At 68.2% G+C, this 56,678-nt stretch carries 52 protein-coding genes and 1 tRNA gene (2 of these 53 cut by a window edge); 35 read left to right on the top strand and 18 right to left on the bottom strand.

Annotation, left to right across the window (positions count from 1 at the left end):
* Window positions 1-1,700, top strand: the 3' portion of a protein-coding gene (locus H623_RS0116300) for an aldo/keto reductase (protein WP_022901995.1). It extends 304 nt beyond the left edge of the window; 1,700 of the gene's 2,004 nt are visible here — the last part of the coding sequence; its start codon lies beyond the left edge, outside the window; its stop codon occupies window positions 1,698-1,700.
* Between the two features lie 531 nt (window positions 1,701-2,231).
* Window positions 2,232-2,621 carry a VOC family protein gene (locus H623_RS0116295; protein WP_022901994.1) on the top strand — a complete coding sequence of 130 codons (390 nt, stop codon included), beginning with the start codon at window positions 2,232-2,234 and terminating at the stop codon, window positions 2,619-2,621.
* Between the two features lie 225 nt (window positions 2,622-2,846).
* Here the strand turns inward: H623_RS0116295 and H623_RS22100 are convergent, their stop codons facing one another.
* The 4 genes from H623_RS22100 to H623_RS20580 all read right to left on the bottom strand — a co-directional run bounded on the left by H623_RS22100 (window position 2,847) and on the right by H623_RS20580 (window position 7,975).
* Window positions 2,847-4,733, bottom strand: coding sequence for a beta strand repeat-containing protein (locus tag H623_RS22100; RefSeq protein ID WP_157561013.1), 1,887 nt, complete (start codon window positions 4,731-4,733; stop codon window positions 2,847-2,849).
* Between the two features lie 169 nt (window positions 4,734-4,902).
* A complete protein-coding gene (locus H623_RS0116285) occupies window positions 4,903-5,940 on the bottom strand; it encodes a hypothetical protein (protein WP_022901992.1) in 1,038 nt (345 codons plus the stop codon).
* A gap of 710 nt (window positions 5,941-6,650) precedes the next feature.
* Complete coding sequence (locus tag H623_RS0116280; protein ID WP_245559015.1) at window positions 6,651-7,127, bottom strand: hypothetical protein; 477 nt, start codon at window positions 7,125-7,127, stop codon at window positions 6,651-6,653.
* Window positions 7,128-7,360: 233 nt separating this feature from the next.
* Window positions 7,361-7,975 (bottom strand): HAD-IA family hydrolase, encoded by a 615-nt coding sequence (locus H623_RS20580; RefSeq protein ID WP_022901990.1) that lies wholly within the window; start codon window positions 7,973-7,975, stop codon window positions 7,361-7,363.
* 189 nt (window positions 7,976-8,164) lie between these two features.
* Here H623_RS20580 and H623_RS0116270 point away from each other — a divergent pair, with 189 nt between their 5' ends.
* From H623_RS0116270 to H623_RS0116260, 3 genes are read left to right on the top strand one after another with little or no spacing between them, the layout of a single operon-like run.
* Complete coding sequence (locus H623_RS0116270) at window positions 8,165-8,611, top strand: MaoC family dehydratase N-terminal domain-containing protein (RefSeq protein WP_026940470.1); 447 nt, start codon at window positions 8,165-8,167, stop codon at window positions 8,609-8,611.
* The gene (locus H623_RS0116265; RefSeq protein WP_022901988.1) at window positions 8,611-9,039 is read left to right on the top strand and encodes a MaoC family dehydratase; all 429 of its coding nucleotides are present in this window, start codon (window positions 8,611-8,613) and stop codon (window positions 9,037-9,039) included. The genes H623_RS0116270 and H623_RS0116265 overlap by 1 nt, the downstream gene beginning before the upstream one ends.
* Entirely contained in the window at window positions 9,036-10,211 is a 1,176-nt protein-coding gene (locus H623_RS0116260) for a UDP-N-acetylmuramate dehydrogenase (RefSeq protein ID WP_026940469.1), read from the top strand. Before H623_RS0116265 ends, H623_RS0116260 begins: the two co-directional genes overlap by 4 nt.
* A 108-nt stretch (window positions 10,212-10,319) precedes the next feature.
* On the opposite strand, the gene H623_RS0116255 is transcribed toward H623_RS0116260, so the two are convergent.
* Window positions 10,320-10,877, bottom strand: a complete 558-nt coding sequence (locus H623_RS0116255) for a hypothetical protein (protein WP_157561012.1) — start codon at window positions 10,875-10,877, stop codon at window positions 10,320-10,322.
* Between the two features lie 77 nt (window positions 10,878-10,954).
* On the bottom strand, window positions 10,955-12,490 hold the full coding sequence (locus H623_RS20575; RefSeq protein WP_022901985.1) for a PspC domain-containing protein: 1,536 nt from the start codon (window positions 12,488-12,490) through the stop codon (window positions 10,955-10,957).
* Window positions 12,491-12,604: 114 nt separating this feature from the next.
* Between H623_RS20575 and H623_RS0116245 the strand changes: the two genes are divergently transcribed.
* The 8 genes from H623_RS0116245 (at window position 12,605) to H623_RS0116210 (ending at window position 19,725) form a co-directional block, all read left to right on the top strand.
* Window positions 12,605-13,819 carry an ATP-binding protein gene (locus H623_RS0116245; protein ID WP_026940468.1) on the top strand — a complete coding sequence of 405 codons (1,215 nt, stop codon included), beginning with the start codon at window positions 12,605-12,607 and terminating at the stop codon, window positions 13,817-13,819.
* Window positions 13,816-14,508 carry a LuxR C-terminal-related transcriptional regulator gene (locus tag H623_RS0116240; RefSeq protein WP_051143297.1) on the top strand — a complete coding sequence of 231 codons (693 nt, stop codon included), beginning with the start codon at window positions 13,816-13,818 and terminating at the stop codon, window positions 14,506-14,508. The genes H623_RS0116245 and H623_RS0116240 overlap by 4 nt, the downstream gene beginning before the upstream one ends.
* A gap of 152 nt (window positions 14,509-14,660) precedes the next feature.
* Window positions 14,661-14,733 (top strand) — tRNA-Trp (locus H623_RS0116235).
* 39 nt (window positions 14,734-14,772) lie between these two features.
* On the top strand, window positions 14,773-15,045 hold the full coding sequence (gene secE / locus H623_RS0116230) for a preprotein translocase subunit SecE (RefSeq protein ID WP_026940466.1): 273 nt from the start codon (window positions 14,773-14,775) through the stop codon (window positions 15,043-15,045).
* Between the two features lie 90 nt (window positions 15,046-15,135).
* The gene (nusG, locus tag H623_RS0116225; protein WP_022901983.1) at window positions 15,136-16,125 is read left to right on the top strand and encodes a transcription termination/antitermination protein NusG; all 990 of its coding nucleotides are present in this window, start codon (window positions 15,136-15,138) and stop codon (window positions 16,123-16,125) included.
* A gap of 185 nt (window positions 16,126-16,310) precedes the next feature.
* On the top strand, window positions 16,311-16,739 hold the full coding sequence (rplK, locus tag H623_RS0116220) for a 50S ribosomal protein L11 (RefSeq protein ID WP_022901982.1): 429 nt from the start codon (window positions 16,311-16,313) through the stop codon (window positions 16,737-16,739).
* Between the two features lie 18 nt (window positions 16,740-16,757).
* Window positions 16,758-17,447: a 50S ribosomal protein L1 gene (gene rplA / locus H623_RS0116215; protein ID WP_022901981.1), complete on the top strand. Its 690-nt coding sequence runs from the start codon at window positions 16,758-16,760 to the stop codon at window positions 17,445-17,447.
* Between the two features lie 271 nt (window positions 17,448-17,718).
* Window positions 17,719-19,725: a S53 family peptidase gene (locus tag H623_RS0116210; RefSeq protein ID WP_022901980.1), complete on the top strand. Its 2,007-nt coding sequence runs from the start codon at window positions 17,719-17,721 to the stop codon at window positions 19,723-19,725.
* 102 nt (window positions 19,726-19,827) lie between these two features.
* Here the strand turns inward: H623_RS0116210 and H623_RS0116205 are convergent, their stop codons facing one another.
* Together H623_RS0116205 and H623_RS0116200 are read right to left on the bottom strand one after the other, a co-directional pair.
* Entirely contained in the window at window positions 19,828-21,195 is a 1,368-nt protein-coding gene (locus H623_RS0116205; protein ID WP_022901979.1) for an NAD-dependent succinate-semialdehyde dehydrogenase, read from the bottom strand.
* Window positions 21,196-21,456: 261 nt separating this feature from the next.
* Complete coding sequence (locus tag H623_RS0116200) at window positions 21,457-22,170, bottom strand: SDR family NAD(P)-dependent oxidoreductase (protein ID WP_022901978.1); 714 nt, start codon at window positions 22,168-22,170, stop codon at window positions 21,457-21,459.
* Between the two features lie 167 nt (window positions 22,171-22,337).
* Between H623_RS0116200 and H623_RS0116195 the strand changes: the two genes are divergently transcribed.
* Both H623_RS0116195 and H623_RS0116190 read left to right on the top strand, forming a co-directional pair.
* Window positions 22,338-22,937, top strand: a complete 600-nt coding sequence (locus tag H623_RS0116195) for a TetR/AcrR family transcriptional regulator (protein ID WP_022901977.1) — start codon at window positions 22,338-22,340, stop codon at window positions 22,935-22,937.
* Window positions 22,938-22,957: 20 nt separating this feature from the next.
* Complete coding sequence (locus tag H623_RS0116190) at window positions 22,958-23,503, top strand: GNAT family N-acetyltransferase (protein ID WP_026940464.1); 546 nt, start codon at window positions 22,958-22,960, stop codon at window positions 23,501-23,503.
* A 67-nt stretch (window positions 23,504-23,570) separates the two neighbouring features.
* On the opposite strand, the gene H623_RS0116180 is transcribed toward H623_RS0116190, so the two are convergent.
* Window positions 23,571-24,026, bottom strand: coding sequence for a MarR family winged helix-turn-helix transcriptional regulator (locus H623_RS0116180; protein WP_022901974.1), 456 nt, complete (start codon window positions 24,024-24,026; stop codon window positions 23,571-23,573).
* A 152-nt stretch (window positions 24,027-24,178) separates the two neighbouring features.
* On the opposite strand from H623_RS0116180, the gene H623_RS20570 reads away from it, so the two are divergent.
* Window positions 24,179-25,135, top strand: a complete 957-nt coding sequence (locus tag H623_RS20570) for an alpha/beta hydrolase (RefSeq protein WP_022901973.1) — start codon at window positions 24,179-24,181, stop codon at window positions 25,133-25,135.
* A complete protein-coding gene (locus tag H623_RS0116170; RefSeq protein ID WP_022901972.1) occupies window positions 25,132-25,917 on the top strand; it encodes an SDR family NAD(P)-dependent oxidoreductase in 786 nt (261 codons plus the stop codon). Before H623_RS20570 ends, H623_RS0116170 begins: the two co-directional genes overlap by 4 nt.
* Before the next feature lie 24 nt (window positions 25,918-25,941).
* Here H623_RS0116170 and H623_RS0116165 read toward each other — a convergent pair whose 3' ends face one another.
* Window positions 25,942-26,580 carry a YqaJ viral recombinase family protein gene (locus H623_RS0116165; RefSeq protein ID WP_022901971.1) on the bottom strand — a complete coding sequence of 213 codons (639 nt, stop codon included), beginning with the start codon at window positions 26,578-26,580 and terminating at the stop codon, window positions 25,942-25,944.
* A gap of 126 nt (window positions 26,581-26,706) precedes the next feature.
* Complete coding sequence (locus H623_RS0116160; protein ID WP_022901970.1) at window positions 26,707-27,912, bottom strand: ROK family transcriptional regulator; 1,206 nt, start codon at window positions 27,910-27,912, stop codon at window positions 26,707-26,709.
* Window positions 27,913-28,104: 192 nt separating this feature from the next.
* Here H623_RS0116160 and H623_RS0116155 point away from each other — a divergent pair, with 192 nt between their 5' ends.
* The 3 genes from H623_RS0116155 to H623_RS0116145 are packed head-to-tail and all read left to right on the top strand — an operon-like array spanning window position 28,105 to window position 31,114.
* Window positions 28,105-28,854 carry a sugar phosphate isomerase/epimerase family protein gene (locus H623_RS0116155; protein ID WP_022901969.1) on the top strand — a complete coding sequence of 250 codons (750 nt, stop codon included), beginning with the start codon at window positions 28,105-28,107 and terminating at the stop codon, window positions 28,852-28,854.
* Entirely contained in the window at window positions 28,851-29,981 is a 1,131-nt protein-coding gene (locus H623_RS0116150; RefSeq protein WP_022901968.1) for a Gfo/Idh/MocA family protein, read from the top strand. The genes H623_RS0116155 and H623_RS0116150 overlap by 4 nt, the downstream gene beginning before the upstream one ends.
* Window positions 29,981-31,114 (top strand): Gfo/Idh/MocA family protein, encoded by a 1,134-nt coding sequence (locus tag H623_RS0116145; protein ID WP_022901967.1) that lies wholly within the window; start codon window positions 29,981-29,983, stop codon window positions 31,112-31,114. Before H623_RS0116150 ends, H623_RS0116145 begins: the two co-directional genes overlap by 1 nt.
* 185 nt (window positions 31,115-31,299) lie before the next feature.
* Here the strand turns inward: H623_RS0116145 and H623_RS0116140 are convergent, their stop codons facing one another.
* Complete coding sequence (locus H623_RS0116140) at window positions 31,300-31,971, bottom strand: ABC transporter ATP-binding protein (RefSeq protein WP_022901966.1); 672 nt, start codon at window positions 31,969-31,971, stop codon at window positions 31,300-31,302.
* Window positions 31,972-32,024: 53 nt separating this feature from the next.
* The gene (locus H623_RS0116135) at window positions 32,025-33,611 is read right to left on the bottom strand and encodes an ABC transporter permease (protein ID WP_022901965.1); all 1,587 of its coding nucleotides are present in this window, start codon (window positions 33,609-33,611) and stop codon (window positions 32,025-32,027) included.
* Between the two features lie 259 nt (window positions 33,612-33,870).
* Here H623_RS0116135 and H623_RS0116130 point away from each other — a divergent pair, with 259 nt between their 5' ends.
* The 3 genes from H623_RS0116130 to H623_RS0116120 are packed head-to-tail and all read left to right on the top strand — an operon-like array spanning window position 33,871 to window position 37,243.
* Complete coding sequence (locus tag H623_RS0116130) at window positions 33,871-34,635, top strand: response regulator transcription factor (protein ID WP_022901964.1); 765 nt, start codon at window positions 33,871-33,873, stop codon at window positions 34,633-34,635.
* An 11-nt stretch (window positions 34,636-34,646) separates the two neighbouring features.
* Window positions 34,647-36,386: a sensor histidine kinase gene (locus H623_RS20565; protein WP_022901963.1), complete on the top strand. Its 1,740-nt coding sequence runs from the start codon at window positions 34,647-34,649 to the stop codon at window positions 36,384-36,386.
* 5 nt (window positions 36,387-36,391) lie between these two features.
* Window positions 36,392-37,243, top strand: a complete 852-nt coding sequence (locus tag H623_RS0116120) for an NAD-dependent epimerase/dehydratase family protein (RefSeq protein WP_022901962.1) — start codon at window positions 36,392-36,394, stop codon at window positions 37,241-37,243.
* Window positions 37,244-37,309: 66 nt separating this feature from the next.
* Here H623_RS0116120 and H623_RS0116115 read toward each other — a convergent pair whose 3' ends face one another.
* Complete coding sequence (locus H623_RS0116115) at window positions 37,310-37,786, bottom strand: MarR family winged helix-turn-helix transcriptional regulator (RefSeq protein WP_169514937.1); 477 nt, start codon at window positions 37,784-37,786, stop codon at window positions 37,310-37,312.
* A gap of 8 nt (window positions 37,787-37,794) precedes the next feature.
* Window positions 37,795-39,555 carry an MDR family MFS transporter gene (locus H623_RS20560; RefSeq protein ID WP_022901960.1) on the bottom strand — a complete coding sequence of 587 codons (1,761 nt, stop codon included), beginning with the start codon at window positions 39,553-39,555 and terminating at the stop codon, window positions 37,795-37,797.
* Window positions 39,556-40,092: 537 nt separating this feature from the next.
* Here H623_RS20560 and rplJ point away from each other — a divergent pair.
* From rplJ to H623_RS0116075, 7 genes are all read left to right on the top strand, one after another.
* Window positions 40,093-40,608 (top strand): 50S ribosomal protein L10, encoded by a 516-nt coding sequence (rplJ, locus tag H623_RS0116105; protein ID WP_022901959.1) that lies wholly within the window; start codon window positions 40,093-40,095, stop codon window positions 40,606-40,608.
* Between the two features lie 73 nt (window positions 40,609-40,681).
* Window positions 40,682-41,077: a 50S ribosomal protein L7/L12 gene (rplL, locus tag H623_RS0116100; protein ID WP_022901958.1), complete on the top strand. Its 396-nt coding sequence runs from the start codon at window positions 40,682-40,684 to the stop codon at window positions 41,075-41,077.
* Window positions 41,078-41,398: 321 nt separating this feature from the next.
* Complete coding sequence (locus tag H623_RS0116095) at window positions 41,399-41,905, top strand: MarR family winged helix-turn-helix transcriptional regulator (RefSeq protein WP_022901957.1); 507 nt, start codon at window positions 41,399-41,401, stop codon at window positions 41,903-41,905.
* A 9-nt stretch (window positions 41,906-41,914) separates the two neighbouring features.
* Window positions 41,915-43,210 carry an MFS transporter gene (locus H623_RS0116090; protein ID WP_022901956.1) on the top strand — a complete coding sequence of 432 codons (1,296 nt, stop codon included), beginning with the start codon at window positions 41,915-41,917 and terminating at the stop codon, window positions 43,208-43,210.
* 295 nt (window positions 43,211-43,505) lie between these two features.
* Complete coding sequence (locus H623_RS0116085; protein WP_022901955.1) at window positions 43,506-44,831, top strand: ABC transporter substrate-binding protein; 1,326 nt, start codon at window positions 43,506-43,508, stop codon at window positions 44,829-44,831.
* A gap of 84 nt (window positions 44,832-44,915) precedes the next feature.
* Window positions 44,916-46,061 (top strand): carbohydrate ABC transporter permease, encoded by a 1,146-nt coding sequence (locus H623_RS0116080; protein ID WP_022901954.1) that lies wholly within the window; start codon window positions 44,916-44,918, stop codon window positions 46,059-46,061.
* Window positions 46,061-47,026 (top strand): carbohydrate ABC transporter permease, encoded by a 966-nt coding sequence (locus tag H623_RS0116075; protein WP_022901953.1) that lies wholly within the window; start codon window positions 46,061-46,063, stop codon window positions 47,024-47,026. Before H623_RS0116080 ends, H623_RS0116075 begins: the two co-directional genes overlap by 1 nt.
* Window positions 47,027-47,108: 82 nt before the next feature.
* Here the strand turns inward: H623_RS0116075 and H623_RS0116070 are convergent, their stop codons facing one another.
* Window positions 47,109-47,786, bottom strand: a complete 678-nt coding sequence (locus tag H623_RS0116070; protein WP_022901952.1) for a GntR family transcriptional regulator — start codon at window positions 47,784-47,786, stop codon at window positions 47,109-47,111.
* Window positions 47,787-48,077: 291 nt separating this feature from the next.
* Here H623_RS0116070 and H623_RS0116065 point away from each other — a divergent pair, with 291 nt between their 5' ends.
* Entirely contained in the window at window positions 48,078-49,322 is a 1,245-nt protein-coding gene (locus H623_RS0116065) for an MFS transporter (protein ID WP_211218018.1), read from the top strand.
* A gap of 209 nt (window positions 49,323-49,531) precedes the next feature.
* Here the strand turns inward: H623_RS0116065 and H623_RS0116060 are convergent, their stop codons facing one another.
* Window positions 49,532-50,206, bottom strand: coding sequence for a metal-dependent transcriptional regulator (locus H623_RS0116060; protein ID WP_022901950.1), 675 nt, complete (start codon window positions 50,204-50,206; stop codon window positions 49,532-49,534).
* A 206-nt stretch (window positions 50,207-50,412) separates the two neighbouring features.
* Here H623_RS0116060 and H623_RS0116055 point away from each other — a divergent pair, with 206 nt between their 5' ends.
* The 4 genes from H623_RS0116055 to H623_RS0116040 all read left to right on the top strand — a co-directional run bounded on the left by H623_RS0116055 (window position 50,413) and on the right by H623_RS0116040 (window position 55,732).
* Window positions 50,413-51,777: a cystathionine beta-synthase gene (locus H623_RS0116055; protein WP_022901949.1), complete on the top strand. Its 1,365-nt coding sequence runs from the start codon at window positions 50,413-50,415 to the stop codon at window positions 51,775-51,777.
* Window positions 51,778-51,807: 30 nt separating this feature from the next.
* Complete coding sequence (locus H623_RS0116050; protein ID WP_022901948.1) at window positions 51,808-52,971, top strand: cystathionine gamma-synthase; 1,164 nt, start codon at window positions 51,808-51,810, stop codon at window positions 52,969-52,971.
* Window positions 52,972-53,135: 164 nt separating this feature from the next.
* Window positions 53,136-54,956 carry an LPXTG cell wall anchor domain-containing protein gene (locus H623_RS22295; protein WP_022901947.1) on the top strand — a complete coding sequence of 607 codons (1,821 nt, stop codon included), beginning with the start codon at window positions 53,136-53,138 and terminating at the stop codon, window positions 54,954-54,956.
* Window positions 54,957-55,219: 263 nt separating this feature from the next.
* The gene (locus tag H623_RS0116040) at window positions 55,220-55,732 is read left to right on the top strand and encodes a mycothiol transferase (RefSeq protein ID WP_022901946.1); all 513 of its coding nucleotides are present in this window, start codon (window positions 55,220-55,222) and stop codon (window positions 55,730-55,732) included.
* Between the two features lie 18 nt (window positions 55,733-55,750).
* Here H623_RS0116040 and H623_RS0116035 read toward each other — a convergent pair whose 3' ends face one another.
* Window positions 55,751-56,678, bottom strand: partial view of a glycosyl hydrolase gene (locus H623_RS0116035; protein WP_022901945.1) — the 3' end only. The gene runs 1,874 nt beyond the window's last position; 928 of the gene's 2,802 nt are visible here — the last part of the coding sequence; the start codon falls outside the window, past its right edge; it ends in the stop codon at window positions 55,751-55,753.

Raw genomic sequence — 56,678 nt, 5'->3', positions numbered from 1 at the left:
GCGAGAAACCGCTCTCGGTGGACCACGCCGGTGCCATGGCGGTCGTCGAGGCTGCTCGCCGCAACGGGCGGTACCTGGCCGAGGCCTTCATGTATCGCTTTCACCCGCAGACTCTGTTGCTCGCCCAGCTCGTCGCCGACGGCGCGATCGGCGAGGTGCAACACGTGGATGCCGCGTTCTCGTTCCGCACGAACGCTCCGGCCGACCACCGTCTGATGGATCCGAGTCTGGCCGGCGGAGGCATCCTCGACGTGGGCGGGTATCCGGTCTCGATCTCCCGGCTCGTCGCGGGCGCCGCGACTGGCGCGCTGTTCGCCGACCCGGTGTCGCTCACGGCCAAGGGAACAGTCGGCGCGACGGGCGTGGACGAGTGGGCGACGGCATCCCTCGTCTTCGCTTCGGGCATCACCGCGCACGTCACGTGCGGAGTTCGGGTCGATGATGACAACCGCGTCGTCGTGAGTGGTTCGAACGGGCAGATCATCGTGCCGCAGCCCTGGCTGCCGAGCACCACCGAGCCGACCTTCGTCGAGGTGCGACGCGCCGACGCCGAGCCGGAGCGCATCAGCGTCGATCCCGCGTTCCAGTACGCGCTGCAGGCGGATGCCGTCGCTGAGTACGCCGCCGAGGGACAGAGTCCGAACATGAGCTGGGCCGACACGCTCGGCAATGCCCGTGCGCTCGACCAGTGGCGCGCTGCGATCGGGCTGGAGTATCCGTTCGAAGCCGCGAGCGCGAACATCCCGCCGGCGAGCGGCCACGCGCCGAAGCGGCGCAGCAGCGCCACCATGCCGTACGGGCGCATTCCGGGACTCGACAAAGACGTGTCGCGGCTGGTGATGGGCGTCGACAACCAGACGACGCTCGGCCACGCCACCGCCATGTTCGACGACTTCGTCGAGCGCGGCGGCAACGCGTTCGACACCGCCTACATCTACGGCGGCGGGCTCATGGAGCGACTGCTCGGCCAGTGGGTCGCGAACCGCGGTGTGCGCGACGACGTCGTCATCATCGGCAAGGGTGCACACACTCCGCACTGCGACCCGGAGTCCATCGTGCGTCAGCTCGACGAGACCCTCGACCGTCTGCAGACCGATCACCTCGACCTCTACCTGATGCACCGCGACAACGAAGGCATTCCCGTGGGGGAGTTCGTCGACGTGCTCGACGAGCAGGTCAGGGCCGGGCGCATCCGCGCGTTCGGCGGCTCGAACTGGTCCATCGCCCGGTACCAGGAGGCGCTCGCCTATGCGGACGCCAACGGCAAGCAGCGCTTCTCGGCGCTGAGCGATCACTTCGGTCTGGCGCACGCGCTCGACGTACCGTGGGCGGGATGCCGCTACGTCACCGACGACGCGGATCGCGAGTGGCTCGAGTCCACCGGCACCACCCTGCTGCCGTGGTCGTCGCAGGCCCGTGGGTTCTTCGCCCGGGCCGACCGCGACAACACGAGCGACGAAGAACTGGTGCGCTGCTACTACAGCGACGGCAACTTCGAGCGGCTCGCGCGGGCCCGGCAACTGGCATCCGAGTTGGATGTCGCGCCGACCGCCGTCGCGCTCGCCTACGTTCTCGCGCAGTCGTTCCCGACGTTCCCGCTCTTCGGGCCGCGCAGCATCGAGGAGACCCGCACGTCGATGGCCGGGGTGGATGTCTCGCTCACCAACGAGCAGGTCCGCTGGCTCGACCTGCGCGACTGATCGCGCCCTCCTTCGACTCGCGTCGCTCGGTTCGGGACCCTGGTGGTTCGTGCTCGGCACTTCGGATCGAGCGTCGTGAGTCGAAGGTCGCCGCCGCCCTGCGGCCCGCGAAAAGGGCACGTCATCGGGCATGTTGTGCCTGTCACATTGCTTGACAATGCCTGAGTGCCAGGGCCAAGCTTGCTCTTGGGCCGTTCATTGCTCTTCGTGGGGGCGGTGAGCAAGCGGCCCATTCACAACTCGCCCGCTTACCCCATCCCGCCCGATGAGCCGACAACCTCGGCCCGTCGGGCTGTGTTGTTTTTCGGCCGAGCCCGCCGTTGGTCGCGTCTCCCGGCGCCGTTGCTGCGTCCCCCGGGCACAGCCGCGAGAGGACCGAAGTCTCGGCCATCGAGTTCACGTCGCGCAAATCGGGCGCCCAACTGTCATTTCGGCCCACTTCGTGCGACTTGAGGCGCAGAGCGCGGGCGCGGAATACGCTGAACCGCAACCAGGGCCGAAGGCACGGCAACCAGGACCGAAGGAGAGACCATGTTCAGTGCGATCGACTCGTTCAGCGGCTTCAGCGTGGACGACCTGCAGGCGGCGTGCACCTTCTACAGCACCGCGCTGGGACTGGCGGTCGAGGACGAGGGTGACATGGGCATCCGCATCACGCTGCCGAGCGGCGCGGAGGTGTTCGTATACGCGAAGGCGGACCATGCGCCGGCGTCGTTCACGATCCTCAACTTCGTGGTCGATGACATCGATGCCGCCGTCGACGCGCTCAATGCGGCCGGAGTCGTCACGAAGATCTATTCCGACGCGGAACTCCCGACCGACGCGAAGGGCATCGCCCGTCCGAACAATCCCGAGTGGGGACCGGACATCGCCTGGTTCCGTGATCCAGCGGGCAACGTGCTGTCGGTCATCCAGGCGTGATGGCGGTGTTCGGCTGATTCGGGTGATCTGCACCGTTCCGCAGGACGCGCCGCCTGTCGAGTGCCTATGACGTTCGAGTGGCCGGATGCTCTCGGGAACCGTCGTCTTCCACGCAGACGCCGGGCGAAGGCAGACGCGGGCCGATGAAGGACGCCGGCGGCGGACGCCGGCACAAGCCTCACGGCTGTGCGCCGGCATCCGCCATCGGTGGTGCTCAGCAGACCATCAGGCCCGCAGGGTGCGCCGACGTGCGAACAGCAGCACGCCCGCACCGGCCAGCAGGACGAACAGCGCGGCGAAGAGTCCGCCGAACAGGTTCGACCCCGTGTCGGCCAGCGAGCTCGAGTCGCTGACCACGGCCGCGCTGGACATCGCCACGGGCGTCACAGAGGACGCCGGGATGATGCCGCCCGGGGTTCCCGGCGTACCCGGAGTTCCCGGCGTTCCGGGCGTACCCGGAGTTCCCGGGGTGCCAGGCGTGCCAGGTGTTCCCGGGGTTCCGGGCGTTCCCGGAGTTCCCGGTGTCCCCGGCGTCCCCGGCGTGCCCGGGTCGGACACCGCGGTCGCGCAGCCGCTCGTCGCCGAGTCGCCCACCAGGCCGATGGCGTTGCAGCCCACCGTCACGGGCAGTTGGACGCCGACATCGCCGAGCAGCCCGCCGAGCAGGCCGCCGTTGCCGGAGGTCGTGCCCGCGGTCCCGTCCACGCCGTCGCCGACCGTGGTGGTGGTACCCCTCGTCGCGGCATCGCCGATTCCGCTGATGGAGTTTCCGCTCACGGAGACCGGAACGCCGGCGTTCACGTCGGCGAGCAGCCCGCCGAGCACGCCGCTGTCACCGCTTGTGGATGCCCCGGAGCCGTCGGCCGCACTGGACGGGCTCACCGAGGTGGTCGTGCCCGTCGCGGTGGCGTCGCCGAGCCCGCTGATGGCGTTGCCACCGACTGTGACAGGGACGCTGGCGTCGACGTCTCCGACGAGGCCGCCGAGCACGCTGTCGTCACCCGTCGTGGCACCACCCGGGTCGGACGAGCCGACGCCGGTCGTCGCGCCCGATGCGGTGGAGTCGCCGATCAGGCTGATGGCGTTGCCGCCGGCCGTCACAGGAACGCTCGCGCCGACATCCGCAGCGATGCCGCCCAGAGCGCTGTCGTCGCCGTTGGTGCTGCCGCCTGATCCGTCTGCCGCCGATGAGCCCGAAGGCGCGGTGGAGGCGTGCGAACTGGTCGAGTCGCCGACCAGGCTGATGGCGTTGCCGCCGACGGTGACCGGCGCACTGGCGCCGACATCGGCGAGCAGACCACCGAGCAGGCCGTCATCGCCGCTCGTCGTGCCGCCCGAACCGCCCGAACCGGCCGGCTCCGACGCCACGGCGGTCTGCGGGTCCGATGTGCTGGAGTCGCCCAGCACGCTGATGCCGTTGCCGCTCACCGTGATCGGCGCGTTCACGCCGATCGGCAGCAGAGCGCCGCCGAGCACGCTGTCAGTGCCGCTCGTACTCGCCGTCGCTGCGTCGGCCGCGGTTCCCCCGGTGCTGTTCGACGTGTCCGCCTTGTCGGATGTCGAGTCGCCCAGCACGCTGATGCCGTTGCCGCTCACCGTGATCGGCGCGTTGACCGTGACGGGTGCCCCGAGCCCACCGAGCAGGCTGTCGTCACCGCTGGTCGTCGCCGAGTCGCCCGGCGAGGCGGCCGACGAACCAGATGCCGTCGTCGTCGCGTCGGAGCTCGTCGAGTCCCCGGCCACGCTCACCGCGTTCCCGGAGATGGAGACGGGCACGCTCACCGTCGGTGCGACGACGTCGCCGGAAGCGATTCCGCCGCTGCCCGAGGTGACGGGCGCGGACGCGGTGGACGAGGTATCCGATGCCGAGGCATCCGTGGATGTCGCCGGTGCCGTCGTCGTCCCGCCCGAGAGCGCGTCGCCGAGGCCGCCGATGGCATTGCCCACCAACGAGATGGGTGCGTTCAGGTTGATGCCGAGCACGTCGCCGGAAGCTACTCCGTCGCCGCCGCTCGTGGAGGGCTCGGCGGCGTTCGCCGCGCCGATGCCCGCCAGTGAGAGACCGCCGAGTATGACTGTGAACCACAGCCCCCTCGACACGATTTTATTCATGATGTGACTCCTTGAAAGAGCGTTGCGTCGCTCCCCTTCAGCGCCGGCAGTGCCGTGCTTTCAGCGCCGGCAGTGCCGTTGCGCGCGGGGAGACTCGAGGACCGTCTTCCACCCTCTGGCGTGCAGCATCATCGGATGCCCAGTGCACGTCGGGGCGGAGCGGTCCCGCTCAGTCAGGAGTCGAGTCGGTGTCGTACGTCGGAGTCGAAGGAAGTCTGTCGTCGTTCGCCGAGGTGCCCGCGACGAGCACCGGGACCGAGGCTGGCGCGTTCTCGAGGGACGCGGCAAGGGAGGCGATGCCGCCCGGACCGCTGCCGGAACGTGCCCCCGACGACGTCGAAGAACTGCTGGCCGGCGCGTTCGGCGATCCGGGATCGCCACCCGGACCCACCGGAATGCCGGGCGCTCCGGATGCCATTCCCGGCACGGCGGCACCTCCCGCGGCGACCGCTGCCGACATGCCGGAGAACGCCGCTGCGAAGGTCGCCGTAGACGCCGCGACCGTGCTCGTCGCCGCGCCGGCGACTGTGCCCACGGGGATGTCTGCGCCCGGCTGACCGCCGAACGAACCGCCGTCGTTGGTACCGTCCCCGGGAGTCGTGCCGCTCGGGTCGGACGAGGTGGGACCCGTCGGCCCGAGGATCGTTCCCGTCGTGTTCGAGACGTCGCCGACGACCTGGTCGACGACACCCCCGACAGGGTCGGTGACACCGGAAACCGATCCGAGCGTGGAACTCAAGGTCGAACCCACGACCGGGACCGAACCGGCGACCTGGTCGACCGTCTCGGTGACCGGAGCGAGTGTCTGCGTGACGGAGACCGAACTCGTGACGGAGCCGACGGCATCCGTCACCGGCTGCACGAGGTGCTGCACCGGAGCGGGAAGCGCCTCGGTGACCGGGGCCACCACCGAAGTGACCGTCGAGGTCACGGTGTCGACCGTGTTCGTGACCGGCGTCGTGACGGTGCCGACCAGCGACCCGACGGTGCCGAGAAGCCCGGATCCGGAGCTCGAGGAACTCGACGCGGGCGGCGAGCCCGGCTCATCGGCCGAGGCCGAGTGGGCGCCGAGCGTGAGGCCGAGCAGCACAAGGCCGCCGGCGACGCCGAGCCCGCACAGCAGCAGACGCAGCAGTCGCCGCGGCGGAAGTGCCTCGGCGCGATCCAAAATCGGCCCCCCAATGTACTCGAACCCGAATCGGTACATGAACCCGATTTCGACTGTAGCGATGATCCGAACGATTCGGGAGGGGGTTGCCGTGCCCTAGTCGGGGGACAACGGATGCGCTCACGTGCTCGTGCGCCTCCATCGCGACAAGCCCGTGCGCGCCTCCGCGACACGCCGGTCGCCACCTTTCGCGACACGCCGCCTTTCGAACGGATCCGAGCTGCAGCTGCGGTCGCGATCCGCGGATTGTCGGGGGTCTCGGGTAGCGTTTCGACGACAGTGCGAAAAATTCTCCAAACACAACATGTAGTGGAATGACATCCGTGTGATTCACGTTATATAGTGTGTGAACACCGCACGGGATGGGGTGGCCGGAATCAATGAGGGGCCGGCCGAAACACTCGGAACGTGAGGAAGCGGACCGAGTGAAACCGTTCCGAAAAGCACTACTCAGGGGAGGTCATCATGGACTACGAAAATGACAGCGTCGGCGGCTACGCAGTTCCCGTCGACCCGATGGACCTTCTGCAGTGCGACAGCTGCCAGTAGGCACGCTGCACTGACAGACCTTGAAGCCCCCGGCACGACGCCGGGGGCTTTTCCGTGTCGATTTCGCGTCTCGAGCCGCCCGGTCGGTACACGTGGGCTGTGACGAACACCTCGTCATGGGGCGGCATGAACGACCAGCACCATCGACACCGCACCCGCCGGCCGCGATCCGTCTCCGCAACATGCACGTAAGGGATCCGCTACTGACGCATCTCGGGTACGCGGAAGGCGAACCGGTCTTCGGGTGAGAACAGGTACTCGTCATCGCAGCGGAATCCTCGAAGCCACTGCTGGCCGTCGACCACGCGAAGGTAGAAGCCTCTCGGGAAAGCAACGTCGTCGCTGACCGGCGCGCACGCGACTTTGAGCGCTCCCGTCGGTGATCTGCCCGCCGAGAGCACCGAATCCGGTGCGTTTGCCTGCCACGTCATCATGAGTCTGAGGTACGGGCCGGTGTCGGCAGGGCAGGGTTCGAGCCCGTGCTCGTGTGCCCTGGCGAAGACTTGCGGCAGAGTTGCTCCGGTGCTGAAGCCGAGATCACCTACATTGCGCTCGACGATGCCGACCTCCTCGCGCTGTCGTAGATCGAAGACCGCGTGATTGATCAGAGTTTCGGCGTACGAGTTGAGCAGAACGCCGCGGGAGCGCAGCTCTCCTAACAGTTCGGAGCGTGTCATTCCGCCGACTCGAAGACGCAACGGATTCGTTTCATATCGATGAGGCGGCCGCACGGGGCAAGGGTACTCAGTCGCCTCGGCATCTTCTGCGACTGCGACCAGCAAACCGATCACCTGTTTCGTCAGGGAAGCCGCGTAGAAGAGGCTGTCAGGGGTGGGGACGGCACCATCAACCCAAACCTTCAGGAACTTCGATCCATGGTGATCCGCCTGCGGCTCGTCCGCATGACCAGTCAGCTCGCCAGGAAGTGTTCGATTGCCGCGATCGTCGTCGCGTTATCGCGATGGAGAGTCGCGCGGATTCCGCAGCGTTCCGCCCCTCGGATCGCGCTCTCGTTGTCATCGATAAAGAGGACGTCCTCGGCGGATGCTCCCATTCGCTTGAGAGCGGTCAAGTACGCGTCGGCTTCCGGCTTTGCCACTCCTTGTTCATGGCTGTAGCAGATCGGATCGAAAATCGACGAGAAACTGAAACGTCGCTCTTCCTCTTCACGCGCACCGTCACCGGAGTTCGACAGAATGGCCAACCCGGCCCGACCACCCAGTGACCGCGCGTGATCGAGAAGCTCACCATTCGCTTCGCCGCAGTAGGCATCCCACAACTGCGCCCTCATCGCCGCGACATCAGTGTCATCGGCTTCCAGTGCGGCACCGAACTTTCTCCAGTATTCGTCTGCAACACCGGTCTTTAGCGTCGTGTCGGGTAGAGCGGCCCCATCCAGACGAGCACGTAGGTCTTCGGCTGATAAGCCGAGGCGGGCGCTCCAGCTTCTCTCCAGCGCCTTGGGCCAGCTGTGATCATCGACGATTTCGAGGACGCCACCGACGTCGTAGAGAATCCATTTCATCCGGGCAACCTATCCTGCGCCGCTGCGTGCCCATCCGCCGCCAACGACGTCGGTTTCGAAGTCAAGAAACGCGCATCGGTGTGCGGCAATGCGCATTTATTGACTTTGAGACGGGATGCGGTGGGATCGCGGGGACGAATGGTGGGATGAGGCGGCGGGAGGAAAGAGCGGGATGACAGAATGAAACGCGTGCCAGTGAACCCCGCGATTCAGGGTCGCACCTACCCGCCGACCGCCCCCTATCTCGTCGGACGAGAAAAGGTGCGCGAGTTCGCACGGGCGGTGTTCGCGACCGCTCCCGTCCACTTCGATGTCGAGGCCGCGCGCGCCGCAGGCCATGCGGACGTCGTCGCTCCTCCCACGTTTCCGGTGGTCGTACAGGAGCACACCCTCGAACAGCTGCTCGGCGACGAAGATGCCGGCATCGACTTCTCGCACGTCGTCCACGGCGACCAGCGCTTCGAGTACAGCCGCCCGGTCGTGGCCGGCGACGAGCTGACGGCGCAGCTCACGGTGACGTCGATCAAGTCGCTCGGCGGCAACTCGATGGTGACGGCGGCGACCGAGATCCGTGACGCCGACGGCGGGCACGTGGTGACCACCATTTCCACCCTCGTCGTGCGAGGAGAGGACTGATGCCCGTGATCCCCGACCTTTCTTCTCTCTCCGTCGGCGATGAGGTCGCGCGGGCCGAGCACCGCATCACGCGCGATTCTCTCGTTCGCTACGCCGGGGCATCCGGAGACTTCAACCCCATTCACTACCGCGACGACATTGCGGAGCAGGTCGGCCTGCCGGGCGTGCTCGCGCACGGGATGCTGACCATGGGCATCGCGGTGCAACCGGTCGTCGACTGGGTGGGCGATCCGGCACGCGTCGTCGACTACCAGGTGCGCTTCACCCGTCCCGTGGTTGTGGACCCGATCGAGGGCGCGACCTTGTCACTCACGGCCAAGGTCGGGGTGATCAACGCCGACTCCTCGCGCGTGCGCATCGACATCACGGCGAGTGCCGGCGGGCAGACCGTGCTCGGCAAGGCCCAGGCCTGGGTGTCTCTGGCGTGACGGAAGCGGTGCCGACCTTCGCCGACCTCACGACGATGCGTGTCGGCGGTCCCGCCCCTCACCTCGTGACGGCGACCACCGAGGAGGAGCTCGTCGCCCTCGCCTCGCATGCCTACGCGACGGGAGAGCCGGTGCTGCTGCTCGGCGGAGGCTCGAACACGATCGTCTCCGACGACGGATTCGACGGTGCCGTGATCCGCATCGCGACGAGCGGAATCCAACGGGTCGCGAGCGACGGGCGTCCGGATGCCGTGCGGCTGCGCGTGCAGGCGGGCGAGAGCTGGGACGGGCTCGTGGCGTACGCCGTGCGAAACCGGTGGGCCGGGATCGAGGCGCTGTCTGGCATCCCGGGCAGCGTGGGTGCCGCACCCGTGCAGAACATCGGCGCGTACGGTCAGGAGCTGTCGTCGGTGCTCGTCGCGGTCGACTTCGTGGACGCCGCGACCGGCACCGTACGCCGCCTCACCGCCCCAGACCTCGAGCTCGGGTACCGTACCTCCGTGCTCAAGCGTGGGCTCGACGGGGTCGTCGTCGCGGTCGAGCTCGAGCTGTCTCAGCGGCCCGACGTGGGGGCAGCGCTCGGCGAGCCGATCGCCTACGCCCAGCTCGCGCACGCGTTGGCGGTCGAAGTGGGGACGAGAGTTTCCCTCGGCGAGATGCGACGCACCGTACTGTCGCTGCGGGCGTCCAAGGGGATGGTGCTCGACGACGACGATCCCGACTCGGTGAGCGCCGGCTCGTTCTTCACGAATCCGATCGTGTCGCAGCATTTCGCGCGCACCCTTCCCGCGGATGCCCCGCGCTGGACCCTGGCGCCGGAGGAGCCGGACCTCGTGGCATCCCTCGACGGCGAGTCGGCGGAGGAGAGCGCCGCGGTCGGCCTCCTGGCCGAGGCCGCGGTCGACCGCGAGTTCCGCCGGCGGCGCGCGGAGTCCGAAGGCGTCAAGCTCAGCGCGGCGTGGCTCATCGAGCACTCCGGCATCTCCCGCGGTTTCGGCCTCCCCGGATCGCGGGCCGCCATCTCGAGCAAGCACACGCTCGCGATCACGAACCGCGGCGGGGCATCCGCTGCCGAGATCGCACAGCTCGCGTCGTTCGTGCAGTCGCGCGTGCAGGCGGAGTTCGGAGTCGTGCTACGACCGGAGCCGGTGCTGGTGGGCGTCGAGCTCTGAGGGATTCGAAACAGCACTGGTCCGACGAGAGCGAAGGCACACCCGCAGCCTCGTCGCGCGATCGCCGTCTCGGGAATGAAGGCTTGCCCAGCGCCGGGCAGCGGGGCTCTAGCGCCGAGCAGCGTGACGCTGCGCTCGCCGGATCGCCGACGTGCCCGCGATGAGCAGCACGATGACGCCGAGCGCGACGATGCCGGTCACGGCCCATCCGGCGGGAGTGAGGGATGCCTGCCACGCGTCGAACGTGCTGCGACCGGCATCCGTGCCGTCGACGAGCAGCACGGCCACGGCGAAAGCGAGAACGAGTGCGCCCCACACGATGGCGCCGACGCGCACCCGGGGACGCGGCACGTCCGCGGTCGTGGCGGATGCGGCGAGGCCGGTTGCGGTCGTTCCGGTCGCGAACCGCGAGGATGGCGGCGCCGCCGCCCCGTCCGCGGTCTGAACCGCAGAAACGGGTCCGGTGCCGAAGGGCCAGCCGGATGCATCCGCGCTCGCTGCGGCATGCGTCTGCCGCGATCCGCCGACCGTGTCGTTCAGCACTTCGGTGTCCGCGTCCACGCTGCCGGAGCTCTGATCGGAGGCGTCGTCCTCATCCCTCTGGGTCGCGGGTTCGCGGCCGGTGTCCTCGTCGGCCCGCTCGTCGCGCTGGTCGTTCTCGTTCATCGCCGTTCTTCCTTCGTGCAAGTCGTGATCGTTGATCAGTGGAGGGGTGCCGTCTCGGAGCGCACGGTCGTCGGTCGTCATGCGCTCGGCTCGAAGTACTCGATCGTCACGTTCCCGATGCCCTGCTCGATGCGCACATCGACGTCGGGTGCACCCGACCCGAAGCGGTAGACCCACGCGCCGTCATCCGTCGTCCGAACGGCATCCACGGCGTGGCTGTGCGCATCGTTGTCGAACCGGATGGCATCAATGTCGCCGCCGTGCGAGCGCTGCGTCACCTCGACGCGGGCGCTCACTCCGCTCTGCAGAAGAACGGTGACCGTTCCCAGGCCCTGCACGACATCCGCGCGGTGTTCGCCGACCGTGTCGTACGACAGCTCCGTGCCGCCGATCGGCTGGTAGATCGAAACGTTCTGCGCGTTCCAATACGAAGCCGCAGGAATCGTGAGCACGTGGCCTCGGGGCGGTACGGCCGCGCAGGCGGTGCAGAGGACCAGCACGATCGAGACGAACGTCAGGAACCCGCTGCGCCGCCGCAGGATGCCCGCGGTCACGATCGAGAGCCCGATGATGCCCGTGGCGACCGCCAGCGCGATCGCGACCGTGTAGTCGGCTGCCGGACCGGAAAGTGCGATCGCGGCACCGATGCCGGAAGCGATAAGCGCGGCGCCGAGCGCGATGAAGACGTACGCGGCACTCGTGCGTGGGTTCGCGACCTTCCGCCGGAGCCGCGCGGCCTGGGCCTCGGCGGCGAGCGCCTGCGCCTGCGCCTTGTTATCGGCGGAGCGCTGCTGGCGGATCGCGCGGGCGTCGGCCTGTTGCGCGGTCCATGCGGCGTAGTCGGACTTCCAGGCATCCTGCTGGGCTCGCCATGCGGCGAGGTCGTCGGCGCCCGCGGTCGGCGCACCCGGGGATGTGCTCGTGCTCGCCGCCGTGAACGCGTCGGCCGCTGCGGACGAGGCGGTGGTCGCGTCGGTGGCGCGGCCCGGGTCGGCGGGCGGTGTCGATGCCGGGGCGGCGCTCGCGGAAGCCGAAGACGCGGCGCCGCCACCGGCATCAGTCGGTGAAGTCGATGGGTAATAGGGAGCGGGCCGAGATGGCCTCCGCGATTCGTCGGTGATGCGACCGTTGCGCGCGGCCCAGACGATGACGGCCACGATGAGTGCCACGACGAGCAGTGACCAGAGCACACGGCCGAAGGAGGAGAGCCACGACAGTCCGTCCCAGAACTGGGCGCCCGCCCACCAGAAGCCCTGCGCGAACGGCAGGAACGAGAACAGGGCGATCACGATGATCGCGATGATCGGCGGGTCGAAGGCTCCGCGCAGCAGACGCTCGAGATGGATGTCGCCGTGTGCATCGGGCAGCAGCAGCCAGGCGGCCGCGTACAGCAGGAAGGCCGGGCCGCCGAGCACGGCGATCACGACGGCGATGCCGCGCACGATGATCGGGTCGATGCCGAGCCGGGCAGCGACGCCGCCGCAGACGCCGCCGATCCAGCCGTTCTGACGGATGAGCCCGAGACCGCGCAGCCATCCGAAGAATCGGGCGCCGTTGGTCGGCGCCGATCCGATGTCGGCCGGCTGCTCGGAGTGCGTGGTGTGATCAGGCATGTTTCGATCGTGCCGGAACGACGTGCCGCTCCGCGATGGGGGATGCCCCTGATCCGTCCCTGAGATCCACCCCCGGGAGCGCTCGGCAGGACCTGTCAATGATTGGATGCCTGTATGTCCACGAGCCCGATTCCGCCGCGCGCCCGCGTGCAACGGCCGCCGCTCGCGCGCCCGCGGGAATGCGTGCTCGGCGGCGTCTGCGCGGGCGTCGCGCTGCACTTGGGCTGGAGCGTGCGGGCGACGCGGTGGCTTGCGGCCGGGCTGGCGTTGTGCGGTGGAGCGGGCATCCTGCTCTATGCCTGGCTGTGGGCGATGACCCCGCTCGAGCCTGCAGAGCCCGGCACGCACGGTTTGGTGCATCGTCGCGTCGCCGTTCCGTGGGCGCTCTTCGCGATCGCTGCAGTGCTCGCGCTCGTCGTGTTCTCCCTCGGCGGTGGCTTCCGCGCCGGAGCCGTCGGAGGCAGTGCGCTGGTGCCGCCGCTGACCGGGGTGATCGTCTGCGCCGCGGGCGCCGTCGCCTGGGACCAGCTCGTGGATGCCACTGCACCGCGCACCGAGACCGCCGCCCGTTGGCTGCGTGTCGTCAGCGGCGCACTGCTGGTGGCGGTCGGCGTGCTCGGCCCGCTCGTCTGGGGAGCGGCTGCGCCCGGCTGGGCGTGGGTGCTGTTCGTGATCGCGCTGCTCGCCGGCGCCGGAGTGCTCGCCGGCCCTTGGGCGCTGGGGCTCTGGCGCGAGCTCATCGCCGAGCGTACGAAGCGCGTGCGCGAGGAAGAGCGTGCCGAGCTCGCGGCGCACTTGCACGACTCCGTGTTGCAGACGCTGGCGCTCATCCAGACGCGGGCCGGGGCATCCAGCGAGGTCGCGCGGCTCGCTAGGGCTCAGGAGCGCGAGTTGCGCGACTGGCTCTATTCGGGAGAGCGGCGCATCGACTCCGATCTTGTGACGGACCTGCGCGACACCGCCGCGGTGCTCGAGCTCGACCACGCCGTGCGGTTCGACGTCGTCGCGGTCGGCGAGAGCCGCGAGCGGTCGGGCGGCGAACTGGCGGCGGCAGCACGGGAGGCGATGCTCAACGCGGCCCGCCACGCCGGCGGCGACGTGAGCGTCTACATCGAGAACGCGCGTGACGGCGTCGACGTGTTCGTGCGCGATCGCGGGCCCGGCTTCGCGCTCGACGACGTCCCCGCCGACAGGATGGGAGTGCGGGAGTCGATCATCGGAAGGATGCGTCGTGCGGGCGGGTCGGCATCCGTACGTCCCGGAGCGGGCGGTGCAGGAACCGAGGTGCGGCTGCACCTGGCGTACGACGACGAAGGCGAGGCAGAGTGAACGACGGGGGAGAGGCGGAGATCAGCGTCGATCGCCCGGAGCCGGTCACGGTCGTGATCGTCGACGACCATTCCATCTTCCGCTCGGGGCTGCGAGCCGACCTGGGTGACGGCATCCGGGTCGTGGGGGAAGCGGATGCCGTCGACAGTGCAGTCGAGATCATCACTCGGCTGCATCCCGACGTCGTGCTGCTCGACGTGCATCTGCCCGGTGGGTCCGGGGGAGGCGGCGCCGAGGTGGTGCGCCGTGCCGCACCTGCGGTGCCCGGCACGCGATTCCTCGCGCTCAGCGTCTCGGACTCCGCCGAAGACGTCGTCGCCGTCATCCGGGCGGGCGCGCGCGGCTACATCACCAAGGGCAGCTCGGGCTCCGAGGTGACGCGGGCCGTGTACGCGGTGGCCGGCGGCGACGCCGTGTTCTCGCCGCGCCTGGCGGGATTCGTATTGGATGCCTTCGGTGCCGCGACCGGAGAACAAGCCGAGAGCATCGACGAGCTGGACCGCCTCACGGTGCGCGAGCGCGAGGTGATGCGTCTCATCGCGCGCGGATACTCCTATAAAGAGGTGGCGGGCGAACTGTTCATCTCCGTGAAGACCGTGGAGACGCACGTGTCCGCTGTGCTGCGCAAGCTGCAGCTGTCATCGCGGCACGAGCTGACGGCGTGGGCCCTGGCACGGCGGCTGCTGTGAGCGCTTGCCACGCTTTGCACAAGCGGGCGCGCGTCACCTACACTTGACCGAGGTTGCTGAAATCAGCAAAGCTTTTTTGCGCCTATTTTCTCCCGGGCCCGATGGTCACGGTGTGGGGCTCTGCGTGAAGACGCCGGCGGATTTCTGACCGAAGGGCGGTGGCTCAATTGGTAGAGCAGCGGTCTCCAAAACCGCAGGTTGCAGGTTCGAGTCCTGTCCGCCCTGCAAGTCGGTGCTGTGGCTCCGACCCACGAAAGGTATGAGGTGGCCCGAAAAGTCATCGACGAACCCAGCGAGGACGTCGTCGCGAACGCCAAGAAGGAGCGGGATGCCAAGCGCAACCCGTTCTCTCGGATCGCGTTGTTCATCCGGCAGGTTTTCGGCGAGCTCCGCAAGGTCGTCACGCCGACCCGCACAGAGCTGCTGAGCTACACGGGTGTCGTGCTGGTCTTCGTGATCATCATGATGGCCATCGTGTTCGGGCTCGATCAGTTCTTCGGGTGGCTTGTCATCCTCGTCTTCGGTTCGAACTCCTGACGGCCGCTACGGCCGCGGGGCGAGACGGCCAGGACGAGACGGCGGCGCGGGTCGTACCGCGTAACAACAGGAATGGATTGGGAAAGCTAAGTGTCTGAACGAGAGCGCGACGACGTGGACTGGGCGACCGCTGCCGAGCAGTCGTCGGAGGACGACGAGGCGCAGGAGGGCAGCCGGCTCGCCTCCGAGGAGGAGTCGGTGGACGCGGCTGAGCGCGAGGCGCTGCATGTGACCGATGCCGACGGAAACGACGTCGATCTGGATGCCGTGCTCGATCGCATCGCGCAGACCGCCGACCCCGAGGCTGACGCCGCGGTGGACGACGCACTGGAGATCGACGACGCCAACGAGGCGGAGGCGGCCTTCGAGGCGATCGAAGACGAAGAAGAAGAGGACGGCGAATCCGAGGGATCCGCGGCGGAGGGCGCCGAGCCCGAGGCAGCCGAGCCCGAGGTCGAGGTCGATCCCTACGACGAGTTCAAGCGCGAGCTTCGCATGCTGCCGGGCAAGTGGTACGTCATCCACTCCTACGCGGGCTTCGAGCGCCGTGTGAAGCAGAACCTCGCCAACCGCACGGCATCCATGGGCATGGAGGACTTCATCTTCCAGGCCGAGGTGCCGATGGAAGACGTTGTCGAGATCAAGAACGGCCAGCGCAAGATGGTCAACCGCGTGCGCATCCCCGGCTACGTGCTCGTGCGCATGGATCTCAACGAAGACAGCTGGTCGGTCGTGCGTCACACGCCCGGCGTCACCGGCTTCGTCGGCAACGCGCACAACCCGACGCCGCTGCGCTTCGATGAGGCGTTCAACATGCTGAAGTCGCTCGTACAGGTCGAGCCGGTGGCGACCGGCAAGGCCGCGGCGACGAAGGGCCAGAAGGCCACGACGCACGCGGCTCCGATCGAGGTCGACTTCGAGATCGGCGAGACGATCACCATCAAGGAGGGCTCGTTCGCGGGCCTGCCCGGATCGATCAGCGAGATCAAGCCGGAGAGCGGCAAGCTCACGGTTCTCGTCTCGCTCTTCGAGCGCGAGACGCCGGTCGAGCTCAGCTTCGACCAGGTCACTAAGCAGTAGACGAGCCACTCCTGCTCAGGGCCGGCCGCCATCGGGGCGACCGGCCCTCGTCGTACCTGGGGCCGCTCGGAATCGGGTAAGATTGTGTGGTTTGCGCATTCGCGCAGCCACAACCACGCCCCGGAAAGGCCGGGATCCGTGGGAGAGAGCATGCTCAGGCATCCTCTCGAGGAAAGGAAAGCTAGATGGCACCGAAGAAGAAGGTCACTGGTCTGATCAAGCTTCAGATCAAGGCCGGCGCCGCCAACCCCGCCCCGCCGATCGGCCCGGCGCTGGGTCAGCACGGCGTCAACATCATGGAGTTCTGCAAGGCGTACAACGCCGCGACGGAGTCGCAGCGCGGCAACGTCGTCCCGGTGGAGATCACCGTGTACGAGGACCGCTCGTTCACGTTCGTGCTCAAGACGCCGCCGGCCGCGGAACTCATCAAGAAGGCTGCGGGTGTGGCCAAGGGTTCGGGCGTTCCGCACACCACGAAGGTCGGCAAGATCACTGCCGCTCAGGTGCGCGAGATCGCCGAGCAGAAGCTCGTCGACCTGAACGCGAACGACTTGGATGCCGCATCCAAGATCATCGCGGGCACCGCCCGTTCCATGGGCATCACGGTCGAGTAGGAAAGGTAGGTCAGAACCATGGCACAGAAGTCCAAGGCCTACCGGGCCGCCGCCGCCAAGATCGAGGACGGCAAGCTGTACACCCCCGACGAGGCCGTCGCGCTCGCGCGCGAGACCGGCTCGTCGAAGTTCAATTCCACTGTCGAGGTGGCGCTCAAGCTGGGCGTCGACCCGCGCAAGGCGGACCAGATGGTGCGTGGCACCGTCATCCTTCCGCACGGCACGGGCAAGACCGCCCGCGTCATCGTCTTCGCGACCGGCCCCGCGGCCGAGGCGGCCATCGCCGCCGGCGCGGACGAGGTCGGCGGCGACGAGCTCATCGAGAGGGTTTCGGGAGGCTGGACCGATTTCGACTCCGCAGTCTCGACCCCCGAGCTCATGGGCAAGGTCGGTCGTCTCGGTAAGGTGCTGGGCCCGCGCGGCCTCATGCCGAACCCGAAGACCGGCACCGTGACGCCGGACGTCGCCAAGGCCGTTTCCGACATCAAGGGCGGAAAGATCGAGTTCCGCGTCGACAAGCACGCCAACGTGCACTTCGTCGTGGGCAAGGCGGGCTTCACCGCCGAGCAGCTGTCGGAGAACATCAACACGGCGCTCGAAGAGGTCGTGCGGCTCAAGCCGTCAGCCGCCAAGGGCCGCTACATCCAGAAGGGTGCGGTGTCGACGACGTTCGGCCCGGGCATCCCGCTGGACGTCAACGCGATCTAGCCGATTCTGCGGTTCGACGCAGAGCAGAGAAGGGCCCCGCTTCGGCGGGGCCTTTCGTCGTCTCGTGCCGTCGGCGGTGCGTCGTTCGTGGCCGTTCGCGCCTGGGCTTCGCGCCGCGAATCCCCCTTCTCGCGCGGCAATGCCGTGCCGTTCTCCGCCTATCCGGAGCCGCTCTCCTTATGTCCCCCTTGTGGGGGTCATATGGGCGGGCATAGTGTCCGAATCACGCGCGTCGATCGGGCGGCGCGCGAGTCCAATCGAAGGGAATCGGATGACGACACGGGCCGACCGCCGCGCGCTCACAAGGCGCGCCACGGCCATCCTCGCCGCGGGGGCAAGCATCATCGCTTTGTCCGCCACGGGAATTCCGGCGGCCAACGCCGCCTCGCGCGTCGACTATGCGGGCTCCGTGCCCGCCTGGGCGACGAGCGCCAACGACAGCGGCGCTGCTGCCGCAGACGCCACCGTCGAAGGGGAGCTCTACCTGAACCTGCGCGACGAGAGGGGCGCCGCGAACCTCGCGATCGCCGTCTCGAGTCCGGGCAACCGTCAGTATCGGCATTGGCTCAACCCGCGGCAATGGATCGCGCGCTACTCGCCGACGCAGCACACCTACAACGCCGTGGTGTCGTATCTGAAGCGTCAAGGGCTCACGATCACGGGGACCCCGGACAGCCGCCAGTACGTGGTGTACCGCGGAACGGTGGACCAGCTCGATGCCGCGTTCGGCACGACCCTGCACACCTACTCGCACGACGAGCGCCAGCTGGTCGCTCCGTCGGCCGCGCCGTCACTGCCGGCGGATGTCGGAACATCCGTCAGCGCCGTCAGCATCGACCAGTCGCGCATGCTGACACGGCCGGACTCGATCAAGCAGGGCGACATCGCTTCGACGAGCGGCCCGACGACGCCGCAACGGCAGATGCGTGAGGCCGTGACCCCGACCGTTGACGCGCCGTGCTCCACCTACTGGGGCGAGAACACGGCGACGGTGCCACCGGCCTACAACGGCACCACGTCGTATCCGACCAACATCTGCGGATACGTGCCCAGCCAGATCCGCTCGGCGTACGGCCTGGACACGTGGGAGAAGCGCGGAATCAACGGCCGAGGCCAGACGGTCGCGATCATCGACGCGTACGCGTCTCCGTCGATCGAGTCCGATGTGAACCAGTACTCGACGCAGAACGGCGAGCCGACGCTCGCGCGCGGTCAGTACCGGCAGATCGTGCCGGAGACCAGCCAGTTCAGCGACCAGGAACTCTGCCAAGAGCCCAGCGGCTGGCAGGGTGAGCAGACGCTCGACGTCGAGGCGGTGCACGCCGTCGCGCCGAAGGCGAACATCCTGTACGTCGGCGGATTCAACTGCGGCGGGGGTCTCGACATCGCGATGTCGAAGATTCTCGACAACAAGCTCGCGAACATCGTCAGCAACAGCTACGGCGATGTCGGCGAGGACGTGCCGACCGACGTCATCGCAGGTCAGCAGAATCTGCACATCCAGGCCGCGGCCGAGGGCATCGGGCTCTACTTCTCCAGTGGCGACAACGGCGACGAGGTCGCGAGCCTCGGATACGCGTCGCCGGACTTCCCGGCATCCTCGCCCTACGTCACCTCGGTCGGGGGAACGGCGATCGGCGTCGACCAGAACGGCAAGCTGGCCATGGAGGTCGGCTGGGGCGTGCAGGCCGACGTGATTCAGAAGGATGCCGACGGCTCGCTCTCGTACACCGACCCGCTTCCCGGCTCGCTCTTCGCCGGAGGGGCCGGTGGCGGTGTGAGCGCGGTGAACGCCGAGCCCGCCTACCAGCGGGGCGTCGTCCCGTACTCGCTCTCGCACGGCAAGCGCGTCTCACCGGATCTGTCGGCGCTCGCCGATCCCTACACCGGGTTCGAGATCGGCATCCGTCCGATCATCGACGACACGACGCTCGAGACCGGTGACTACGTCAACGAGACCTACGGCGGCACGTCACTGGCCTCACCGCTGACGGCGGCGCAGATGGCTCTCGCGCAGCAGCTGACGCGCACCACGATCGGGTTCGCGAACCCGACGCTGTACCTGCTCGACCGAGTGTCGCCGTCCTCGTTCCGCGACGTCGCACCCACGAGCCAGCCGGTCGCCGTCGTGTACACGAGCGCGACGAGCGGGCGCTCGTTCCTGATGACGCTCGATCAGGACACGTCGCTGACCACGCAGAAGGGATACGACGACGTGACCGGGCTCGGCGCGGTGTCGTTCGACCTGGCGCACTCACTGGCGAACGGGAGGCACTGACTCTCGCGGAAAGCGCTCGGGGAGGGACCGGTTCGAAGAGCCGGTCCCTCCCTTCTACGTTGTACGCACTTCTACGTCGTGCACCCGTCGAGGTCGTGCGCCTCAGACCACGCGGATCAGCTTCTTGTTGACGAACTCGTCGGTGGCCAGGCGCCCCATTTCACGGCCCGTCCCCGAGCGCTTCACGCCGCCGAACGGCAGCTCCGCGCCATCGGCGAGCACCACGTTGACGAAGACCATGCCGGCGTCGATCTTGTCGGCGACGCGCTGCGCCTGCTCCGGGTCGGTCGTGTACACGTAAGAACCGAGACCGAACGGGATGTCGTTGGCCACCTCGATCGCCTCATCCTCGTTCGCGACCCGGTACACGGAAGCGACAGGGCCGAAGAACTCCTCGCGTCGAGCCGGGTTGTCCTCGGCGATGTCGGTGAGCACGATCGGCGCGAAGAAGTTGCCGTTCCGCTCTCCCGTGGCATGCAGACTCGCGCCGTGAGCGACAGCGCGGTCGAGCTGCTCCTGTAGCCGGTGCGCGGCGGTCGCCGACGAGAGCGGGCCGAGCTTGGAATCCTCGCGAGTCGGGTCGCTCGGCTGCGACTCGGCGAGCTTGGCCGTCAGCTTCGCGACGAACGGCTCGTACAGGTCGTCGACGACGATGAAGCGCTTGGCGGCGTTGCAGGACTGGCCGCTGTTGTCGAGACGGGCGGCGGCGGCATCCTCGGCGACCTTGTCCAGATCATCGGCCGACAGCAGGATGAAGGGGTCTGAGCCGCCCAACTCGAGCGCGACCTTCTTCAGATTGCGACCCGCGATGGCGGCGACCGCCGAACCGGCGCGCTCCGATCCGGTGAGCGAGACGCCCTGCACGCGCGGGTCTGCGATGACCCATTCGACCTGTTCGTTCGTGGCGAAGATGTTGATGTACGCGCCGTCCGGCATGCCGGCGTCCCGGTAGATCTTCTCGATAGCGAGCGCCGATTCCGGGCACTGGGGAGCGTGCTTGAGCAGCACGGAGTTGCCGATGATCAGGCTCGGACCGGCGAAGCGCGCCACCTGGTAATAGGGGAAGTTCCACGGCATGATGCCGAGGATCACACCGAGCGGGCTGTGCCGGATGACCGCCGTGCCCTCGCCGGCGAGCAGGTCGATCGGCTGGTCCTTCAGCAGCTCGGGTGCCGTGTCGGCGTGGTAGCGGTAGATGTCCGCGGCGAAGTCGACCTCGCCGTAGGCCTGCTCGATCGGCTTGCCCATCTCACGCACGATGATCGCGGCGAGCTCGTCGCGCCTCTCGGAATGCAGGTCGCCCACCCGACGGATGATCGCCGCGCGCTCCTCGGGAGTCGTCGTGCGACCCCAGCTGCGGTAGGCGGCATCCGCGCGTGCGATGGCGTCGCGCAGTTCGTCGTCCGTGATCGTGGGGTATTCCTTGACGGTCTCGCCCGTCGCGGGATTGACAACGGCGTAGTCGCTCATCGGAGTCCTTTCTGGCGTCGTCTTCGACGAAGAGTCGCGGATGCCCGTGCGCGAGGCGAGCGGGCGGCGTCGCCTGCTTCAGGCATCCGTTTTCCACCCTAGGTGTGCGATATGGCCCCACGGGAGGCCGCGGCGTCCGGAATAGCGGACGGCACGGCCGATTCGTCCGTACGCGATCGGGCAGGGCGGCGATCCTGCGGCGATCACGCAGGCGGCAACGATCACCTGGATCACCTGGGCAGCGATCACGCCACGCGGTGATCACGCCGCGGAATGCACTCCTAGGCCGCCCGAGACGGTGAGGTTGTCGCCGGTGATGTAGCGCGCGGCATCCGACGCGAGAAAGGCCACGGCTTCGGCGACCTCAGCGGGGGTACCGATGCGCCCGAGTGGCACGCTCCCGGCCCACGACGCCATCGCGTCGCGGGAGATGCCCAGCTTTCGGTAGACCGGAGTGTCGATGATCCCCGGGCTGACGGCGTTCACGCGGATGCCACGGGGAGCGAGCTCGAGGGCGAGGGAGCGCATGAGGGGAAGCAAGGCTCCCTTGGCCGCGGTCATGGCGGCACCCACTCCCTCGCCTGCACCGATGGTGATCACGACCGAGGCTCCCGTGCTGAGGAACGGAAGCGCCTTCTGCACGGCGAAGAACGTCCCTTTGACGTTGACGTCGAACAGCGCGTCGAAGGCGTCTTCGTCGGTCGACTCGATCGGACCCGGATGAGAGATACCGGCGTTGAGGAAGAGTAGATCGAGCCCGCCGAGTCGTCGGCGGGCTTCGCTGAGCGCGCGGGCGATGTCGGGCACGGACCGGGCGTCCGCTCGAAGCACGGCGACATCGTCGGGGAGCCCGGCATCCTCGACGGAGGAGAGCCCCGTGACCACCACGCGGTGGCCGCGAGAGTGGAGCAGCTGTGCGGTCGCCTTGCCGATACCGCTGGTTCCGCCGGTGATGAACGCTGTGGGTTGAGACACGAGGTGCTCCTGCTCTGGAGGTTGTCGGTGGATCGCTGTTGGTCGTGGGCTAGTCGGGCGTTGGTCATGGGACGCCTTCAGGGGTGGCGCAGACAGCGTACGTCATCCTGACAGTCACTGCCAACCTGCGGGAGAACGCCCAGATGGCAGTGAACTAGGCTGGCGCCATGACGAACGGCGAGGCGACGGCGCCCCGGACGCTATGGGATCGCTCCCGGCAGCTCGCGTCCCGGGAGATTCTGGAGGCGGCGCTCAGGCTGTTCGGTGAGCAGGGCTACGAGGCGACGACTGTCGCACAGATCGCTCACGAAGCGGGAGTCTCCCAGCGCACGCTCTTCCGCTACTTCGGCACGAAGGAAGACCTGCTCGGCGGTGATCCCGACCGCTTCGTGCGGGCGCTGACGGCCGCGATCGACGAGCTGCCGGCCGACGCCGGTCCCTGGGAAGCGCTGCGAACCGGCATCGCCGCTGCGCTCGAGCTGCACGAGAGCCGACACCAGGCCTTGCAGCGTTTCCGCGTTCTCTATGCCACGCCGTCGCTGCGTGCCGGCTGGCTCGAGAAGCAACTGCGGTTCCACGAGCGTGCGCTGCCGCTCATCGCGTCCCGCCTGCACGGATCGCCTGGTGACGCGGACCTGATGGCTCGCGCCATGATCGCGACGGCGTTCGCCTGCCTCGATGTCGCAGCGAAGGCGTGGGTCGACCGCAACGGGAAGGGCGAGATCCTGGATCTGTACGACCGCTGCGTGAGCGCGGCCCGAACGTGACGGTCGGCTACTCTCATCGCATGAGTGAAGCGACGGTCCGTCGGGCATCGGCGACGGATGCCGACAGCCTGGCCTTCGTCGCCGCCGTCACGTTCCCGCTCGCGTGCCCTCCGCATACGACAAGGGAGGCCGCGGCGACGTTCGTGCTCGAGCATCTGTCGGCATCCGCGTTCCGGAGTTACCTCGCCGACCGGGAACGGCTCGTGCTCGTCGCCGAACAGGACGGCGAGCCGATCGGCTACACGATGATCGTCTTCGGCGAGCCCCACGATGCGGATGTCGCCGCCGCGATCACGCTGCGCCCGGCCAGCGAGCTGAGCAAGTGTTACGTGCTGCCCGGCCATCACGGCAAGGGTGTCGCGGCGACGCTGATGCGGGCATCCATCGACGCGGCGCGCGAGCGTGGGGCGGTGGGCATCTGGCTGGGTGTGAACCAGGAGAACGAGCGGGCGCAGCGCTTCTACGCCAAGAGCGGGTTCACTCGCGTCGGCATCAAACGCTTTTTCGTGGGCGGTCGCTGGGAAGACGACTACGTGTTCGAGCAGGCGCTGACACCGATCGAGTGAGCGGCTGCTCCGACGAGTTCGGGATCACCGGTGTCGCCTTCCGCGATGATGTCGTTCTCGATCGCGCTCACGCGTTGTCCGTCCCGTTCTCGATGACGTGTGCGGCGTTGTTCCTCAGGCTGTGGAGCGAGTCCGCGAACCGGCCCAGCGCATCCGGTGCCAGTGGCTCGCCGAGCAGACGCTTCACGGCAGCGTCGAAGACCGGAGTCGCCTGTCTCAGCACCGCGGCACCGGCATCCGTCAGCTCGACGATCGAGGATCGTCGGTCGTGCGGGTGCGGCGCACGGACACACCACCCGGCCTTCTCCAGTCGGTCAACCGCCTGACTGGTGCCGCCCACGGTGATGGCCAGCGCCCGAGCGATGTCCTGCACACGGCAGTTCGGCGTCCCGTCGACGACGAGCAGCATATTCGCGTTGCCGAGTGACACGTTCGCCTCGCTCTGGAGTCGGGCATCCACGTCGTTCCACAGCACGGTCTCGAAGCGGATCAGATCGTCGAAGACCTGTCGCAGGTCGGTCATGCGGCTCTCCTCAGTCGTGGTTCGGGCGGCACCCGCCCTCCTCGCATCCTAGCTTAGCATCAAGATGCTTGACAACAAGATAATTAGAGCTAATCTAATTGAGTCGAGCGCATGAACGATGCTCGACGTCTCCCCAGAAGACAGGAATCCCCATGACTCTTCAGCAGCGCGAGCTCGTCCACCAGATCCTCCGCGACGCGCCGTTCGATCTCGGCGGCGACGTCGAGGCCCAGCGTCCGCTTCTCGAGCAGATGCTCACCTCCCAGCCGATGCCCGACGATGTTCGGGTGACCCGCGGCGAACTCGGCGGCGTGCCGGTGGTGTTCGTCGACATCGACGGCGTCGATGCGCGCGGCACGCTCTTCCACGCGCACGGCGGTGGGTTCGCAGTCGGCTCCGCACGCGGCTCCGTCGGGCTCGCCTCGGCGATCGCCCGCAAGACGGGTCTGCGCGCGGTGTCGGTCGACTACCGGCTCGCACCGGAGCATCCCTATCCGTCCGCGCTTCAGGATGTGACGGCCGCCTATCGCGCGCTCGTCGCCCAATCGGGAGGCGCGGACCGCGTCATCGTCTCGGGAGAGTCGGCCGGCGGCAACCTCGCCATCGAACTGCTGATCGCGGCGCGAGACGCGGGACTGCCGTTGCCGCCGGCGTCCGTTCTCTTCTCGCCGATGACCGACCTCACCGTGGCAGGGGCGAGCTTCGCAGCCAAGGCGGATGCCGACCCCAACATCACCGCCACGGCCATCCGTCGGCGCGCACACGACTACCTCGACGGTACGGGGACGTCGGCCGACGATCCGCGGGTGAGTCCGATCTTCGCCGACCTGCAGGGGCTGCCGCCGCTGCTCGTTCAGGCCGGCTCGCATGAGGTGCTGCTCGATGACGCGACCCGGCTCGCGGTGAAGGCCGCGGCGGACGACGTCGCCGTCATCCTCGACGTCACTCCGGGAGTGCCACACGTCTTCCAGGCGTTCGCGGGGCTTCTGGACGAAGGCGAATCGGCTCTCGAACGTGCGGCCCGTTACATCACGGACCGCCTTGCCGCCTCGGCCGTCCGCCCACCGGCCGATGCACTCGTCGGCGCTGCCACGGGACAGCCGTCGTGAGCGAGAACGGCAGGGTGCTCATCACCGGGGCGAGCAGCGGCATCGGGCTCGCTCTGGCGGAGCTCGTGGCCGGTGCGGGACGCGACGTCGTCCTCGTGGCGCGTCGGCGTGATCGGCTCGCGGCGCTCGCCGCGGGTCTCGCGGTGACAGGCGTCAGGGCGGAGACGCTCGTCGCTGATCTGGCCGAGCTGGAAGGCATCCAGGCCGTCGCGGATCGCCTCGCCGTCGGCGACGTCGAGGTGCTCGTCAACAATGCCGGCGCCGGTGGATACGCCCCACTGGCCACGATCACGCCGGAGCAGACGCGCCGACTGTGGACGCTGAACGCGACGGCACCTCTTCTGCTCACCCGCGCCGCGCTGCCGCACCTGCTCGAGCGAGGTCGCGGCGGGATCATCAACGTCGCATCCCTGCTCGCATTCAGCGCTGGACAGCGCGCGCCGTACCTGCCGGCGCGCGCCGTCTACGCCTCGGCGAAAGCCGGGAACGTCGCCCTCAGCCGCGTGCTGGCCGGCGAGTTGGACGGGACAGGTGTGCAGCTCACGCTGGTCCTTCCCGGAAGGGTTCAGACCGAGTTCGCCGACGGTGCCGCGCAGCAGGACGAGCAGGCGATGACGGCCGAAGGAGTGGCACGCGCCGCCTGGAGAGCGTTCGACCGCCGCGAGACCGTGTGCATCCCGGCTCTCGGCGACGCCGAAGGCCTGTACGCGCTCGCCGAAGTCGAGCGTGCCCTGCTCGAAGGAGGAAACAGACCGACCGTGAGCAGTCACTACGGCGGGTGATCCGGCGTCTTGCGGGCGCTTCGGTCAGACTCGGCCGCCGGCGAGCGTCGCGATCAGCTGTGTCGCGAGCCCCACCAGCGAGGCGATCTGCTTCTCGTCCCTGTCGATCCAGCGGCACTCCGGGTCGCCGACTGGCACGAAGTCCTCGTGCCGCTCCCACACGAAGAGCGTGCGCTCCGCGCCGAGCACGTACTGCTGCCACCACACCTGGCGCAGATAGTGCCGAGGGATGCTCCGCCACCCCTTGTTCGTCGTCTTGATCTCGGCGAGTTCCAGCGTTCCGCGCTCGCGCACGGCGAGTCCGTCCGGCGTAGCGAGATGGCGACGGTCCCGCTCGGCGTGGAACAGCGCGTCGCTCGGCGCGATGCCGTACTCATCGAGCATCCACTTCGCGATCACCGGCTCACGGGCCTTGCCGTGATCCGTGTAGACGTTTCCGCTGAATCCGGTGCCGTGCACCTTCTGCCGGGCGACCGCCTGAACGGATGCCGGCGTCGACAGTTTGGCCACATCGGTCGCCGTGATACCGCGCGAGCGAGCGCGAAGCCACGCGACACGATCGGCCGAATGGGCGAGAATGCGGCGCTCGTGCGGCAGCGGCGCCGGACCCGCGGCGACCGACTCGCTCTCATCGTCGAACAGCGAGAGCATCGTGTCGGTCACCGCACCATTCTGCCCCCGACCCGGCGGCCTTCCGGACACCGTCGCGGCGCGCGGCGAGGTTCGAGCCTCACACGGGTCTGGGCGCTCGCGTGCGGCACGCGGGTCTGGGCCCACGCGGTCTGTGCGTCACTCGGGGTCGAGGAGCCGTTGCGCGACCATGATCGCCGCTCCGAGCACACCGCCCGTCTCGCCCGCCGCGGCCGGCACGATCTGCAGGTGCTGGGTGGCGAGCGGCGTGGACTGCCGGTAGACCACCTCACGAATGCCGGCCAGCAGGTGTTCGCCCGCCCTCGCCATCGAGCCGCCCACGACGATCACCGAAGGGTTGAACAGGTTCACGCAGGTGGCCAGCACCTCGCCGAGATCGCGACCGGCCTGGCGGACGGCGGTGATGGCATCCGGATGCCCCGCCCTGGCCAGCGCGAGCACATCGGCGCTGGTCGTCGCCGGTGTTCCGCGGTCGGCGATGTAACCGGCGATGGCAGGCGCGCTGGCGAGCGCCTCCAGATCGGCGTCCTCGTCTCCGTGGCGCGGGGTGTCGCGGGAGGACGGCACGCGCACGTGTCCGAGATCGCCCGCGGATCCCGCGGCTCCGCGCTGCAGTCGACCGCCCGCGATGATGCCGAGCCCGATGCCGGTGGAGACCTTGACGAACAGCAGGTCGTCCTCCGCGGGCCATGAGACGGCGTGCTCGCCGAGGGCCAGCACGTTCACGTCGTTGTCCACGAGCACCGGCACGTCGAACGTGCGCCGAACGTACGCGGGAACGTCGAAGCGGTCCCAGCCGGGCATGATCGGCGGGTTGATCGGCATGCCGGTCGAGTGCTCGACCGGGCCGGGCACGCCGATGCCCACGCCGGCGAGATCGGAGCGCGGTCGCCCGCTCGCTTTCAGCAGTCGCTTCGCGACTCCGATCGCCCAGTCCAGCACGGCCTCGGGGCCGTCGGCGATCGTGACCGGCGCGGACTCGGCCCGCAGCACGGCGCCGGCGAGATCCGTGATCGCGATCACTCCGTGCGTCGCGCCCAGATCGATGGCTACCACGATGCGGGCACCGGCGTTGAACGTCACGCGCGCCGGCGGGCGACCACCTGAGGACGCGGCGTCGGCAGCAGGCGAGACGAGGCCGGCATCCATCAAAGCCTCGAGTCGGGAGGCGACTGTCGAGCGCGCGAGCCCGGTGTGCTCCGCGAGCTGCGCTCGAGTACGCGGGATGCCATCACGCAGGATGCCGAGGAGGTCCGCCGCATCCCGGGGCACGAGCCCCCGCTCTCCCGTGCCGGCATGCGCACCGGCGCCACCCGAGGGCGCAGAAGCTGGCAGTGCCGACATAGCCCGATTGAATCACATCGCCGTGTGGCGAACGTAAGTTGACCCAGGTCTATCAACTTTTGCTTGACTGTCGACAGAAGTGTGATTCAATCGATTCGACCCCATTGCAAACTGACACTTGATGCGCCTCGATGCGTCGCGCCCGACATAGCCCGCGTCAACCGCGAATCGAGGCTCTCGACGAGGAGAACCGTGACCACCTCACCCGTTTCCGTTCAGCTGTACACCGTGCGGGAGGCGCTGCAGGATGACCTGCAGGGCACCCTGAACAAGCTCGCCGAGGTGGGCTTCACGCAGGTCGAGCCGTTCGCTTTCACGAACTTCCCGGGTCTCGGCGAGGCGCTGCGCACCGCCGGGCTCTCCGCTCCGACCGTGCACGTGCATCTGCTCGGCGAGAGCGACGAGCAGATCGCCGCGATCTTCGATGCCGCGCGCGAGCTGGGCATCCAGACCGTCATCGACCCCCACGTGCCCGATGAGCGCTGGAAGTCCGCGGAGCAGATCGACGAGACCGCAGCCCAGCTCAACCACGCCGCGAAGATCGCCGCCGAGCACGGTGTGCGCGTCGGCTACCACAACCACGCCCACGAGTTCGAGAACAAGGTCGACGGCCGCAACGCGCTCGAGTACCTCGTCGACCGGCTCGACCCCGAGGTCGTCATCGAGCTCGACACTTACTGGGTGGCCGTCGGCGGCGAGAACCCTGTGGAGGTTCTCGGCCGCCTCGGCGATCGGGTCGTCGCCATCCACGTCAAGGACGGCCCGGGCACCAAGGAGACCAAGGACCAGGTCGCCGTCGGCTCGGGCAGTCTGCCGATCCGCGAGATCATCGAGGCCGCGCCGAACGCGCTGCGCGTGATCGAGCTCGACGATTCCCGCGACAACCGCTTCACCGCGGTCTCCGACAGCTTCGCCTACCTCACGAAGGAGGGCCTCGCGTGAGCGAGTCGACGAGCACCTCCGGGGTCGCGAAGACCGGCCCGGTCGGTGTCGGCGTCATCGGCGCCGGCAATATCTCGACCCAGTACCTGACCAACCTCACCGCGTTCCCGGATGTGGACGTGCGCTTCGTCGCGGACATCGACCTCGAGCGTGCGGCCGAGCAGGCGGCGAAATTCGGCGTGCCGGCATCCGGCACCGTGGAGCAGCTGCTCGCCGATCCCGAGATCGAGATCGTCGTCAATCTGACCATCCCCAAGGCGCATGCCGAGGTGGCGTTGCAGGCGGTCGCGGCCGGCAAGAACGTGTGGACCGAGAAGCCGATCGCCCTGGACCGTGCGAGCGGGCAGCGCGTACTGGAGACGGCGCGGGCCGCCGGCCTGCGGGTGGCGTGCGCGCCAGACACGTTCCTCGGTGCAGGCATCCAGACCGCGCGCCGCGTGCTGGAGTCGGGAGCGATCGGACGGCCGCAGACCGCGCTGACCCTCATGCAGCAGCCGGGGCCGGAGTCGTGGCATCCGAACCCCGCGTTCCTGTTCCAGGAGGGTGCCGGCCCGCTGTTCGACGTCGGACCCTATTACGTGACGGCGCTGATCCAGCTGTTCGGCCCGGTGAAGCGTGTCGCCGCCGTGGCGTCGAAGTCGAAGCCGGTGCGCACGATCGGATCCGGCCCGCTCGCGGGCCAGACGTTCGAGGTGACGGTGCCCTCGCACGTGACCGCCATCTTCGAGTTCGAGAGCGGCCAGACCTCGCAGAGCATCTTCAGCTTCGACTCGCAGATCAAGCGCACGCTGTTCGAGGTCACCGGAGTCGACGGGGCGCTCGAGGTCAACGACCCGAACATGTTCGTGGGCGACCTGGTGCTGCACGACGGCGGCGACGAGCCGAAGACGATCGCCGTCGAGGGCGAGACGGCGGCGCGCGGAACCGGTGTCGTGGAGCTGGCGCGGGCCATCCGTGCCGGTGTGCCCGAGCGCGCCAGCGGCGAGCAGGCGTTCCACGCGCTCGACGTGATGGTCTCGACCATCGAGGCCGCTGAACGGGCCGAGTGGGTGGATGTCGTCAGCACGTTCACGCCGACGCCTGCGCTGCCCGATGGCTGGGACCCGGCCGAGTCCACGCTCGCCTGATGGTCGGCGGACTGGTCGCCGCCGGCCCGGCGGCCGAGCATGAGGGCGGGGGAGCGCCGCTCGGCGTGGGCGTCGTCGGTGGCGGCTTCATGGCCACGGTGCACTCGCGGGCGGCGCGCGCCGCACGCGCGCGGTTGATCGGCGTCTCGTCGTCGCGTCCCGAGAGGGCCGCGGCGGCGGCGGCCGAGCTGGGCATCGAGCGGGCGTACGACTCCTTCGACGATCTGCTGGCCGACGACGCGATCGGCGTGGTGCACATCACAACGCCGAACACGCTGCATGCACCGCAGGCGCTGCGGGCGTTGCAGGCCGGCAAGCACGTCGTGTGCGAGAAGCCGCTGGCCACGACGGTCGCCGATGCGCGCGCGCTCGCGGATGCTGCGGCATCCGCCGGTCGCATCGCAACAGTGCCGTTCGTGTACCGCTTCCATCCCCTGGTGCGCGAGGCGCGGACGCGCTTCGCAGCCGGGGCGGCGGGACGGCTGCTCACGGTATCGGGTACCTACCTGCAGGACTGGCTGCTGGAGACCACGGACGACAACTGGCGCGTCGACGAGAACGCCGGTGGTCCCTCCCGAGCCTTCGCCGACATCGGCTCGCACCTGGTCGACCTCATCGAGTTCGTCACCGGTGACCGGGTCGAGCGGGTGGCCGCGACGAAGCGCACGTTCTTCGGCACCCGTGCCGATCACGACTCGATCACCACGGAGGATGCCGTCGCGGTCGCCGTGCAGACCGCAAGCGGCGCGATCGGTACGCTGCTGGTCTCGCAGGTGGCGCCCGGGCGCAAGAACCGCCTGCACATCGAGCTCGCCGGATCAGCGGAATCCGTGGCGTTCGACCAGGAGCAACCGGAGACCCTGTGGGTCGGACGTCGCAAGGGCTCGCTCCTCATTCCGCGCGATGCGGACCAGCTCGCTGACGACGCCGCCCGTCTGGTGACGACTCCGGCGGGGCATCCGCAGGGCTACCAGGATGCCTTCAACGCGTTCGTCGCCGACAGTTACGCCGCGATCGCCGGCGCCGAGCCGGAGGGGCTGCCCCGGTTCGCGGACGGTCTGCGGGCAGTGATCGTGACGGATGCCGTCATCGAGTCTGCCGAGGCCGGCACCTGGGTCGACGTCCCCGCCTGACTCGCCCTCTGCCTGCGCCGTGCAACGCCCGCCGTCTGCCTCGCAGCCCGCGTCCGCCTCGCCACAGCGCCTGCCGAGTGCACCCGAATGCCGTCTCGCCGACAGGTGGACAGGGTGGTTTGGGTGCACTCGGACGCGGTTGCGGGGCGGCTGGGCGCCGCCGGCGGAGTGGGTGACCTGAACCGCTAGCCCAGGTCCTTCACCTTGCCCTGCTTGATATGCAGCCGACGCTGCGCCCGACGGGCCACGGCGGAGTCGTGCGTGACGATGACGAGCGTGAGGCCGCGGTCCCGCCACAGGCCTTCGAGCACCTCCATGATCTCGTCGCGGGTCTCTTCGTCGAGGTTGCCGGTCGGCTCGTCGGCGAGGAGCACCGCGGGCTCCTTCACGATCGCGCGCGCGATCGCGACGCGCTGCTGCTGACCGCCGGAGAGCTCCGAAGGCCGGTGGTCGCCGCGCTCGGCGAGACCGACCGACGCGAGCGCCTTTTCGGCGCGCTCCTTGCGTTCGGCGGCCGATACGCCGAGCGGCACGAGCGCCGTCTCCACATTCTCCTGCGCGGTGAGCGTGGGGATGAGGTTGAAGTTCTGGAACACGAACCCGATCTCCTTGCCTCGGATCGCACCGAGTTTCGTGTCGCCGAGCTGTCCGAGGCTCGAGTCCTCGAGCTCGATCGTGCCGGAGCTCGGCCGATCGAGCGCGCCCAGCATCTGCAGCAGGGTCGACTTGCCGCCGCCGGTCGGGCCTTGAATGGCGACCATCTGGCCGTCCGGGATGTCGACTGTCACGTCGTTCAGCGCGACCACCTTGCGTCCCTTGCCCGGGTATTGCTTGGTGACGTTCTTCAGCTTGTACATCTGTTTGTCCTCTCGTGGGATTGAGATCGGGTCGTGGGTCGACGTCGGGATGCCTACTGAACCGACCGCAGAGCCTCCGCCGGACGCAGACGGGAGGCCCGCCATCCACCGATCGCGCCGGCGAGCAGCCCGCCGAGAACGGCGAGCGCGACGGCGATCACGATGACCCACAGGGTGATCGGAGCGCTCAGGTCGATCTGCGTGCTCGCCGAGCTCGCTGCCGACCGCGCCGTTTGTCCGAATCCGCTCCCGCCTCCGGGAGCACCGGCCGCGAAGCCACTTCCGGTCCCGCCGGCGCCTGTCGTCGAGCCGGACCCGCCGTTGAACGCTCGCCGAGCTCCGTCGGCAAGGGCGCCGCCGAACCCGCCGGATGAGACGCCCCCGGTGAGAGTGGGGGAGATCACGTTGACGACGAACACCCCGATCACACCGATCACGATCCCGGCGATGCCGCCGATGAGACCTTGCACGACCGACTCGCCCGCGACCTGGCCGACGATGCGCCGGTTGGACCAGCCGATGGCCTTCAGCGTGCCGAACTCACGAGTGCGTCGGGTGACGCCGGAGATCGTGAACAGGATAGCGATCAGGAACGCGGCGGCCAGCACGATGATCGAAAGCCAGGTGCCGAGGTTGGAGACGAGCTGGCTGGCGCTGCCTAGCGAGCCGGAGACGCTCGATGCGAGATCGGACTGCGTCGACACCGTGGCCTTCGGCAGAGTCTTCTCGAGCGAGGCCTTCAGCGCATCGACGTCGTTCGATGAAGATGCAGTGACGTAGATCGTCGAGACCTTTCCCTTTTCGTCGGACAGCGACTGGGCGACATCGAGCGGGATGTACGCGTTCGACGCGGTCGTCGAGTCGGAACCCGTGGACTTCACGGTGCCGACGATCGTGAACTTCTTTCCGCCGATCTTGATCGTGTCGCCGACGGCGTAGCTGTTCGACTTCGCGTAGCTCTTATCGAGCACGACGACCTTCTTGCCCTCGTCGTTCGCGGTGAGCGTGCGGCCCTCGACCAGCGCGGTCGACGCGATCGGACCGACCGCCTTCGCGCCCGGCGTGATGCCCATGACGCTGAACGAGTCGACGGAGAACGAACTGCCGCCCTGGCCGTCTGCTCCGCCCGAAGACTGCTGCGTGGTGTCGCTCTGGCCCCTCTGGCCCTCCTGATCACGGTTGAACGTGGGCAGCGTGCCCTTGAACGAGGTGTTCTCGAGAGAGAGCACGGCGGCTGCCGCGGAGACGCCATCGGTCTTCTTCACCGTCGCGAGCGTGGACGTGCTCATGGTGCTGGTGCCCATGCCGACGCTCAAACGTGACGAGTCGACCGTGCGGCTGCCGTCACCTGTCTGCGTTCCAGCGTCGGCGCCGAAGTCGAAGCGCGGCCCCTGCCCGTTCTGCCCGGCCTGGGCGGTGGACTGTCCCGTGCTCGACAGTGCGCTCACCTTCTTCGTGACGGTGATGTCTGTTCCGACGCCGTACACGGACTTCAGCACCTCCGCCTGTGCGTTCTTCACCCCCGCCGCGACGGAGTTGACGATGATCACGAGGGCGATGGCGAGCGCCATGCCGATCGCGATGATGATGGTCTGTTTGCGTCGGCCGGTCAGTTCGCGGCGCAGGTATGTTCCGAACATGGGGCTCCAGGTGAGGGGATCGGGTCTGGCGGCACGATAAGCACCCGGGTTGTGGCCGGACTATGGCCACTCTGTGCTTTGGTCCTGGGCTTTGGTCCTGGACTTTGGTCCTGGGGCTCTGGTTCGGAGCTTGGTACTGCGCTTTCGTCCTGCGAGGTCCGGACTTCAGCCCCCGAGATTCCCGCTCTGACGGATCGGATTGTCGGCTCTCAGAATTCCCATATGTTGCGCACAGCGGGATCGAATTCCGCTCCTCATAATGAAGAGCATGGCCACAGAACTCTCCGATCGCTCAGCCACTCGTCCGGCGCATGCGCCTCTTCACCACGCGGACGGGTCGCCGATCCGCATCCTCGTCGTCGACGACGAGCGAACCCTCACCGATCTGCTGCAGATGGCGCTGCGCTACGAGGGCTGGGACGTGCGCACGGCGGCGAACGGCCAGCAGGCGCTGACCGCCGCGCGTGAGTTCAACCCCGACGCGGTCGTGCTCGACATCATGCTGCCCGACATCGACGGCCTGCAGGTGATGGCCAGGATGCGCGAGGGAGGCGGAGAGACACCCGTTCTGTTCCTGACGGCCAAGGACTCCCTCGACGACCGCATCGCCGGCTTGACCGCCGGGGGAGACGACTATGTCACGAAACCGTTCAGCCTGGAGGAGCTCGTGGCTCGGCTCCGCTCGCTGCTGCGGCGTTCGCGTGCGCTGATCGCTGACACGCAGGACCCGCGCATCGTGGTCGGCGACCTTGTTCTCGACGAGGACTCCTATGAGGTCACGCGGGCCGGCGAGCCGATCTCCCTCACAGCGACCGAGTTCGAACTGCTGCGCTACCTGATGCGCAATCCGCGGCGTGTGCTGTCGAAGGCGCAGATCCTGGATCGCGTGTGGAGCTATGACTTCGGCGGGACTTCGAGCGTCGTCGAGCTCTACATCTCCTACCTCCGCAAGAAGATCGATGCCGGGCGCTCGCCGATGATCCACACCGTGCGCGGCGCCGGTTACATGATCAAAGCCGCATAAGTGGGTAGCGCATGACCACCACCGCAGCAGGGGCAACGAAGCGGAGTGGCTGGCGGCATCCGTTCCGCAGCATGACGCTGCGCGCCAAGCTCGTGCTCGCCGTCGTCGCGCTCGTGGCCGTGCTCGGCGTGGTGATCAGTCTGGTCAGCGCACTGTTCCTGCAGCGCTATCTGGTCGGTCGGCTTGACGACCAGCTCGACTTCGCGGCCAGTCGCGGACAGGCCGTCGCCTTCGAGGCTATCGGTGCTCCTGGCGGCGTCTCGGCCAAAGCTCTGCTCAGTGAGGTGGTGAATGCGCGCGGCCTCTCTGCTGGTACTTACGCGGCGCTGATCACCTCTGACGGGCACCTGTACTCCGTCTACCTGAGTACAGACCCCTCGGCAACGCCGCAATCCGCGTCGACGGATGTCAGCACCCGCATGTCCGCGTTGCCCACGGACGGCACTGCGACGACGATCAACCTCGGTGGAACGCTCGGCGAGTACCGGGTCGTCGCGGTCAAGATGCCGGGAACGACGTCAGCCCACTCGTCTGACCCCGCGTCGGCGGAGCTCGTGATCGGTCTTCCGCTGGCGGATGTCAACGCCACGACAGGTCAGCTGCTCACGATCATCCTCGCCGTCACGGTCGGAGGCATCGCGGCCGCGGCCGGAGTCGGCCTGCTCATCGTCGTGCTGGCGCTGCGACCTCTCGATCGCGTGGCGGCGACGGCGACCGCGGTGTCGAAGATGCGCCTCGACAAGGGTGAAGTGGCGATCGCCGTTCGGGTTCCCGAGAACGACACCGATCCGCACACCGAGGTGGGACGGCTGGGACACGCGTTCAACCGCATGCTGGGCCACGTGGCATCCGCTCTCTCAGCGCGTCAGGCGAGCGAGAACAAGGTGCGGCAGTTCGTCGCGGATGCCTCGCACGAGCTGCGTACGCCCCTTGCGTCGATTCGTGGTTACGCCGAGCTCACGCGCCGGTTGCCCGAGCCTCTGCCCGACGATGCAGTGCACGCGCTCGGGCGCATCGAGTCGGAGGCGGAGCGGATGACCGGGCTCGTCGAAGACCTGCTGCTGCTGGCCCGTCTCGACGAAGGCCGCGAGCTCGATCGGGACCCTGTGGATCTCTCCCGGCTGGTCATCGACGCGGTCTCGGACGCACACGCCGCGGGCCGGGAGCAGAAGTGGAGCGTCGACATCCCGCCGTATCCGGTGACGGTGATCGGCGACGAACCGCGTCTGCACGAGGTGATCGCGAACCTCCTCACGAACGCGCGGGTGCATACGCCGGAAGGCACCTCCGTCGAGACGCAGCTGCGCTCCGCCGACGGCAAGGCAGTGATCTCGGTGACGGATGACGGTCCGGGTATTCCGGACGATCTGCAACCGGTGCTGTTCGAACGGTTCGCCCGCGGCGACTCGTCGCGCTCCCGTCATACCGGATCGACGGGGCTGGGGCTGGCGATCGTACGTGCCGTCGTACGTGCCCAGGGCGGCGAAGTCGAGGTGCAGAGCGAGCCCGGGCGCACGCGGTTCACCGTGACGCTGCCGCTGGCCGAGCCGGTCGCCGATTCCGAGACCGATGCCGAGTCCGAGACGATGGCCGACGCCGAGTCGGAGGCGACGGTCGACGCTGAGTCGGGGACGACGGAAGACCCGGTGGCCGAGTCCGTGGAAGGCGAAGCGGATGGCAGCGAGAGCGCCAATCCCCCCGTCGACGACGAAAGCAGGGCCGACGAGGTCGGGCGCATCCTGCCAGACTGACGCTCATGCGAATCGCACTCACCGGGGCATCCGGCAAACTCGGGCGCACGGCCCTGACCGTGCTGCGTCAGGCGGGACACGATGTGACGGCGCTCGACATCGTCGGCACTCGCGGCCCCGGATTCCTGCAGGTCGACCTGACCGACTACGGCCAGGTCATCGACGCTCTCGCCGGCGTGCGTGACGGCGCGGCGCCGGCGCCCTACGACGCGATCGCGCACCTCGGGGCGATCCCGGCCCCGGGCCTCCGAAGCGACGTGGCCACGTTCGAGAACAACATCCTGAGCACGCACCACGTGTTCCAGGCGGCCCGCACCCTCGGCATCCGCAACATCGTCTACGCATCGAGCGAGACCGTGCTCGGGCTGCCGTTCGCGATCGACCCGCCCTATCTGCCGATCGACGAGGAGTACCCGGGCCGGCCGGAATCGACCTACTCGCTGGTCAAGCACCTCGAGGAGACGATGGCGGCGCAGTTCACGAGATGGGACCCGAGCCTCAAGATCATCGGGCTGCGGTTCTCGAACGTGATGGACCCCGAGGACTACGATGCCTTCCCCGAGTACGACGCCGACCCGAAGAACCGGCGCTGGAACGCGTGGGGCTACATCGACGCGCGCGACGGCTCGCAGGCGATCCTCAAAGCGCTTGAGGCCGAGATCACCGGTTTCGAGGTGTTCGTGATCGCGGCGGCCGACACGGTGTCGTCGCGTCCGAATGCCCAGCTGGCGGCCGGCGAGTTCCCCGGCGTTCCCGTGAACCGGGAGCTGGGCGAGCATGACACGCTGCTCTCGATCGACAAGGCCCGTCGAGTCCTCGGCTTCGCACCGGAGCACTCCTGGCGCGACCCGCGCTGAGTCACTACCCGCGACGCGCGCTGAGCCGCCGCGCAGACCCGCGCCGAGCCACGCTCAGGGGCGGGTTCAGATCTCGTTCATGCGATGCAGGAGCCGGGCGAACAGCCGGAGGTCCTTCTCGCCCCAATCGGCGAGCGCGCTCCGTAGCGTGCCCTGATTGCGCTCTGAGAGCTCGGTCCAGCGCCGACGCGCCTCGTCCGTGATGGCGAAGTACATGGCTCGACGATCCTGCGGGTCCTGCTCCCGGCGGAGCAGGCCGAGCTCCTCGAGCTGCGAGGCCTGCCTGCTGACCAGGCTCTTGTCTGCCTGCAGCACCTCGGCGAGCGCACCGGCGTGCATGCGTCCGCGGCGGGCGAGCGCGCTGATCATCAGGTAGCCGAACTGCGGCACCTGCGGATCGAACTCGTACGCCTCCGCGCGATGGCGACCCCGCAGCCGCACGAACAGGGCACCGAACTCCCGCTCGACCGCGGCGATCGCGTCGCCGAGCCCGTTCGCGTCGCCGGCGACATCGGGCGCAGTGGCGCGATCGCTCTCGGTCATGGTCGGAATCATAGCGATCCGGCTTCTTCGGAATCGGTGTCGCGGATGCCCGCACTCCGCCGCGCATAGCCGGTCGTCTCGCGAGCGTGGCCGGCGTCGGAGAGCGAGGTGGCGGCATCCATCGGCTCGGCGGCGATCAGCGCCTCGGCGTCGCCGATGATCTCGGTCGCCACGCGTTCGATCGTGGACTCGCCCAACGAATCCATGCGAGCGGATGCCGCGTCCTCGTCATGCTGTCGTTCGATCGCCGTCTTCTCGCCCAGCTTCTTGTTCGGCAGTAGGCACACCGCGATCAGGGTGAGCACAGCGAGCGGCACGGCGCAGAGGAACACGAACGCGACGGACTGGCCGTACGCGGACTCGACGATCACGCGCACGCTCTGCGGCAGCGCGGAGACGGCAGGGATCGTGCCGCTCTGCAGCGCCTTTGCGATCGGAGCGCCGGCCGCGCCGAGATGCGCGATGGCCTTGCCGAGTGCGGCGCCGTCATCGGTGAGGTGATTCGCCACCTGGGTGCCGAGCACGGAGCCGAGCGCCGAGACGCCGGCCGTGCCGCCGAGGCTGCGGAAGAACGTGACAGCGGAGCTCGCCACGCCCATCTCCGAAGGCGCGACCACGTTCTGCACCACGAGCACCAGGTTCTGCATGACCATGCCGACACCGCAGCCGAGCACGAACATGTAGATCGACAGCACCACGTAGTTCGTGTCGTAGTCGATGGTCCCCATCAGGAACAGGCCCGCGATGAGCAGCACGCTGCCCGACACCATGAAGGCCTTCCACTTGCCGGTGCGACTGATGATCTGCCCGATCACGACGGAGGAGATGAGCAACCCGCCGATCATCGGCAGCGTCAGCAGCCCCGACTCGGTCGGCGTCGCGCCGCGCGCCAGCTGCATGTACTGGCCGAGGAATACCGAGGTGCCGAACATGGCGACGCCGACGGAGAGGCTGGCGATGACCGCGAACGTGAACGTGCGGTTCTTGAACAGGCGCAGCGGAAGCACAGGATCCTTGGCCTTCAGCTCCACGAGCACGGCGGCGATCAGCGCGGCGGCAGCACCGGCGACCATCCAGAAGCTGGTGGGGGAGATCCAGTCGAACTGGCCGGCCTGGCCGGCGAGCGACACCCAGACCAGCAGCGCCGAGACGCCGGCGGCGATGAGCACCGCGCCGAGGTAGTCGATCGACACCTTCTGCTTCGGTCGCTTCGGCAGGTGCAGCGTGGTCTGCAGCAGGATGATCGCGACGATGGCGAAGGGAACGCCGATGTAGAAGTTCCAGCGCCAACCGACGGAGTCCGTGAGCACGCCGCCGAGAAGCGGGCCGCCGACCGTGCCGATGGCCATGATGGCGCCGAAGATGCCCATGTACTTGCCGCGTTCGCGCGGGCTGATGATGTCGGCCATGATGACCTGGCTGAGCGCGGTCAGACCGCCCGCGCCGAGGCCCTGCACGATGCGGAACCCGATCAGCATGCCGGAATCCTGCGAGAAGCCCGCGAGAGCGGAGCCGATCACGAAGACGGCGAGAGCGAGCTGGATCAGGAGCTTGCGGTTGAACAGGTCGGCAAGTTTGCCCCAGATCGGCGTCGTGACCGTGGTGGCGAGCAGAGTGGCGACCACGACCCACGTATAGGCGGTCTGGTCGCCTTTGAGGTCGGAGACGATCTTCGGCAGCGAGTTGGAGACGACTGTTCCCGCGAGGATCGAGACGAACATGCCGAGCAGCAGGCCCGAAAGCGCCTCGAGCACCTGTCGCTGTGACATGCGAGGGGCGCCGGTGGTGGCGTCCGGGGCTCTTGTTGCGGCGTGCGTCATAGAAGGGGACTCCTTGGTCTGCGAAGGGGAGGGACTGCGAGAAGGGTCGTGAGGAAGCGACTGCGAGAGCGCGCCCTCTGGGGATTCCGCGAGAGGGTGACCGAAGGGTGCCCGCATCCGTTGACAAACATCCACTATAGATAAATAGTGCACAATTGTCAACTAATGGCATCCATCAACTATTGCTCGGGTGACGGTGTGGGGAGAAGGTGACGCCGATTTGGGCATTCGGGGTTCCTCACGTAACCTTGTGGGAGCCCAAGACCGCCGGTCATCGTCGTGCTCGCACGCCGATCGAAGGTTCTCGAGCCGGAACGCACCTCGTGCGATCCGAAACGAGACGGCCCGCGCAGGTGAGAACGAGAAGATGGCCGCTCGACGGCATCCGACACGCTCCGTGCCTGCGCACGGAGCTTTTGCTTTCTCCGGCCGGCCTCGGGCGGCGCGCAGCATCCGCAGCGCGTCTCGTATGTAAGAGGAGTGGCCATGGCGAACAAGGAAGCCACGGTTGCCGAGCTCGAAGACAAGTTCAAGAGCTCGACCGCCGTTCTGCTGACCGAGTACCGCGGTCTGTCTGTTGCGAAGCTCAAGGAGCTCCGCAGGTCTATCAGTGCAGACGCGACCTACGCCGTGGTGAAGAACACGCTGACCAAGATCGCGGCGAACAACGCCGGCATCTCGGCGTTCGACGACGAGCTCGCCGGACCGTCCGCGATCGCGTTCGTGCACGGTGACCCCGTGAACGTCGCCAAGGGTCTTCGCGACTTCGCCAAGGCGAACCCTCTTCTCGTGGTGAAGGGCGGCTACTTCGATGGCGCCGCGCTTTCCGCCGAAGAGGTAGGCAAGCTCGCCGACCTCGAGTCCCGTGAGGTGCTGCTGGCCAAGCTGGCCGGTGCCTTCAAGGCCTCGCTGTTCGGAGCCGCATATCTGTTCAACGCACCGCTGTCGCAGGCCGTTCGCACGGTCGACGCGCTGCGTGCGAAGCAGGAGTCCGCTGCGTAGGCATCCGCTTTCCCTGTCACGGGAATGGATGCTTCGCCGCGGTGAGTAACGCAACAAACCAAGGAGAAGAAAAATGGCTGACAAGCTTTCCACTGAGGAACTGCTCGAGCAGTTCAAGGGTCTGACGCTCATCGAGCTGTCGGAGTTCGTCAAGGCGTTCGAGGAGACCTTCGAGGTCACCGCCGCCGCCCCCGTCGCCGTGGCCGCCGCTCCGGCTGCCGGTGGTGCCGGTGCAGGCGCGGAGGAGGCCGAGGAGAAGGACTCGTTCGACGTCATCCTCGAGGCCGCCGGTGACAAGAAGATCCAGGTCATCAAGGTCGTGCGCGAGCTGACCTCGCTCGGTCTGGGCGACGCGAAGGCTGCCGTCGACGGCGCGCCGAAGGCGATCCTCGAGGGCGTCAACAAGGAGGCTGCCGACAAGGCGAAGGCTTCGCTCGAAGAGGCCGGCGCCACCGTCACCCTCAAGTAGTCCCCGCCCCGGTAGGGGCACCGTTCCCGTTCCGACCCTGGGTCGGGCGGAACAGGCAAGGGCGTCATCCCGTACGGGGTGGCGCCCTTTGTCGTGCCTGCTGTCGTTGCTGTGCCTGCTGCCAGCAACCCGCGGCACCAGCGTGGAGGCCCTGCGTGCTGGCGCCCAACAGGACATCGGCCCGAAAACATGCCAAAGCGGGATGTCTTCGGCGAGAGAGCGCGGACCGTCATGTCGGGCGGCGATGATGCAGTGCGACCCTGTAGCGCCTGGAGTAAGGCCGAATTGAGATATATAGCAAGGCTATGTATACTGGAATCCATGCTCACAGAACCGATCACGCTTCCCGTGCGTGGTGACGCGGGAGTCGAGGCCGAGATGCACTTCCTCCTCACCGACCTCGTGCAGATCGCCGGCCGTGTCACGCGGCTGGCCCACCGCAGTTCCCAGGGGTCAGAAGGCCCCGCCACCTGGCGCACGCTGGCCGTGCTGCAACAGTTCGGGCCGATGCGTCTGGGCGAGCTCGCCCAGCACAGTCAGGTCGCTCAACCCACCATGACGAAGATCGTGGCGGGCCTCGTCGAACGCGAATGGGTCAAGCGCATCGCCGACGCTTCCGACGCCCGGGCGTGGCAGATCGGGATCTCGGCCAAGGGCATCCTCAAGCTCACCGAGTGGCGTTCGAACCTGGCCGGCGCACTTCAGCCCCTGTTCGCCGACCTCTCCGACGATGAGCGCGAGACCGTGCGCCGCGCGATCGACCTGATCCAGCCGCGCATCGATCAGGCCTACATCGATCCCGACACGTTTCCCGCGAAAGGCGAATGACCCACCCCGATGACACGCACTGACGACAATCCCACCGAACTTCACACCCCGGTCCACGCTGCGGGCGGGCACTCCGGAGGCAAAGGCATCCTCCACCAGCCGATCGCCGTCTGGGCCGTCGCGTTCGCTTGCGTCGTCTCGTTCATGGGCATCGGCCTCGTCGACCCGATCCTGCCCGCGATCGCGCACAGCCTGAAGGCGACGGATGCCCAGACCGAGCTGCTCTTCACGACCTACCTCGCCATTACGGGTGCGGCCATGTTCTTCACGAGCTGGCTGTCGACCCGCATCGGCACGAAGAAGACGCTGCTGATCGGCCTCGCCGTGATCGTGGTGTTCGCCGCGCTCGCCGGCGCCAGCGGATCGGTGTGGGACATCATCGGATTCCGGGCGGGCTGGGGCCTGGGCAACGCGCTGTTCATCTCCACGGCGCTCGCCGCGATCGTCGGCGCCGCATCCGGGGGCGCCGCGCAGGCGATCATCTTGTACGAGGCCGCGCTCGGCCTGGGCATGGCGCTCGGGCCGCTCGTCGGCGGCCTCCTCGGCAACGTGTCGTGGCGTGGGCCGTTCTTCGGCACCGCCACGCTGATGGCGGTCGGTTTCGTAGCGATCGCGACCATGCTGCGCAAGGGCTCCGAGGCCAAGCCGGTTCCGACCAAGCTCACGGCGCCGTTCCGCGGGCTCGCGAAGCCCGGGCTCGGCGTGATGGCCTCGGCCGCACTGTTCTACAACATGGGCTTCTTCGTGCTCCTGGCCTATACGCCGTTCGCGCTGGCGAAAATCGGTTTGGATGCCGCCATCCCGCTCGGTCTGATCTTCACCGGATGGGGAATCGCGCTGGCCATCTCCTCGGTGTGGATCGCCCCGGCGCTGACCAACCGCATGCGCCGCACCACAGTGCTGATCGCCGTGATCCCCGTTCTGGCGCTCGATCTACTGCTGATCGCTCTGTTCGTGCAGTCGGTCGTAGCGATCATCGTCCTCGTGATCGTCGGCGGCATCTTCCTCGGCATCCTCAACACGTTGCTCACCGAGTGCTCGATGGAGGCCACGGACTTGCCGCGTCCTGTCGCGTCGTCGGCGTACTCCGGCGTGCGCTTCCTCGGTGGCGCCATCGCTCCTCCTGTCGCGGCGGCGCTTGGCAACGCGTTCGGGGCCGCCGTACCGTTCTTCTTCGGTGCGCTCACCCTGGTGATCGCGACGCTCATCATCATCGTCGGCCGCCGGGCACTGCGTCGTGCCGACGGATCGGAGGAAGACGTGGTGGTCGAGGCGGAGGCGATCGGCCTTGGAGACGCGGACTGAGCCGTCCGCGCCACACGAATCCGTCAGACACCGCCGGGCAGCGAGCGAATCCCCGGCGGTGTCTGCGTCTCATCTCGGGACGATAATCCGGCGTTATCCCTACCCGAAATGCGCAGATGCGCACCTGCGAGGCGTATGTCGCGGCCGGAATGCGTCGATTCGGTTCCATCTTGCGACAGTCGGCATACGTCGGACTAACGTGGGCAGGGGCCGTTCATCGGCCTCCCAGGGTCGCCGCAGCGGTCGTTCCGTGGAGTAGCGGCTCGCCCTTGAAAACCGAGGAGAGGAGACGCTCATGCGCGCACGTCGCTTGCTCGCCGCGACATCTGCACTCGCCGTCGGAGCCATGATGCTGGCAGGATGCTCCAGCACCAGTTCCGGCGGCTCGTCCAGTTCCGGCAAGTCGGTCGTGACGATCTACAGTCCCGACACCGGCACCGAGGCACAGGAGTTCCGGTCATCCTGGGCCGACTGGGCGAAGAAGAACGACATCACCATCAATTACACGGGTGACAAGGACTTCACGACCAACATCGCCACGAAGCTGCAGGGTGGTTCGCTGCCCGACATCGCCTTCTTCCCGCAACCGGGCCTCCTCTCCGCCGCGATCCAGACCGGCAAGGTCAGCGCGGTCGACTCGACCACGAAGGCCAACGTCAAGAAGGGCTTCTCGGACGACTGGCAGGGATACGTCACCTCGGGCGGCAAGATGTATGCCACGCCGCTGGATGCCAGTGTGAAGGGTTACGTCTGGTACAGCCCGTCGAACTTCAAGAAGTGGGGCGTCAGCGTTCCGAAGACGTACCAGCAGCTGCTCGACCTGACCTCGACCATCGAGCAGAAGACGGGCAAGCCGCCGTGGTGCGCGGGCTTCAACTCCGGCACGTCGTCAGGCTGGCCGGGAGCGGACCAACTCGCCGAGGTCGTTCTCGGGTTCTCCGGCCCGAAGACCTATGACGCGTGGGTGAAGGGCGACACCAAGTTCACTGACTCGTCGATCGGCAACGCCTTCACCCAGCTCGGCAAGGTCCTGCTCAACCCGAAGTACGTCAACGCGGGCTTCGGCGGCGTCACGTCGATCAACTCGACGGCGTTCGGCGACGTGGCGACTCCGATGGCCAACGGCACGTGCGCGCTGACCAACCAGGCCACGTTCCTCGAGGCCAGTTTCGCCACCACGAAGACGGCGGCCGGCAATGTGCCGAAGATCGGTCCCGACGGCGACATCTGGGCGTTCCCGCTGCCGTCGAAGACCGGCAAGGTGAACGCGGTCACCGGCGGTGGCGACTTCGCCGCCGCATTCAACGACAACGCCGCCACGAAGAAGGTCATGCAGTACCTCTCCAGCGCCGACTGGGCGAACAGCCTCGTCAAGGTCAAGGACGCGAGCTTCCTCAGCGCGAACAAGGGTGTGGATGCCTCGAACGTGTCGGACCCGTTGCTCAACAACGCGATCAAGCTCCTGCAGGACCCCAACACGACATTCCGGTTCGGCGCGGATGACGCCATGCCGAACGTCGTGGAGACCGCCTTCTGGAAGGGCATGGTCGACTGGGTCAACGGCACGTCGCAATCGCAAGTGCAACAGCAGATCCAGTCATCCTGGGCTTCGGCCAAGTAGCGACCGGATCAACCGCCCACCGGTCGTACGACCGGTGGGCGGTCCCGACGGTCGTACGCGCGTGAGAGAACGAGGCGAGATTCGATGTCCGCGTTGCTGAACTGGTTGGCGACACTCCCGTCGCTGTTGCAGATCCCCGTCGTGATCGTGGCGTTCCTCGTGGTGGTGGGTCTTCTGGTCTTCTTCATCGAGATCGCACCTCGGCCGGGGCGCGGTTACACGATCATGCGGCTCGTCGTCTGCGTGCTCGTTCCGGTCGCCCTCGTGCTCGTGTTCGGACTCGAGGCGAGCGCCTTCTGGGTCGCCATCGTGGCTGCGCTGCTCGGTGCTCTGCTGTTCTGGTTCGACTTCCGGTCGCGGAACGGCACGGCCTATCTCATCCAGCTCTTCGCGTTCATGGCACCCGCGATACTGCTTCTGCTCGTCGGGCTCTTCTACCCGTCGATCAAGACGATCGTCTCGTCGTTCTTCAGCAACGACGGAACACAGTTCGTGGGTTTCGCGAACTACATCTGGGTCTTCTCGCCAGGACAGCAGGGCCTCTACGCGTTCATCAATACGTTGGTCTGGACGCTGGTCGCTCCGGCGATCGCGACAGGCATCGGCCTCGCCTACGCGGCGTTCGTGGACCGCAGTGTGGGTGAACGGGTCCTGAAGGTGTTCGTGTTCATGCCTGTCGCGATCTCGCTGGTCGGAGCATCCATCATCTGGAAGTTCTTCTACGACTACCGGCAGGGCAGCCAGATCGGGCTGCTCAACGAGATCGTGACGCTCTTCGGGGGGCAGCCGGTCAACTGGCTGCAGAGCTATCCGCTGAACATGTTCATGCTCATCGTGATTCTCATCTGGTCGCAGACCGGCTTCGCCATGGTCATCCTCTCGGCCTCGATCAAGAGCGTTCCGAACGATCAGATCGAGGCGGCCATGCTCGACGGCACCAACGGATGGCAGCGGTTCTGGAACGTGACGGTCCCGGGCATCCGGCCCACGATCGTGGTGGTGTGGATCACCATCTCCATCGCGGCGCTGAAGGTGTACGACATCATCGCCACCACGACGGCCGGCCAGAACGACAGCACCGTGCTCGGCTACGAGATGGTGCGCCAGTTCTCGATCCTGCCGCCGCAGACCGGCCACTCGGCGGCGCTCGCGGTGCTGATCCTCGTGCTGGTGACGCCGTTCATCATCTACAACGCGCACAATCTCAAGCGGCAACGGGAGGAGATCTGATGACCGCCACCACCTCGTCCCCGACCGTGACTCGCGCCCGCGGCAACGGCGCAGGCAAGGGGACCGCCCGACGCATGCATCGCCGTCTGACCAGCCCATGGGCCACCGGTGCCGCCATCATCATCGCCGTGCTCTGGACGATCCCGACTTTCGGACTCTTCGTCTCGTCGTTCCGCCCGGCTGCCGACATCAACACGTCGGGCTGGTGGACCGTGTTCACCAATCCGCAGTTCACGATCGACAACTACATCTCGACGTTGAACTTCAACGACACGATCACGGTCGGCCAGGCACTGATCAACTCGCTCGCCATCACCATTCCCGCGACCGTCTTCCCGATCACCCTCGCCGCGCTCGCCGCCTACGCCTTCGCCTGGATCGACTTCCGCGGTCGTGACTGGGTCTTCATCGCCGTGTTCGCGATGCAGGTGGTGCCGATCCAGATGGCACTGGTGCCGCTGCTCAAGCTGTACACCGAGGGGATCAGCATCGGCGGGATGCAGCTGTTCTCCGGGCTCGATCTGAACCTGAACGGACTCACCGCGAACTACGGCGAGGTCTGGATCTCGCACACCATCTTCGGACTCCCGCTCTGCATCTTCATGCTGCACAACTCGATCGCCGCGCTGCCCCGCGAGATGATGGAGGCCGCCCGCGTGGACGGCGCCTCGCACGGACAGATCTTTTTGAGGATCGTGCTTCCGCTGACGACACCGGCGCTCGCCGCCTTCACCATCTTCCAATTCCTGTGGGTGTGGAACGATCTGCTCGTGGCGACCATCTTCACCAGTGGGAACAACGCGCCGGTGACGAAACTCCTGGTCGATCTCTCCGGCGTCTACGGACAGCAGTGGTATCTGCTCACGGCCGGCACGTTCCTGGCGATCGTGGTGCCGCTCATCGTGTTCTTCGCGTTGCAGCGCTTCTTCGTGCGCGGGCTGCTGGCCGGGGCGACGAAGGGTTGACCAGGACGAGGGCTGAGATCGGGACGCAGAGCTGACGGGGACGGTAGGCAGGCCGGTCGGCAGCCGTGGCTTCGCCGCCGCGTCACTCCCCGACGATGCGGAGGCCGCGGGCGCCGAACGCGCGTCGATCGGACCTGATCGAGGCAAGCAGCCGGTCGAGGTTCGCCTGCGTGTGATGCGCGATCGCGGTGGCGGCGGCATCCGCGTTCCGTGACCGCACGGCGCGCACGATCGCGGCGTGCTCCCGCCAGGCCTCGTTGCGGCCCTCCTCGGTGCGCATCTCGAGCCAGCGGGCACGGGCCATGCGGGTGATGGCATCCGACACGGCCTGAGCGAGGAACGTGTTGCCGCTCAGTGCCGCGAGGCCCTCGTGGAAGTCCGAGCCGCGGCGCATACCGGCGTGTTCGTCTCCCGCATCGTCGCTTTCGATGTCGGCCCCCGACGCGAACGCCTCGAGCTCGGCATCGGATGCCCGTGCGCACGCCAGCCGCGCCGCCGCCGCTTCCACGGCCTCTCGGTACTCGGCCAGCGCCGCGACCTCATCGAGGTCGATCGGCGTCGCCTGCCACGCCCTGCCGTCGCGCGCCACGAGACCCTCGGCCTGCAGCCGCATGAGCGCAGCGCGCACCGGCGTGCGGCTGGCGCCGAACTCCGACTCGAGCCCGCGCTCGCTCAGGCGGGCCCCCGGAACGATGTCGAGCGACAGGATGGCCTGACGCACCTGCTCGTAGACCGACTCCGTCTGTGAGGCCTGGGCCATGGATGCTCGCTCCCGGTAGTGCGCGTCGTCGGCGGGATCCCGCCTCTTCCAGTATGGGGCGCCTGGGGGCCTCGCCACCGCCTTCCGCTGTCACAGGGCGCGGCTTCGCCCGTGCGACGTTCGCATTGTGTGGCAGCGGAAGGCGCGGGATCCGGCTACGCGTGTCGCGTGGGTCCGGAGTTGCAGAGGTGTCGGTATACCGATACGGTATACCGACACCTCTGCAACAGCACGCCCAGGCGCGAGCACGAGTCGCGGCGGGACGACGGGGGACGGCAGACAGGAGAACCCATGGTGACAAGACGACCTACCCGCGCCGTCTCGGCGCCGCGAATCGGATCGGCGCGCCCGTGGCTGATGCTCGCAACAGCGGTGCTCGCCCAGGCCGCCGGCACGGTCTTCCAGTCGGCTCCGGCGTTCCTCATCCCGCTGCTGCACACCGAGCGCGGCGTGCCACTGGCGCAGGCGGGGCTGCTGGCGTCGGCGCCCACACTCGGGCTGGTGTTGACGCTCGTGGCCTGGGGTGCGCTGACCGACCGCGTCGGCGAGCGCTGGGTGATCGCGGGCGGAATGGCGCTGACCGCGCTCGCCGCACTCGGCGCGATGACCGCATCCGGCTACCTGGGGCTGGGCGGATTCCTGCTGCTCGGTGGCGCGGCATCCGGGAGCACGAACGCGGCCAGCGGCCGCGTGGTGGTCGGCTGGTTCCGTCGGGAGCGGCGCGGGCTCGCCATGGGCATCCGCCAGATGTGCCAGCCGCTGGGGGTCGCGGTGGCGGCGGTGGCGATCCCGCCGCTGGCCGCAGCCGGGGGCGTGGGCGCGGCCATGGTGCTACCGCTCGTGCTCACGGCCGTGCTCGCCGTACTGAGCGCGATCGTGATCGTCGACCCGCCACGAGCGGCGCGTCCGGGCGCGGATGCCGGCGGTCGGTCGCTAAATCCATATCGGTCCCGCGTGGGGCTGGTGCGCATCCACCTGGCGTCGGCGTTGCTCGTCGTGCCGCAGTTCACGGTGTCGATCTTCGGGCTTATCTGGTTGACCGCCGACGAGGGCATGAGCGCCACCGCTGCCGGCATCGTCGTCGGTGTGTCACAGTTCGTCGGAGCGCTGGGCCGCGTCGCGATCGGTGTACTGTCCGACCGCGTGGGCAGCCGATTGCGCCCGCTGCGGTGGGTGGCATGGGCCGCGGCCGGCGTGATGCTTCTGCTGGCCGCGGCCGCGGAGGCTCCGGAATGGGCGGCGGCAGGCGGGCTCATCGTGGCCGCCACGATCACGGTCGCCGACAACGGACTCGCGTATACAGCGGTGGCAGAGATCGCCGGACCGCATTGGTCGGGACGCGCGCTCGGCACGCAGAACACGGGGCAGTTTCTGGCCGCCTCGATCGTGGGGCCCGCCGTCGGCGGCCTCATCACGCTGGTCGGGTATCCGTTCGCGTTCGCGCTCGTCGCCCTGGCGCCGGTGGCGGCCGTGCCGCTCGTGCCACGGGAGCCCGCCGAGGTCCGGGGGTCCGAGGCCGTCGCTCCCGTCGGTTGAGTGGCGGCCGGGCGCCGTCAGCGCCGCTGCCCGGTCGGCGGCGACACTATTTCAGGCCATATCGAGTCAGATCGATGTATACGACGTCTGGTCCCACATGTCCTGAAATAGTGTTCGGCCGGGGTCGGGGCCGGGGCCGGGGCCGGGGCCGAGGTTGGGCGCTCGGGCGCTCGGTCGGCCGCGCGGTCGGGCGGTCGGGCGGTGGGTGCTCAGGACGCGGAGGCGACCCAGATCGCATCGGCGGCGGCCGAGCCGAGCGTCGTCGGTTCGGCGTCGTCGATCGACACGACGATGTCGCCCGCGAAGGGACGCACCTCGAGGAGGGAGGCGCGGGCATCCAACCGGATGCCGCGCTCGGCCAGGTAACGCAGCACGGCCGGGTCGGCGTCCGAGATGCGCACGACCGTCAGCCGAACGCCGGGCTCCGCCCGGGTGAGACGCACGGCCTTCGGCGTACGCGGATCGCCGTCCGAAGTGGGGATCGGGTCGCCGTGCGGATCGCGCACCGGATGCCCGAGCGTCGCGTCGATGCGATCGACCAGCGCGTCAGAAACGGCGTGCTCGAGCACCTCCGCCTCGTCGTGCACCTCGTCCCACGGGTAGCCGAGCGTCTCGACGAGAAAAGTCTCGATCAGGCGGTGACGCCGCACCATGGCCAGCGCGTGCGCCCGACCCGCCGCAGTGAGCTCGACGGCGCCGTAGGGCTCATGCACCACGAGCCCCTGCTCGGTGAGGCGGCGCACGCCGTCGGAGACGGTCGCCGCGCGCACCCCCACGCGTGCCGCGAGTGCGGTCACCGTCATCGGGACGGGCTCCCACTCGGTCGCGCTCCAGATGACCTTGAGGTAGTCCTGTGCGGTGTTCGTGAGCGACGAGACCGACATGCGGATCAGTCTACGAAAGGGATCAGCCTGCGCGATGTGGAGAATCGTCAGGAGTGCCTTAGGGTGGATGTCGTGTTCTTGAGCTGTTGTCGTCGCTGAATCACGCGCCTCCCGCAGAAAGCTGAGGGTTGTGCGCGTCGCATCCGACCGACGACCGACCCGTGCGCACGCACCGAGACTGCTCGCACTGACACTCAGGACAACACATGAAGTTCGCCGCCTCCATCACCGACCTCATCGGCAACACGCCGCTGGTGCGCCTGAACCACGTGACCGAGGGCATTCGCGCCACGGTTCTCGTGAAGGTCGAGTACCTGAATCCGGGCGGATCGAGCAAGGATCGCATCGCCGAGCGGATCATCGACGCCGCCGAACGCGACGGTCTGCTGAAGCCGGGCGGCACGATCGTGGAGCCCACCAGCGGCAACACCGGGGTCGGCCTCGGGCTCGTGGCGCAGCAGCGCGGATATCGTTGCATCTTCGTGCTGCCCGACAAGGTCGGTGAAGACAAGCGCAACGTGCTCACCGCATACGGCGCCGAGATCGTTGTGACGCCGACATCCGTCGCGCCCGACGACCCCGACTCGTACTACAGCGTCTCGGATCGTCTGGTGCGCGAGATTCCGGGCGCCTACAAGCCGAACCAGTACGCGAACCCGAACGGGCCACGCAGTCACTACGAGACCACCGGCCCGGAGATCTGGCGCGACACCGAGGGCAAGGTCACACACTTCGTCGCCGGTGTCGGCACGGGTGGGACCATCACGGGAACCGGCCGTTACCTCAAGGAGGTATCGGAGGGGCGCGTGCACATCGTCGGTGCGGACCCGGAGGGATCGGTGTATTCCGGTGGCACCGGGCGGCCGTACCTGGTCGAGGGGGTCGGCGAAGACTTCTGGCCGCCCGCGTACGATCCCTCCGTTCCCGATGAGATCATCGCGGTCTCGGACGCGGACTCGTTCGCCATGACACGCCGGCTCGCCCGTGAGGAAGGTCTGCTCGTGGGCGGATCCAGCGGCATGGCCGTGGTCGCGGCGATACGCGCGGCCCGCGATCTGAGTGAGAACGACGTGGTCGTCGTGCTGCTGCCCGATGGCGGCCGCGGATACCTCGGCAAGATCTTCAACGACTCCTGGATGCGCTCCTACGGCTTCAGCGACGTCTCCGGCGAGGCGACGGTGCGCGACGTGATCGCGACGAAGTCGGGGGCGCTTCCGGATCTGGTGCACGGGCATCCGAGCGACACCGTGCACGACGCCATGGCGATCATGACCGAGTTCGGCGTGAGCCAGTTGCCGATTCTGAGTGCGGAGCCGCCGGTCGTGATCGGCGAGGTCGTGGGATCGGTCGACGAGCAGTCGCTGCTCGACCGCGTGTTCGCCGGCGAGGCGAAGCTCTCCGACAGCGTCGGTTCCGTCGTGGCGCCTCCGCTGCCGCTGATCGGGGTGAACGAGACCGTGGGCGCGGCCCGTGCCGCGCTGGGCGAGGCGAGCGCGCTGCTCGTCACCGACGAGGGCAAGCCGCTCTCGGTCATCACCCGCGCCGACCTGCTCGCCTTCCTCACTCGCTGATACCACGACCACCGCAACGGAAAGCCGATCATGACCGAGAGCACCGCTGAAGGATTCGCCACCCGTGCCATCCACGCCGGGCAAGCGTTCGACCCGACTACAGGAGCCGTCGTCCCGCCCATCTACCAGTCGTCGACCTTCGTGCAAGACGGCGTCGGCGGTCTGCGCGGCGGCTATGAGTACGGCCGGTCGGGCAACCCGACCCGCACATCCCTCGAGACCGTTCTCGCAGCACTCGAGGGCGGAGACCGCGCGTTCGCCTTCGCGTCCGGCCTCGCCGCCGAGGATGCCCTCCTGCGCTCGGCGCTGCGTCCCGGTGACCACCTCGTGCTGGGAAACGACGTCTACGGGGGCACGCACCGGCTGATCCAGCGCATCCACGGCGACTGGGGCATCCGCAACACCGCGGTCGACCTCACCGACCTGGATGCCGTGCGCACCGCGCTCGCGACGGATGGCACGAAGCTGCTCTGGATCGAAACCCCGAGCAACCCGCTGATGAAGATCAGCGACATCGCCGCGCTGGCCGAGCTCGGCTACGCCGCGGGCGCGTTGGTCGTGGTGGACAATACGTTCGCGTCGCCGGCGCTGCAGCAGCCGCTGGCGCTCGGCGCCGACGTGGTTGTGCACTCGACCACCAAATATCTCGGCGGCCACTCCGACGTGATCGGCGGCGCGCTCGTGCTCCGTGAGGGCGAGCTGGCCGAGAAGGTCGGCTTCCAGCAGTTCGCCGCCGGAGCCATCGCAGCGCCGATGGAGTCGTGGCTCACGGTGCGGGGCATCAAGACGCTCGACGTGCGACTGCGACGCCATTCCGAGAACGCGCAGGCGATCGCGGAGGCGCTGGTCGGGCATCCGGCGGTCGAGAACGTCTACTACCCCGGCCTGCCGACACATCCCGGACACGAGTTGGCGGCCAGGCAGATGTCGGCCTTCGGTGGGATGCTGTCGGTCGCGCTGAAGGGCGGACCGGATGCCGCGCGCCGCTTCGTGGAGTCCACCGCGGTGTTCCAGCTGGCCGAATCACTCGGCGGAGTCGAATCGCTCATTGGGTATCCGAGCGAGATGACGCACGCCTCGGTGCGCGGCACCGAGCTCGAGGTGCCGGCGAACGTCGTGCGCCTCTCGGTCGGCATCGAGGACGTGCGCGATCTGCTGGCCGACGTGGAGCAGGCGCTCGAGCGCCGGGGCTGACGCCTACGCCGCAATCCGTTGTACAGGACGCGCGGGGTCGCGTCCGGCCGACCGAGCATCCGATCCCGTACCCCCGTTGAAGGGTCATCTGCGGCAGAACCCTGTTTCGGTTGCCGAGCCGATGGGAGGATGTGCGGGGCCTGGTGATGAGGGGAGCGCGACACATGTATCCACGCGAGGCGTCCGGACGGCACGGCCGGATCCAGGGCCGGGTCATCCGCACAACCTGGCGGGTCTGCGGCGCCGCGACGACCGTCGTCGCGGCGTGCGGGTTCGCGTTGCTGTCAGCACCGCCGGCGCAGGCCGCGACATCCGCCGTCACGGTCTCCGACGGCGATGGTCTGAGCCGGGCATTCGAGGATGCTGCTGTCGGACAGACCGTGACCGCCACGCTCACCCAAGAAATTTCGGTGTCCGATCTCGTGCTGGACCTGACCGGCGGAACGCTCATCCTCGACCTGGCCGGTCACCCGCTGAGTGTGACCGCGCCCGCTGGCGAGACCGCGTTGACGGTCGAGCAGGGTGCGACCCTCAGGATCACGGGCGGCGGCTCAGCGTCGTTCGTCGGCGGTGCCGGCGTGGGCGGGGCGACTGGAATGTCGCCGGGACCGAGCGGCAGCGCAGCGAATGGCTCGAGTGGTGCTAGCGACCATCGTGAAGACAGCGCATTCGGTGGCCCTGGTGCGCCCGGAGGCGCGGGACGCGAGCTCGGACAATCCGGTGGCGCGGGCGGCAATGGCGGCCTCGCGCTCTCAGCGGCGAGTGACGCCATAGGTGGACCGGGTGGCAACGGTGGATCCGGAGCTGCCGGAGGAGACGGCGGTGTCGGGGGTGCGGGTGGCGCTGCGACTGCGTCTGTTGATGGCGCAACGGCCGTCGGCGGCAGCGGTGGGGACGGAGGAGCCGCTGGGATGGCCGGGAACGGCGGAAACGGGGGAGCCGGTGGTTCGGCCACCACACAGGGGCAACTTGCATTCACCATAGGCGGCGCGGGAGGGAACGGCGGCAGCGGCGGCAGTGGCCCAAACGGCGGCACTGGCGGCACCGGCGGCACCGGGGTTTCGAATAGCGGCCAGATCAGCGTGAACGACGGCAGCGAGGTGATAGGAACGGGCGGCGTCGGTGGCGCCGGTGGTGCGGGGGGCGCAGGCATGGCGGGCGGTTCCGGCGGCGTTGGCGGCACGGCGGAGCCCGTAGCGCCGCAGGGCACGGCGGTGGGCGGTGTCGGCGGAAATGGCGGCTCGGGTGGAGACGGTGGCGCGGGAGGTGCCGGCGGTGACGGCGGCGCCGGCTTCGTCAGCACCGGCGCGTTGACCGTATTCGGCGGGGACGTTTCCGCGCGACCCGGCACTCCTGGAGTCGGCGGTTCGGGCGGTGCCGCCGGAACCGGCGGAGCTGGCGGCGCCGGTGGCGCGACGCTTCTCGGGATACCGGTACCCGGGGTCGCGGGTGCCGACGGCGCAGACGGCGTCGCGGGTGCCGACGGTGCGCTGGGTGGCGCGGGCGCAGGATTCGCGCTGGCTTCCACGAGCGTGATCGGTGCCGATACCCCGCTGTCGGCGGTGGTCCCGCAGGCGGCCGCGACGGGGATCCTGCACGCGAACAACGGAACGTCGCAGCAGTGGTCCTTCCAGGCCTCCACGCTCGGTCAGGCACTGGATGCACTGGCCGCGTCCGGCACGGACTTCCCCACGTATGCAGCCCACACACTCGACGGTTGGTCCGCGACGGCGAACGGTGGGAGCCTCCTCTCGGCAGACACCGACTTCGGCTCGAGCGGCAGCGTTGTGGATGTCTATGCGCAGTGGAGCGCGACCCCGGCCTCGAACACCGGGTCGACCTCAAGCAGACCGGTGACTGTCTCGTCGGCCTCACTGGCTGCGACCGGGAGCGATGCTGTGCCGTGGCTGCTCGGCGGTGGCCTGCTCCTCGCCGCGGGTGGCGCTCTCGTCGTCGGCCGACGACGGTTCTCGACCCGTGGCTGAGATGCCTGTGCAGTGAACTCCAAGCGGTGGTTCAACAGGGGGTAGAAGGCGGTCCGCTCATTGACTGCTGGCTACCAGTTCGTGTTCACGTTCCTCACGAACCTGGGCGAGCCTGCGCGCGGAACGCGTTCGCGGCGGCGCTCCCGGTGGTCGAAGGCGCATGTTCGGCCGGGCTGTTGCATTCTTCCGCGGTGGCGTCGGCGCGTTCCACGTAGCGTGTCGTAAGGGTTGTCGGACCCGCCCCACGAGAACACGGAGGACACATGGACACCAGAGAACTTCTGTCGGATGCCGTCGAGCGCATCGGCCAGGGTGTGCAACGTCTGCTGAAGGATGTCGACCGCGAGCTGCTGACGTTCCGTGCCGATCCGCAGGCCAACACGATCGCCTGGCTCGTCTGGCACCTCACCCGCGGTCAGGACGCGCAGGTGGCCGACGTCTACGGACTCGAACAGGTGTGGGATGCCGGTGGCTGGGCCGACCGCTTCGGCCTGCCGTTCGCGCGCTCCGCGACCGGCTATGGGCACTCCAGCGAGGAGGTGGCGGCTGTCGACGCGCCTGCCGAGCTGCTGCTCGGGTACTACGACGCGACTCAGCGCGTGACGCTCGCGCAGCTCGCTGACACGACCGACGCCGACCTCGACCGCGTCGTCGACACGAACTGGAATCCGCCGGTCACGCTCGGCGTGCGGCTCATCAGCATCATCGACGACGACGTGAAACACCTCGGCCAGGCCGAATACGTGAAGGGCCTCGCGCAGCGCGCCACGGACTGACCGCCGCGCACTCCGGCGTCAGCCGTCGCTCCAGCGCAGCCGGGGCGTCGCGAGCAGGCCGGAGCGCAGGCCCTGGGCTGCGGCATCCAGGTCCTGCATGCGGAAGCGCGTGCCGTAGCGTTCGCGCGACAGCGTCACGAGGGCGTCGACCTCGCTCCTCACGTTCTCGTCAGCGAGGGCGGCGGCCGTGCTGTTCGAGACCGTGATGCGCAGCGTGTTTCGACCAGGGCGCATCGCGGCCGTGATGTCGAGCGTGTACGGCGGCGAAAAGACGAGGCCGCACGGGTGTCCGTTGACCTCGACCTCGGCGACGTCGGCCACCGGTGGACTCATGCGCACCCGGTACGACGCGCCGCGGATGCCCGCGGCGTCGAGTTCGCGCTCGTCCTCCGGCAGTGCATCGCCGAGGTCGAGCAGCACGCGCACAGGGAGCCGGTGCGGCCAGAGCAGCCCGGCATCGAACTCGCACTCGTACAGCGCGGACCCGGCGAATCCCGGTCGGTGCTCCTGCCAGTCGTGCGGGAAGACGACGGCCTGTTCCTCGCCGGCGTCCGACCTGGCTTGCGCGCTGAGTGCCGCACCCGATTCACCGTCGGCCTCCGCCGCCGGCTCGTGGCTCCCACGAACACCAGCACCGAACCGCACCCGCCAGCCGGAGCCCAGTTCCTGCTCGCCGGCAAGCACGGGGTGCGCTGCGGTGATCGAATCGCGCACTCGGATGCCGTCGGTCACCAGCACCACCGCCTCGTACGGGGCGAGTCGCACCTGCGGCGGCATGTCCGCGCTCCCCGAGTCGAGGACGGAGCCGCCCGCGGCATGGCCGGCACTGCCCTCGACCAGCTCGCTCGCCGCGCCGTCGCCTGTGCCGCCGCCCATGCCGCCTGCCGTGTTGTTCTCGGCACTCCAGAGCTGCCACCCGCTCTGCATCGAGCGCGGGACCGCGGTG

It is taken from the genome of Humibacter albus DSM 18994 (assembly GCF_000421825.1).
Lineage (GTDB): Bacteria > Actinomycetota > Actinomycetes > Actinomycetales > Microbacteriaceae > Humibacter > Humibacter albus.
The sequence above is the reverse complement of the archived record's forward strand: the minus strand, read 5'-3'. Positions and strand labels throughout refer to the sequence as shown.

Excerpts from the sequence above, each read along its gene's own strand:
- H623_RS0116295 (WP_022901994.1), top strand. The coding sequence starts at position 2,232 with ATGTTCAGTGCGATCGACTCGTTCAGCGGCTTCAGCGTGGACGACCTG.
- H623_RS22100 (WP_157561013.1), bottom strand. The coding sequence starts at position 4,733 with ATGAATAAAATCGTGTCGAGGGGGCTGTGGTTCACAGTCATACTCGGC.
- H623_RS0116285 (WP_022901992.1), bottom strand. The coding sequence starts at position 5,940 with ATGTACCGATTCGGGTTCGAGTACATTGGGGGGCCGATTTTGGATCGC.
- H623_RS0116280 (WP_245559015.1), bottom strand. The coding sequence starts at position 7,127 with ATGACACGCTCCGAACTGTTAGGAGAGCTGCGCTCCCGCGGCGTTCTG.
- H623_RS20580 (WP_022901990.1), bottom strand. The coding sequence starts at position 7,975 with ATGAAATGGATTCTCTACGACGTCGGTGGCGTCCTCGAAATCGTCGAT.
- H623_RS0116265 (WP_022901988.1), top strand. The coding sequence starts at position 8,611 with ATGCCCGTGATCCCCGACCTTTCTTCTCTCTCCGTCGGCGATGAGGTC.
- H623_RS0116255 (WP_157561012.1), bottom strand. The coding sequence starts at position 10,877 with ATGAACGAGAACGACCAGCGCGACGAGCGGGCCGACGAGGACACCGGC.
- H623_RS20575 (WP_022901985.1), bottom strand. The coding sequence starts at position 12,490 with ATGCCTGATCACACCACGCACTCCGAGCAGCCGGCCGACATCGGATCG.
- H623_RS0116245 (WP_026940468.1), top strand. The coding sequence starts at position 12,605 with ATGTCCACGAGCCCGATTCCGCCGCGCGCCCGCGTGCAACGGCCGCCG.
- rplK (WP_022901982.1), top strand. The coding sequence starts at position 16,311 with ATGGCACCGAAGAAGAAGGTCACTGGTCTGATCAAGCTTCAGATCAAG.
- rplA (WP_022901981.1), top strand. The coding sequence starts at position 16,758 with ATGGCACAGAAGTCCAAGGCCTACCGGGCCGCCGCCGCCAAGATCGAG.
- H623_RS0116210 (WP_022901980.1), top strand. The coding sequence starts at position 17,719 with ATGACGACACGGGCCGACCGCCGCGCGCTCACAAGGCGCGCCACGGCC.
- H623_RS0116205 (WP_022901979.1), bottom strand. The coding sequence starts at position 21,195 with ATGAGCGACTACGCCGTTGTCAATCCCGCGACGGGCGAGACCGTCAAG.
- H623_RS0116195 (WP_022901977.1), top strand. The coding sequence starts at position 22,338 with ATGACGAACGGCGAGGCGACGGCGCCCCGGACGCTATGGGATCGCTCC.
- H623_RS0116190 (WP_026940464.1), top strand. The coding sequence starts at position 22,958 with ATGAGTGAAGCGACGGTCCGTCGGGCATCGGCGACGGATGCCGACAGC.
- H623_RS0116180 (WP_022901974.1), bottom strand. The coding sequence starts at position 24,026 with ATGACCGACCTGCGACAGGTCTTCGACGATCTGATCCGCTTCGAGACC.
- H623_RS20570 (WP_022901973.1), top strand. The coding sequence starts at position 24,179 with ATGACTCTTCAGCAGCGCGAGCTCGTCCACCAGATCCTCCGCGACGCG.
- H623_RS0116160 (WP_022901970.1), bottom strand. The coding sequence starts at position 27,912 with ATGTCGGCACTGCCAGCTTCTGCGCCCTCGGGTGGCGCCGGTGCGCAT.
- H623_RS0116145 (WP_022901967.1), top strand. The coding sequence starts at position 29,981 with ATGGTCGGCGGACTGGTCGCCGCCGGCCCGGCGGCCGAGCATGAGGGC.
- H623_RS0116140 (WP_022901966.1), bottom strand. The coding sequence starts at position 31,971 with ATGTACAAGCTGAAGAACGTCACCAAGCAATACCCGGGCAAGGGACGC.
- H623_RS0116135 (WP_022901965.1), bottom strand. The coding sequence starts at position 33,611 with ATGTTCGGAACATACCTGCGCCGCGAACTGACCGGCCGACGCAAACAG.
- H623_RS0116130 (WP_022901964.1), top strand. The coding sequence starts at position 33,871 with ATGAAGAGCATGGCCACAGAACTCTCCGATCGCTCAGCCACTCGTCCG.
- H623_RS20565 (WP_022901963.1), top strand. The coding sequence starts at position 34,647 with ATGACCACCACCGCAGCAGGGGCAACGAAGCGGAGTGGCTGGCGGCAT.
- H623_RS0116120 (WP_022901962.1), top strand. The coding sequence starts at position 36,392 with ATGCGAATCGCACTCACCGGGGCATCCGGCAAACTCGGGCGCACGGCC.
- H623_RS0116115 (WP_169514937.1), bottom strand. The coding sequence starts at position 37,786 with ATGACCGAGAGCGATCGCGCCACTGCGCCCGATGTCGCCGGCGACGCG.
- H623_RS20560 (WP_022901960.1), bottom strand. The coding sequence starts at position 39,555 with ATGTCACAGCGACAGGTGCTCGAGGCGCTTTCGGGCCTGCTGCTCGGC.
- rplJ (WP_022901959.1), top strand. The coding sequence starts at position 40,093 with ATGGCGAACAAGGAAGCCACGGTTGCCGAGCTCGAAGACAAGTTCAAG.
- rplL (WP_022901958.1), top strand. The coding sequence starts at position 40,682 with ATGGCTGACAAGCTTTCCACTGAGGAACTGCTCGAGCAGTTCAAGGGT.
- H623_RS0116095 (WP_022901957.1), top strand. The coding sequence starts at position 41,399 with ATGCTCACAGAACCGATCACGCTTCCCGTGCGTGGTGACGCGGGAGTC.
- H623_RS0116090 (WP_022901956.1), top strand. The coding sequence starts at position 41,915 with ATGACACGCACTGACGACAATCCCACCGAACTTCACACCCCGGTCCAC.
- H623_RS0116085 (WP_022901955.1), top strand. The coding sequence starts at position 43,506 with ATGCGCGCACGTCGCTTGCTCGCCGCGACATCTGCACTCGCCGTCGGA.
- H623_RS0116080 (WP_022901954.1), top strand. The coding sequence starts at position 44,916 with ATGTCCGCGTTGCTGAACTGGTTGGCGACACTCCCGTCGCTGTTGCAG.
- H623_RS0116075 (WP_022901953.1), top strand. The coding sequence starts at position 46,061 with ATGACCGCCACCACCTCGTCCCCGACCGTGACTCGCGCCCGCGGCAAC.
- H623_RS0116070 (WP_022901952.1), bottom strand. The coding sequence starts at position 47,786 with ATGGCCCAGGCCTCACAGACGGAGTCGGTCTACGAGCAGGTGCGTCAG.
- H623_RS0116065 (WP_211218018.1), top strand. The coding sequence starts at position 48,078 with ATGGTGACAAGACGACCTACCCGCGCCGTCTCGGCGCCGCGAATCGGA.
- H623_RS0116060 (WP_022901950.1), bottom strand. The coding sequence starts at position 50,206 with ATGTCGGTCTCGTCGCTCACGAACACCGCACAGGACTACCTCAAGGTC.
- H623_RS0116055 (WP_022901949.1), top strand. The coding sequence starts at position 50,413 with ATGAAGTTCGCCGCCTCCATCACCGACCTCATCGGCAACACGCCGCTG.
- H623_RS0116050 (WP_022901948.1), top strand. The coding sequence starts at position 51,808 with ATGACCGAGAGCACCGCTGAAGGATTCGCCACCCGTGCCATCCACGCC.
- H623_RS22295 (WP_022901947.1), top strand. The coding sequence starts at position 53,136 with ATGTATCCACGCGAGGCGTCCGGACGGCACGGCCGGATCCAGGGCCGG.
- H623_RS0116040 (WP_022901946.1), top strand. The coding sequence starts at position 55,220 with ATGGACACCAGAGAACTTCTGTCGGATGCCGTCGAGCGCATCGGCCAG.